Here is a 46,350-nt window from a genome sequence, read left to right on the forward strand (position 1 = left end):
GCCAAAGCCGAAGCCAAAGCCGAAGCCGAAGCCGAAGCCAAAGCCAAGGCCGAAGCCAAGGCCGAAGCCAAAGCCGAAGCCAAAGCCAAAGCCAAAGCCAAAGCGTCTGGTCACCGCCGGTCGGGGCAAGCGCGGTGCCTGATTCTCGCCGTGGCAATGACGAGCCCTCCCTTCTCCCGCATGCGGGAGAAGGTGCCCCGCAGGGGCGGATGAGGGGCGCTGTTGCCACTGATTTGACCGTCGTACAAAACAAAAACTCAACACCCATAAACCAGAAAGGCCGACGCAATGCGTCGGCCTTTCTTTGCAACTCATCTCATCCCAACAAGACGTTGGAATCAGGCGCTGGTACGGCTCTGGCCACGGCCGCCACCACCACCACGACGCTGACCACCACCCGGGTGCGCATCACGACGCTGCTGGCCATTGCCGGCATTGCGCTGGCCGCCCGGCTTCTGCGGCTGGCCGCCACGGCCGCCGCGCGGTGCATCGCCGGTCGGGCGACGTGCCGCATGGCCGCCGTTGCCGCGACGCGGTGCCTTGTGGCCGCCCGGATGCTCAGCCTTGCCCGGTGCGCTGTTGCCCCAGCGAATCGGGGTGTGCGGCTCAAAGCCCGGCACGTCACGGATGTCCATGTCGCGGTCGAGCAGACGCACGATCTGGCGCAGCAGCTTGGCTTCGTCCTGGGCAACCAGCGACACAGCCTCACCGGTCGAACCGTTACGGCCGGTACGGCCGATACGGTGCACGTAGTCTTCCGGCACCATCGGCAGGTCGTAGTTGATGACCTTCGGCAGCTCGTTGATGTCGATGCCGCGGGCAGCGATATCGGTGGCCACCAGCACGGTCACGCGGCCGGCCTTGAAGTCAGCCAGTGCGCGCAGGCGCTGGCCCTGGCTCTTGTTGCCGTGGATTGCCGCGGTCTTGATGCCGGACTTCTCCAGGAAATCCGCCAGCTTGTCGCAGCCGTGCTTGGTGCGGCCGAACACCAGCGTCTGCACGCGGGAATCCTTGGCCAGCAGGTGCAGCAGCAGTTCACGCTTGCGCGCGCCATCCACCGGGTGCACGCGGTGGGTGATGGTCTCGGCAACGGTGTTCTTCGGCGTGACCTGGATCTGCTCCGGGTTGTGCATGAACTCCAACGCCAGCTGCTTGATGCTGTCTTCGAAGGTGGCCGAGAACAGCAGGGTCTGGCGATTCTGGCGCGGCAGCTTGGCCAGGATGCGCTTGATCGAGGGCAGGAAGCCCATGTCGAGCATGCGGTCGGCTTCGTCCAGCACCAGGATCTCGACGCCCGACAGGTCGACGCTGCGACGCTCCAGGTGGTCGATCAGGCGGCCCGGGCAGGCGACCAGCAGGTCGACGCCACGGCGCAGCATGTCCAGCTGGTTGCCCATGCCGACGCCACCGTAGATGCAGGCGCTGGGGATGCGCAGGTACTTGCTGTAGCCACGCAGGCTGTCATGCACCTGGGTGGCCAGTTCGCGGGTCGGTGCCAGCACCAGGGCGCGCGGACGGCGCGGGCCATTGCCCACGCTCTGTGGCGAGGTTGCCAGGTGCTGCAGCAGCGGCAGGCCGAACGCGGCGGTCTTGCCGGTACCGGTCTGGGCGCCGGCCAGCAGGTCGCGGCCGTCCAGCGCAAGCGGAATGGCCTGCTCCTGGATCGGGGTCGGGTTTTCGTAGCCCTGCTCGGCGAGCGCGCGCAGCAGGAAGGGCGCAAGGCCCAGGTTTTCAAACGACATGGAGTACTCCGAAACTTGAAGAACGCGCGCCCGCAGGGGCTTGCGTTGCTGATCATTGAAGACCAGCTGATCTCGGAGCGTTCCCGTAAACCGCGCTGCAAGATCTGGGATGCAACCAACGCGGTGCGCTGGCTGGAATGCGTGACGATAGGCGTCGGAGTGGGGGCGGGCGGGCGGATGGGCCAGATGGCCGCTGATCCTGCACCGCCGGCGATCCCTGAGGGAAACGGACGGCCGCTGGCAGACCGCGCTAGTCTAAGGGAATGTTTCGGCTGGCACAAAAACGCCCGTTCAGCATTCGACTGGTGAGGCTGGTGGTAGCTGGCTTATTCATTACAATTGAAACTTATTTCTCCGCAGACTGGACACTCCCATGAAGCTTGGTTCCCTGAAGGAAGGCGGCCGCGACGGCACCCTGATCGTGGTTTCGCGCGACCTGACCCGTGCGGTGCGGGCCGCTGGCATTGCCGCCACCCTGCAGCAGGCGCTGGAAGACTGGTCGAATCTGGCACCGCGGCTGAACGCGCTGTCCGAGCAGCTCAATGCCGGCGCCGTGGAAGGCGAGTTTGCCGTGGACATGCAGGCGCTGGCCGCGCCGCTGCCGCGCGCCTACGAATTCGTCGATGGCAGCGCCTACCTGCCGCACGTGGCGCGGGTGCGCAAGGCGCGCGGTGCCGAAGTGCCGGAAAGCTTCTATACCGATCCGCTGATGTACCAGGCCACCAGCGCCGGCTTCTACGGCCCGCGCGATGCAGTGAAGGTGATCAGCGAGGACTACGGCATCGATCTGGAAGCCGAGATCGTGGTCATCACCGACGACGTGCCCATGGCGGTGACGCCGGAGCAGGCGGCTGGCCACATCCAGCTGGTTGGCCTGGTCAACGACGTCAGCCTGCGTAACCTGATCCCGGGCGAACTGGCCAAGGGCTTTGGCTTCCTGCAGTCCAAGCCGCGCTCGGCGCTGAGCCCGGTGTTCGTTACCCCGGACGAGCTGGGCGCTGCGTGGCAGGACAGCAAGCTGCACCTGCCGCTGGTCACCCACATCAATGGCAAGTGGTTTGGCGCGCCGGAAGCCGGCGTGGACATGCAGTTCAACTTCGCCCAGCTGGTAGCGCACGCGGCCAAGACCCGTCCGCTGACTGCAGGTGCCGTCGTCGGCTCGGGCACCATCGCCAATGAAGACACCGCACTGGGCGCATCCTGTTTCGCTGAACAGCGCACGGTCGAAACCCTGCGTGACGGCAAGCCGTCGACACCGTTCATGAGTTTTGGTGATGTGGTGCACATTGAGATGCTGGACCGTGACGGCGTCAGCATTTTTGGTGCGATTGAACAGCGCATCGAACAGGCTTCGCGTCCCTGAAAGATAGTTGGCGCGTTGGCTGTGCTGGTGGTGAAGGAATCCTCACCGCCAGCCGTTATTGTGGTGGCAGGTGATGGGGGAATCTGACATGGAAGCAGGGCTGACGCTCTACAGTTATTGGCGCTCGAGTGCCGCTTATCGCGTGCGTATCGGCTTGAACCTGAAGGGCCTGGAGTACGCACTCACACCGGTGCATCTGGTGCGTGATGGCGGTCAGCAGCATGCGCCGGATTACGCCGCATTGAACCCGCAGGAACTGGTGCCGACGCTGCGTCACGGCGAGCGCGTACTGACCCAGTCGCTGGCCATTCTTGAGTACCTGGAAGAAGTCTTCCCCGAGCCGGCCCTGTTGCCGGACGACGCCGGTGGCCGTGCACGCGTGCGTGCATTGGCGCAGCAGGTCGCCTGCGACATCCACCCCTTGAACAATCTGCGGGTGATGCAGTTCTTCGATCGCGAATGGAACGTGCCGCAGCCCGAGCGTGACGAGTGGACGCTGCACTGGATGCGCACCGGCTTTGCCGCGCTGGAGACCATGCTGGCAGGTTCGTTCGACACCGGCCGCTATTGCCACGGCGCAGAGCCTGGCCTGGCCGATTGCTGCCTGGTGCCGCAGCTGTACAACGCCCGTCGTTTCCACCTGGACCTGACGCCGTATCCAACCCTGCAGCGGATTGAAGAAGCCTGCATGGCGCTGCCGGCATTCGACGCAGCCCGCCCGGAAAACCAGGTCGACGCGGTCTAACAGGGCTGGTGGTTGTGGGAGCGGCGCAAGCCGCGAAGCTGACATGCGATGTAGGAGCGGCGTAAGCCGCGAAGCCGGCATTGCATCCGAAGCAGCAGATCACCCAATGCCCGGCGAAATTGGTGTCCGGATCCATCAGTTGCTTCGCGGCTTACGCCGCTCCCACAAAAGCCAGGGTCGACCCGCTTCATGAAAAAGCCCCGCAATGCGGGGCTTTCTGTTGCATGAACCACCAGCTCAGAACCCGTGCGTGATCGCCGCCGGTGCCGATACCGCGAAATCCGCATACGGATCATGCTCGCCGCTGCCACCTTCGGAGAGGCGGAACTTCAGCGCCAGGCCATCGCGCGAGTCGGCGGCGCGTAGCGCTTCCTCCTGTTCGATGATGCCGTCCTTCACCATCCGGAACAGGCACTGGTCGAAGCTCTGCATGCCTTCTTCCAGCGAGTCTTCCATTGCCTGCTTGATGGTGTGCACCTCGCCGCGGCGCAGCAGGTCGCGGATCATCGGCGTGTTGATGAGCACTTCGGTTGCGGGGCGGCGGCGGCCGTCCTTGCCCTTGACCAGGCGCTGCGACACCACCGCGCGCAGGTTCAGCGACAAGTTCATCAAGACGTTCTTGTGCGCGCTTTCCGGGAAGAAGTTGAGGATGCGCTCGATGGTCTGGTCAGCGTTGTTGGAGTGCAGCGTGGCCAGGCACAGGTGCCCGGTCTCGGCGAAGGCGATGGCTGCCTCCATGGTCTCGGCGTCGAGGATTTCGCCGATCAGGATCACGTCCGGTGCTTCACGCATCGCGTTCTTCAGCGCGTTGTGGAAGGCGTGGGTATCCAGGCCGACTTCGCGCTGGTTGACGATGGACTGCTTGTGCTTGTGCAGGAATTCGATCGGGTCCTCGATGGTGAGGATGTGCCCGGTCGAGGTGCTGTTGCGGTGGTCGATCATCGAGGCCAGCGAGGTCGACTTGCCCGAGCCGGTCGAGCCGACCACCAGCACCAGCCCGCGCGGGGTCATGATCACGTCCTTCAGCACCTGCGGGAGGTTGAGCTCCTCGATGCTGGGGATGCGGCTCTTGATCGCACGGATGACCATGCCGACTTCACCGCGCTGCTTGAACACGTTGACGCGGAAGCGCCCGGCGTCGGCCAGGGCGATGGCCATGTTCAGTTCCAGGTCGCGCTCGAACTGCGGCACCTGGCCTTCGTCCATCAGCGAGTAGGCGATTTTCTTGACCATGCCCGGCGGCAGGCCGGTATTGCCCAGCGGGTACAACTTGCCTTCAATCTTGATGTAAACCGGCGCTCCGGTGGTCAAAAACATGTCCGAAGCGTTTTTTTCGGTCATCAGCTTCAAGAAATAGCCGATATCCATGCGAAATTTTCCCCAACAAACGGCGGCGTGCCGTTGCAAGCACGCCTCAGGCTTGACCACAATGGCCGTGCTCAGTCACCCAAGCAACGGCTCCCCAATGAAATCTAGCTTCGCACAATTAAGACGATTCCTGTGTGCTACCGCCTGCACATTCGTGCTATGCGGCAGTGCTTTGGCGCAGGATCCGGGCGCAATGGAATTGCTTGCCGCACAACAGGCCGTCGAGAAGGCCGACCGTGCCGACGCCGATCAGTACGCGCCGGACACGATGGCGATGGCCCGCCAGCAGCTGGGCCAGGCCCAGCAGGCAGCAGGCGACCGACGGCAGCGCAAGCAGGCGCCGATCCTGGCGCTGCGCGCTGCAGCCGACGCCGATCTGGCACGTGCGCAAAGCGAGGAAGCCGTTGCACAGGCCCAGCTGGCCCAGCGCAAGGCTGAGGTTGCACAGCTGCAACGCCAGTTGGCGACAGGGGAGGGACGTTGATGCGGATCCGGAATCTGGTGGTTGTCGGCCTGTTGGCCATGCCGTTGCTGGCGCTGGCCGCGGAAGACCCGGCGGTGGCGTCCTTGAACCAGCGTCTGCTGGTGCTGCAGGCCGACATGGCCACGGCCGACGTGGCCTCGTTCGAGAAGCTGCAGGCACAGCAAGCCATCGCAGCGCTGGCCAAGGCCAAGCGCAAGGAGCTGGATGACGCCCGTTACCTGGCCGAGCGTCGTGTCGCGATTGCCGAGGCAGCCAGCCGCGCGGCGTTGGCGCAACGTGAGGCCGACGAACTGGAGCGGACCCGCAGCGAGTTGCTGATCGAGGCTAGCCGCCGCGATGCCGCCCGTGCCCGTCAGGAAGCCGAACAGCTGCGGGTACAGACCCAGATCCAGGCCGAGGAGGCCGAGCGCCTGCGCCTGGCGGCCGAAGCCGAGACCTTGGCCCGGCAGGACGCGGAGACTGCGTTGACCAGTGTCGCCGGTCGCCAGCAGGCGCGTTTGAGCACGGCCCAGCAGAACGCGGCCAAGCTGGCCCGCGAGGAAGCGGAGCTGGTGTCCGGGCAGAAGTTGCCGGCCTCCAAGTTCGATGGCCGTGGCGAGATCTACACCTTCAGCGGCGATGCGTTCGCGGCTGGCCAGGCGACGTTGTCCGCCGCTGCCGGCAACCAGGCCAAGGCGCTGGCCGAGTACCTGAACATCGGCAAGAAGGGCCGGGTCACCATCGAAGCCTATGACAGCGCCAATGGTGTTGGTCAGCGGCGTGCGCAGGCGCTCAAGGACGCGCTGGTGGCAGGCGGCGTTGCGGCCAACCGCATCCAGGTGACGGGTAAGAAAGCAGCCTCTACCCGGGCCCGTTCAGCGGAAGTCATTATCGCGCCGTGACAAACTTAAATGGCTGAACTTGTTAGGTTTTTGTCATTCGCGTGAGGCTGAATGCGGATCGATTTGAATATTCAGTAAACGTTTCCGCATAGCTCTTGCCGGAACCTTTCTGCAGGCGTAGGGTCAATTGTCCGGGCGGCACTTTCGTCGTCCGGACAACGGAGGGCCGAGCCGGTGCAAGCGTGGCGCGAACCAGTAACCGATAGCTCCTGGCAGGTTGGCCGGAGGACGGTTGGTGGTGCCACGGTGAGCGGCTTGGCTTTCCAATCCAGCAACGCCCCGTGCCGCCAGGCCGGGGCGTTCTTGTTTCTGCATGAAGGAGGTAGTCATGTTCGAAGGGCAGCCGCAGAGTGAAATCGACGCATTGGCCAAGGCCAACCCGGAGTTCAAGCAGCTCTACCAACAGCACAAGAAGCTGAACAAGAAATGCATGGACGCGGAGCTGGGTGTGCTCCCGATTGACGGGGCAACCTTGGGACAGATGAAACGGGAAAAACTGCTGGCCAAGCAGAAGCTCCTGCGGATTTACGAAAACAGCATCAACTGAACCTTCCCCACGCTGGACCGTTTATGTCGCGGACCGTGGCGGCCTCCTCGTCGGCCGTCATTGTCCGCGTCACTTGGCAGTGTTGGCCTGCTGCCTGAAGGTGGGGTTACCTGACTTTCGCGCACAACCAACGGATAATCATCGGTCCGGCCGCAGTGCGGCGCGATCTGAAGTCAACCGATGCCCATCCATTCCTCCATCCTCGAACTCATTGGCAATACGCCCATCATCAAGGCCCAGCGCCTGGATGCCGGCGTCTGCGAGCTGTACCTCAAGATGGAGAGTGCCAACCCGGGTGGGTCGATCAAGGACCGTATCGGTCTGTCGATGATCGAGGCCGCCGAGAAGCGTGGCGATCTCAAGCCCGGCGCTACGCTGGTGGAAGGCACCGCCGGCAATACCGGCCTGGGCCTGGCGCTGGTGGCGCAGCAGAAGGGCTACAAGCTCATTCTGGTGGTGCCGGACAAGATGAGCCGGGAGAAGATCTTCAATCTGAAGGCCATGGGCGCCGAAGTGGTGCTGACCCGTTCGGACGTGGCCAAGGGCCACCCGGAGTACTACCAGGACCTGGCCAAGACCGTCGCGGACCGTACCCCCGGCGCCTACTTCATCAACCAGTTCGGCAATCCGGACAACCCGGCTGCGCACGAGTTCGGCACCGGCCCGGAGATCATCGAGCAGATGGGCGGCGACCTGGACGCCATCGTGTTCGGCTGCGGCAGCTCCGGCACCATGACCGGCCTGTCGCGCGCCTTTGCCAAGCTTTCGCCGAAGACCGAGCTGGTGCTGGCGGATCCGGTTGGCTCGATCCTGGCCGAGTACATCAACGACGGCACGCTGAACGAAAAGTCCGGCAGCTGGCTGGTCGAGGGCATCGGTGAGGATTTCCTGCCCGATATCGCCGATTTCAGCCGGGTCAAGAAGGCTTACGCCATCAGCGATGCCGAGAGCTTCCACACCGCGCGTGAGCTGCTGGGCAAGGAGGGCATCCTCGGTGGCTCGTCCACCGGCACCCTGCTGGCTGCTGCGCTGAAGTACTGCCGCGAGCAGACCACGCCGAAGAAGGTGCTGGTGCTGGTGCCGGATACCGGCAACAAGTACCTGTCCAAGATGTACAACGACTACTGGATGCTGGACAACGGCTTCCTCGAGCGCCCGCAGTTCGGCGACCTGCGTGACCTGATCCTGCGCCCGTACAGCCAGCGCGACACCGTCGTGGTGGGCCCGAAGGACCTGCTGACCACCGCCTACCAGCGCATGAAGCTGTACGACGTGTCGCAGTTGCCGGTGATGGATGGCAGCCAGCTGGTCGGCATCATCGACGAAAGCGATGTGCTGTTGCACGTATATGGCGATGAAGCCCGTTTCCGTGACCCGGTGTCGGTAGCCATGGTCAGCAAACTGGACCGTTTGGACGTCAAATCGCCGATCGAAGCCCTGCTGCCGGTGTTTGACCGCGGCCAGGTAGCCATCATCACCGATGGTGACGCATTTCTCGGTTTGATCACCCGTATCGATCTGCTGAACTACCTGCGTCGCAGGGTTCAGTGAGTCTCGCGGGCACCTCTTGCGGGTGCCCAGCCTGAAAAATCAGATGAGGCTGGTAGAATCCCGCCTCTTTAGCTGGAAGTAGTAGTCATGACGGATCAGCATTCACGCAGCCAGGAGGGCGAGCGCAGCCTGTCGCTTGCCACGTTGGCCATCCATGGCGGGCAGTCGCCTGACCCCAGCACCGGCGCTGTCATGCCGCCGATCTACGCGACTTCGACTTATGCCCAGTCCAGCCCGGGCGAGCACCAGGGCTTCGAGTACTCACGCACGCACAACCCGACCCGCTTCGCTTACGAGCGTTGCGTGGCCTCGCTGGAAGGCGGCACGCGTGGCTTTGCCTTTGCCTCGGGCATGGCTGCCAGCTCCACCGTGATCGAACTGCTGGACGCAGGCAGCCACGTGGTGGCGATGGACGACATCTACGGTGGCAGCTTCCGCCTGTTCGAGCGCGTGCGTCGCCGCACCGCTGCACTGGATTTCAGCTTCGTCGACCTGACCGACCCGGCCGTGTTCGAAGCCGCGATCACGCCCAAGACCAGGATGGTGTGGATCGAGACCCCGACCAACCCGATGCTGAAGATCGTGGACATCGCCGCGGTCGCCGCCATCGCCAAGCGTCATGGCCTGGTCGTGGTGGTGGATAACACCTTCGCCTCGCCGATGCTGCAGCGTCCGCTGGAGCTGGGGGCGGACCTGGTGCTGCATTCGGCCACCAAATACCTCAATGGCCACTCCGACATGGTCGGCGGCATGGTGGTGGTTGGTGACAATGCCGAGCTCGCCGAGCAGATGGCCTTCCTGCAGAATTCCATTGGTGGCGTGCAGGGCCCGTTTGACAGCTTCCTGGCCCTGCGTGGCCTGAAGACCCTGCCGCTGCGCATGAAGGCGCATTGCGCCAACGCGATGGAGCTGGCCAAGTGGCTGGAAACCCACCCGTCAGTGCAAAAGGTGATCTACCCGGGCCTGGCCTCGCACCCGCAGCACGAACTGGCTGGCAAGCAGATGGCCGGTTACGGCGGCATCGTCTCGATCGTGCTCAAGGGCGGATTCGAAGCAGCCAAACGTTTCTGCGAGAAGACCGAACTGTTCACGTTGGCCGAGTCACTTGGCGGCGTGGAAAGCCTGGTCAACCACCCGGCGGTGATGACGCATGCCTCCATCCCGGTCGAACGCCGCGCGCAGCTGGGTATCAGCGATGCGTTGGTTCGTTTGAGCGTGGGCGTGGAAGACGTGGTTGATCTGCGTGCTGATCTCGAGCAGGCACTGGCAGGATGAGTCGTTCGCTTATCGGTGATTACATCGACAGCTTCCGTAACCCCGGGTTCTGGACCTACTCCACCTGGTTGGAGCTGGTGACCAAGTACCGCCGTTCGCGGTTGGGTTTGTTCTGGGCGCTGTGTCCTGCCTTGGTGTACATGTTTGGTGTGGGTGGCTTTTTTGGGCACCTCCAGGGACATGTGTCGGACACCTATATTCCGCATCTCGGTATTGGCTATGTGTTGTTTCGTTTGATTACGATAAGTCTGAGTGAGAGTACGACGACTTTGCCGGGTCACTCCAGTTTCATTTTGGACGGACGAGTACGCTTGACCGACTATGTTCTTCGCGTGGTTGCCAAGGCGTTCTTCTACTTCGTGATGGCATTGCCTGCGGTCATTGTGGCCTTGTCCATCAGCCCGTCCTTCAACCCGGCAGGTTTGTTGCTATCGCTGCCTTGGTTTTTGCTGTTGTTGCTGAATCTGGGTTGGATGGTAGCGATCGTGGCGGTGCTTGGTGCGCGCTTGCAGGATGTGCATGAGCTGATCGGCAGCATTCTCATGTTCAGTTTTCTGTTCACGCCGATCATCTGGTACGCGGACCAAGCCCCGGCAGATACCTTGCGCGGGATGATCGCCCGTGCCAATCCGCTGTATCACATGATTGAAAGTGTGCGAGCCCCGATGTTGGGTGAGCCAGTGGAGAAACTCACCTACATCTATCTCGCCGTGATGCTGGTGGGTGGTTGGCTGGTAGCCTCATTTATTTATCGGCGTTTTGCACGCTATGTGCCGGTGTGGGTATGACTTCGGAAATTTATCTGCGGGCCAAGGGTATCGGCTTGGATCTGCCTACTTACACGCAGGAGCAGCGCTCCATCAAGGCCAGTGCCGGCGTGCTGTTGCGGGCTGCTTTCCAGCCGCCAAAGCGCAAGATGCGCACCACGCTGGAGGACATCAATTTTGATCTCCGCCCGGGTGATAGGCTGGCAGTCTTGGGCCGCAACGGCGCAGGCAAGTCGACGCTGCTCAAGGTGCTGGTTGGAGCCTATCCACCCACCCGTGGGGTGCTTGAGGTTTCGGGCGCACGACAGGCATTGTTGAACCTGTCATTGGGCTTCAACTCCGAAGCTACAGTTGTCGAGAATATCCTGCTACGAGGTATTGCGATGGGCCTGAAAGCCAAGCAGGCGCATGCGATCGTCGAGGAAGTATTGGATTTCGCCGAGCTTGCTGAAAAGACTGGTGACCGTTTGCGGACGCTGTCTTCAGGGCAACGCATGCGCTTGGGTTTTGCCTTGGCTACGGCCGTGCAGCATGAAATCCTGATCATGGATGAGTGGATCGGCACCGGCGATGCAGGTTTCGTGCAGAAGGCTCAGGAACGTATTCATTCACGTGTCAACAGTGCCCAGATTGTGGTGTTGGCCAGCCATAACTTCAAGTTGATGGAAAATGTGTGCACTCAGGCGATCTCGCTGGAAAATGGCCGGATTCACCGTGTTGGTGAGGTCAAGGACGTGCTCGCCAATTTCCAGGAACTGTTGCGCAGCAGCGCCCCTGTAGCGGCTCCCGCAGAATGAAGCTGCTGCTGGTTGCCTACGATTTCCCGCCAATTCCATCACCGCAGGCGTTGCGGTGGGCCTATTTGGCACGTGAGCTCGCCTTGGCTGGGCATGATGTTGAGGTGATCGCCCCGGATCTGCCTGGCTATGGGCCTGGTGGGTTGCCTGTGTTGCCTGCGACAGTGATCGTGCACCGCGTGGACCCAGGCAAGCTTTCCCGGTTGCTGATGGGGCGGCAGAGGTCCATTGCCGTAGAGCCACCGGCTCAGACGGCGGCAGCTGCAGAAGCGACGCCGGCCATGCCGGCGCCGCAGTTTGAGGCCACGCCGGTGCTGAACTGGAAGGGACGCACGCGTAGGCGTGTGGAACGAGCAATAGGCATTGTGGGTGGTCTGAATTGGAAGGGGGCCTTGGCTGAAAAGGTCAAGACACTCGTTTCCGATCGGGTATTTCCTGATTATCGCGTCGAGTGGGTGGCGAGCGCGGTGGCGAAGCTGGAGGAAGTGGCGCGGCAGCGGCCACCGGATGTAGTTGTGGTTTCGCATGAACCAGCTTGCTCGTTGCCGGTGGGGTTGGCGGCGGCAAAGCGCGGCATGGTTTTGGCGGTTGACATGGGTGACCCCGTGTTGGCGCCATACACACCTGCCAAGTGGCGTAAGAAAGCGTTTGCTCTGGAGCGTGATGTCTGCAAAGCGGCCAGCTTTGTCAGTGTGACCACCGAGGCTGCGGCGCAGCTGCTGATCCAGCGCCATGCTTTGGCGAGCGAGCGCGTTGCGGTGGTGCGACAGGGTTTCGATTGCGCGTTCAAAGTGGAGCAGGAGCTAGCCCTTGAGTTCGATCCACAACGTTTGGAACTCCTTTACACCGGCAGCTTTTACAGTTTCCGCCGTGCTGAGGATATCTTGACGGCAGTCAGTGCAGTTCCTGGAGTGCGGTTGACCGTGGCAACGATCAGTGCGCCGGACTATCTGGTCAAGGCAGCCGAAGATTCGCCGCAAAGCATCCGTATCATCGGGTTCATGCCTCATCGGGCGGCGCTTGCCGCACAGCGTGCGTGTGATGTGCTGGTCAACTTGGCCAATGCCGACCCGGTGCAGGTGCCGGGCAAAGTTTTCGAATATCTGGGTGCAGGCAAGCCCATTTTGCATCTACGTGGCGAACAACAGGATGCTACCGGGCAGATTCTGGCCCGACTTGGCGCGGGTTGGGAGCTGCCCGCCAACGCTGGGGGTCCCCTGAGTACGCTGCTGCAGCAGATGAAAGAGCTCAAATCAGCCGGACAGTTGCATACGCATGCCCCGGCGCGCGCTGCGGTCTACGAGTACTCTTGGCGCAATCTGGCGGCTGCATGGGCCGATCAGATGCAGGGAGTGCTTGAAAGGGACGGCGAGCAAGGGCGCGCTCATGTATAGCGGCTTGAGTCTGACGGCGCTTCGCAGGCTCCGGGATTCGCTAGGTCGCATCGATGAGTTGAAGGCGGAGCGCGAGGTTGCGCAGCGGGCGCTGTCGACAGTGCAGGAAGAGTTGCAAGTTGAGCGACAGCGTGTCGCTTCCGTCGAACGCGAATTGCAGGCATTCAAGGCGCAGCAGCCGTTGCAGCGGATGCGACGCCTGCTCTCAGCCACACGGCAGCAGCCGCGGTTGTTGCTGGATTGGCCAGGGAAACTGTTGAGGGCGCTGCGGCCGGCCAGAACTGCCGTTGAGGCGCGCCGACCAGGGTTTGAGTTCACCGCTTTACAGACCGCCGAAGTCGAGTTGGGACCGATAGCATCAACGGATGAAATCGCACCTCCGCTGCTCGCTTTGCCGGCTGCGGGAGCTTTGCCGGTGGATCCGGCGCAGCTACGTGTTGCCCTGATATGTGACCGCTTTACTGCCGACAGCCTTTCCTTGGAATGCCAGGTGGCGGCCTTGCGGCCGGATAACTGGCAGGCGCAGATCGCGGAATTTCAACCGCATCTGCTGTTTGTCGAATCTGCCTGGGTGGGATTGGAAGGCGAATGGCAAGATAAGGTCGTCAGCGCAGGTGCCGAGCTTCGCAGCTTGGTAGCCAGTTGCAGGCAGGCCGGAATTCCTACGGTTTTCTGGAACAAGGAAGACCCGCTGCATTTTGAAGCCTTTCTGCAGACGGCGAGCCTGTTTGACCATGTGTTCACGACAGATGCGGATTCGCTGCTCGAATACCGGCGGAAATTGGGCCATCAGCGCATTGGTGTTTTGCCCTTCGCTGTTCAGCCGCGCCTTCACCATCCTTTCAAACAGGCTGGCGAAGAACGTATCGCGGGCAGTTTTTTTGCAGGCGCCTGGTACGGCAACCTTACAGAACGTTGCCGAGATTTCCGCAGTCTGGCCGACTCCCTGGCCCTTGTTGGGCCATTGAGCATCCACGATCGCAACGATCGCAAGGGTGTGCCAGGGCGCCAGTACCCGGCAGAGTTCGTCCCCCATCTGCGCCCGGCAGTTGCTTATGAACAGACCCCAGCTCTGTACCGCAACTACCAGATAGGGCTGTCGCTGAATACGATCAAGCAAAGCTCGACGATGTTTGCTCGCCGTGCGTTGGAGCTGATCTGTACCAACACCTCGGTCTACAGCAACTATTCGCGTGCGCTGACCCTGCTGTTCGGCGACCTGCTACGGGTCTCGGACGATGGTTCCCAGGTTTTGGATTGGGCTTGGCACGAACTGCAGGATCCGGATTCGGCCGAGCATCGGCAGCGACGTCTGCAGGCAATGCGGAAGGTCCTGAGCGAACACACCTGGGACTCGCGGCTGCGTACGGTAATGGCTACGGTGAGTGGCTCGCCGCTATCGGAGGCGAGCGACTCTGTGGTTGTCGTGTCGCAGATCAGTGATCTCGGCCAGGCGCAAAAGTTGGTGCAGATGGCCCGCGATCAGCACAGAGTCGAGGTTTCGCTTTTCGTGCTGGCGCCGGATGACATCGTGTTGCCGCCGGAGCTGCAGCGGTTGTCGGTTGATGCATTGGGAGCCTTGCCCGGGCAGACGTTTGCCGGCCGGTTGGTAGCGGTTTGGCACGTCGACGATGCCTATGGTCCGCACTATCTGACTGATCTGGTCGCAGCCTTGCGCTTCGATCAGGGGCGAGTGGTGGGTAAGGCCTGTTATGTGCGCAGCACCCCGAATGATTCAGTGATCGAAGGTGCGGGGCTTGAGTATTGCCAGACCAAGCGTTTGGCTTGGCGGCGGACCTTGGCCGATGCGGAAAGCTGGACAGATACGCTGGGAGCTGTGCTTGCAGATATTGATAACGGTGGCTTCGAAGGCGAGGGCTTGCTTTCGATTGATCGCGAATCGTATCTGCAATCGGCGGCGCTGTCGGAATTGCCAGCACCGCTGGAGTTCGAGCAGGGCACGTCACTTGCGGTGTTGGATGCATACCTGCAGGAGCTGCTGACCAACATGCAGGCCTCGGCCGCACCTGTGGGTGTGTCCGGCGGCGAGTTGGAACGGCTGTTCAAGGGCGGCGTGCTGCCCGCAAGAACTTCAGTGGCCCTGCGCAATGGCGCGCTCGAGGTTGTTAGCAAATTGCCTCCCAGGCAGGAAGATGCGCTTTTTTCTGGCTGGTTCTCCGCCAGTGACCTTCACCAAGGGCGAGCTCAAACGCGGTTGCGACTACGCGCCGAAGCGAGTCCTGCATTCGAGCTCTATCTCGATGCGGGCAGTTCGGAAAGTGGCCGGACGCTGGACCGTCGCCATTTGCAGGGAGGGGTTACCCATTCCGTTGCTGCCGCTGCAGATGTGGATAGCTACCGGTTTGCCGTGGCCATCCGCGGGCCATATGTGGGCTATTGGCAGGGCGTGGCGGTCGAGGATTCGTCGCCGGACCCGTTGATTCTTCCTGGGCAAGGTAGATTGCTGGTTGTGGCCAACGGCTACCCTCGCGCCGGAGATCTATATCGCAACGCGTTTGTGCATCGCCGAGTGAAGCTCTATCAGGCCCGAGGTATCAACGTCGATGTTGTTTGGGTGTCGTCAAGCTTGCAGCGTCACAGCTACGCATTCGACGGCGTCCGCGTGACGATATGTGACGGGCTGACGCTCAAGCAGACCCTGCTGCACTCGGGGCACTCGGCGATCGCCGTGCATTTTCTCGATGAAGAGATCTGGTCGGGCATCGAGCAAGCCGCCCAGCAGGTGCGTACCGTGGTTTGGTTGCATGGGGCAGAAGTCCAATCTTGGGCGCGCCGTAGCTACAACTTCGACACCGAAGGCGCACGCGCCGAGGCGCAACGATCGAGCGATCAGCGCATGAGGTTCTGGGCGGGACTGTTTGCGGCGCCGCCTGCGCATCTACGTTTTGTTTTTGTGTCACTGGGACTTTATCGGGATGCCTGCGCCGACATCGGTTCTGCACCGCCGGCAGGTAGTTGGCAGGTGATCCACAATCCAATCGACACCGGAATTTTTCAGTATCGGCCGAAGACCGCCGAGCATAGGTTGCGAGTGCTGTCGATCAGACCCCATGCCAGCCGCACCTATGCCAATGACTTGGTAGCGGAGGCCATCTCGATCATGGCATTGGCGCCGGAGTTTGAGCAGATGCATTTCACTCTGGTCGGTGACGGACCTTTGTGGGATGCCAATTTTTCGGGGCTGCAACAGTACGCGAACGTAGTTCTGCAACGGGGTTTTGTCACCCAGCAAGAGGTGGCGGAACTACATGCCGATCACGGAATATTTCTTGTGCCAACCCGTAGCGATAGCCAAGGTGTGAGTCGCGACGAGGCGATGGCCTCGGGCTTGGTGCCGGTAACCATGGACGTCGGGGCTGTTGCGGAGTTTGTCGATGACAGTTGCGGGGTGTTGTGTGCAGCGGAGGACTCAGCACAGTTGGCGGCAGGCTGCCTGAGCCTGGTCAGGGACAGGCAGCTGTTTGCATCGCTATCATCGGCTGCTGCAAACAGGGTTGGGCGGCAGTCAGCGGCTGAATTGATCGCCGACAGTGAAATCAAGGTTCTGGGCCTGGATAGCCGGCTCTGACGTTTTTTTGAAATTCAGGATATCAAGGAATATAAAATGGATATTGCTTCGACGCGCTTGGCTGTTGTTGGACTTGGTTACGTTGGGTTGCCGCTGGCGGTGGCGTTTGGTCGAAAGATCGCGGTCACCGGCTTTGACATAAATTCTGAGCGTGTCTCGGAGTTGCGCCTGGGCAACGACCGTACCTTGGAAGTCGATTCTGCGCTTCTGGCTGAGGCGGATAAACTTGTTTACGCAGACAAGCTTGAGGATATCGCGGATTGCAATGTCTTCATTGTTACAGTCCCAACGCCCATCGATTCAGCCCGTAGGCCAGACTTCGATCCTTTGTTGAAGTCGAGTGCAGCGATCGGCTCGGTATTGAAGAAAGGCGATATTGTCATCTATGAGTCCACGGTCTATCCGGGTGTTACCGAGGAAGTTTGCGTTCCGGTACTTGAGCAGGCATCTGGGTTGACGTTCAATCGCGATTTCTTCTGCGGCTATTCGCCAGAGCGGATCAATCCCGGTGATAAGGAGCGAACCGTTACCAAGATCATGAAGGTGACGTCTGGTTCAACGCCCGAGGTCGCCGAGTTCATTGATCAACTGTATGCAGCGGTAATTACTGCTGGAACCTACAAGGCAAGTTCAATCCGCGTCGCGGAGGCCGCGAAGGTAATCGAAAATACCCAGCGCGATGTCAACATCGCGCTGATGAATGAGTTGGCTCTCATTTTTCACAGAATTGGCATCGACACACAGGAAGTGCTCGCTGCAGCCGGGACTAAATGGAATTTCATGAAATTCGTGCCAGGCCTGGTTGGCGGGCATTGCATCGGCGTTGATCCGTATTATCTGGCCCACAAAGCCGCGATGCTTGGCTACAATCCCGAGCTGATTCTGGCAGCCCGGCGTATCAACGATGATATGGGGCCGCACGTGGCAAATCGTGTGCTCCGCGCGATGGCAAGCTCAAAGTTGAATATCGTTGGGTCGCGCATTCTTGTGTTGGGCCTGGCCTTCAAAGAAAACTGCCCGGATGTTCGAAATACCAAGGTCGTCGATGTGCTCAAAGAGCTGGATGACACCAACGCAACTGTCGACGTGTACGACCCTTGGGTCGATGCGGCCGAGGCAAGGCATGAATACGGAATCGAGCTTTGTTCTGCCCCTGAAGCGGGTGCATATGATGCAGTTATTCTCGCGGTAGCGCACAAGCAGTTTGTAGGTGTCTCGGCGGAATTTGATGTGAATTCGTTGCTCAAGACTGGTGGCGTTGTTTTTGACGTGAAGGGTGTTCTTCCTTCGGCCAAGAATACCTACAGGCTGTAAACGTTTAGCGCCGGACGGAGATGGCAATGCTTACACATTCTTTTACGCGGAACGGAATACCTGTTCAGTTGTCCTTTCCCAGTGATCAGGACTACATTGCAAAGCAGGTAGCGTTGACTGACGACTTCTATGAGTCAGATCTTCTGGGTGCCGTTGGCGAAATGCTGGCGCCCGGTGATCTCGTGGTCGATGTTGGCGCGAACGTTGGTAATCACACTGTTTTTTTTGCTCTGGTCAAAGGGTGCAAGGTATTCAGTTTCGAGCCTAATCCGGCTGCGTTGCTTTATCTGCGTGCCAATGTGCTGCACAACACAATTGCGTCGTTAGTGCACGTTAAGCCGTTTGCGGTTGGGGAGAGCAAGGGCAGGGCGGGAGTGCTTTCGGAGAATGCAGGAAACCTTGGTGCGATGGCACTGAAGTTGGATGCCCAATCGGGGGCGTTTGAAGTTGTATGTCTTGACGATCAGGATTTCCCGGCGCCGATTCGATTGCTCAAAATCGATGTCGAAGGGATGGAGGTTGGGGTCCTGAAAGGTGCGAAGGCATTGATCGAGAAGGATCGCCCTTACATAGTTGTAGAGGCGGGAACCGCCGCAGAATTCGCAGCGGTTGACTCGATTTTGAATGCTTCGCGCTATCTTCCGATTGCGGTGTTTGGCGCTACCGCCACTTATTTTTATGCGCCCGCCGAGCGCTACGCGGGTTTAAGTGCTGAGATTTTGGTCGGAATCCGCAACGCTGTTATATCCGAGGCGGCGCAGAAGCAGCTTTTCCTGGAGCACCGGGAAACCCGCAAAACGGTAATAAAGCATTCCCAGCAGTTGACCGATGTCAGGGATGATATTGCTGGCCTGCGCCCTGAGTTGGAAAGCCGTTTCATCAAGGCTGCGGATGATCTTCAGAAGGTCCGGGAAGATATTCATGCTGGAATGTCTTCGATCCGCTCCGAGTTGGTTACCGATCGCGATTCAAGCGCACGCGATTTGCAAGCGGAGATATCGAGCGAACGTGGCAGTCGTGCCGAGGAACTGCGGGCGGCTATCCGGGAAGAGCGCGAACTCAGGGCTAAGGAAGTTCAGGTCGCGCTGGCTGAAGAGCGAAAGCTTGTAGATCAACGGCTTGCGGCGGCTATTCTCGAAGAGCGTGAGTTGCGCATTCAGGATGTCAGGCATGATGTTCTGGAAGAGCGCAGACTGCGAGTTCAGGAGCTGCAACAAGCAGTTCTGGATGAGCGAAAAGTCGTGGCGCAGGAGATTGAGGAATCAGTATCCGCCGAGCGTACGGCTCGTATCCAGGAGGTACAGAGCGCCGTCCTCAAGGAACGCGAACTTCGCGCGAAGGAACTGCAGGAGGCGGAGTTGGCCGACCGTGCTCTACGCGCCCAGGAAATCCAGGCTGCGATTCTTCGTGAAAGGGAATTGGCGATTCAGGAGCTCCAGAGCGCACTGCGCCAAGAGCGTGAGGCGAGAGTCCAGGAGCTGGATGCTGCGATAGCAGCCGGGACCGAGCGTCACTTGAGGGATGCCAGCGTCTCCGTTCTCAACGAGCGGAGATTGCAAGCTGATGCACTGCAAGCTGCGATCATCGAAGAGCGCGGGCTCAGACAGAGCGAGATGGTGGTTGCTCTGCATGAGGAGCGCGGGGCCACGTCGGAAGAGATTCGCAGCGCAGTCAGGGCTGAACATGAGCTCCTGATGGAAGAGGTCCGGGCAGCGCTCGTTGCCGAGAGGGAGGTGACCTCGGGTGACCTGCGTTCGGCGGTATCGACCGAGCGCGAGCTTCGCATAAGTGAAACCCACGCGGCTCTTGAGGATGAGCGTGAAGCTGCAGCACATGCAGTTCATGAAGCGGTAGCTCGACAACACCAGCAGGTAATCCTGGCACTGCAGAACGAACTACAGGTAGAACGCGAGAGCAGATCGAAGGAGGTTAGCTCTGCGATATCTCAAGAGCGCGAGAGGCTGATGGCAGCGATGCGAGCGGAAATCGACCAGGAGCGCATTCAGCGCGAAAAGGATCTCCGGCTTGAGCTTGATAAAGAACGGGCGTTCAGAAAGACCGAGCTTCAGGCAGCGCTGCTGGAGCAACGGAAATCCATGGTGGAAGAATCCAGGGCAGAACTCTCATCTGAGCGCCGCCTCGGCAATGCTGATCTCGAAACGCTGCGTACGAATATCCACTTGGATCTGGAGCAGATCAACTCGCGGATTTCCCATTTGAATCAGCGCCATGAGGCGCTGTTGAATGGGCGAATATTCAAGACGTTGACAAATATAAAGTCGCTGGTCCTGCGTCGAAAGCAGGATCCGGACGCCGTGCCTATGTTGACGTGGGCGCCAGCAGATGAAGTATCTGCGCTGGTGCCTGAAGCGGAGCCGGTTGTTCTGCAACCCGCAGCAGCGCAACCAGAGGCGCTGCCGGTAGCCAAGAAGGCTGAGGTCGAAGTATCTCCGCGCGCAAGAATGGAGCGCCCGATTGATATTCTTGTCGCCGGGTCGATCGAACTCGCTGCCGAGCCAATGGTTTCGATTGTGATGACTACCTATAACGCCGAGACGACGGTGGTTGACGCAGTCCAATCAATCCTTGACCAAACCTATCGGAAGCTTGAGCTCGTTATTGTCGATGATGCGAGTAGTGATCGCACTCTTGCCAAGCTTTGGCAGATGGCCGCTAAAGATAAGCGGATCCGGATTATCGAGTCGCCGCACAATAGGGGCACTTACTGGGCAAAGAACACCGGTATCGTCGCGTCACGGGGCGACGTGGTGACCTTCATGGATAGTGACGATGTTGTCGATGCCACGCGTATCGAGAAGCAGCTTGGTCATATCTGCGGCCCCGGGGTCGTAGGTACCACATGTAATTACATCCGCAAGAACGAAAGTGGCGAGATCGTTCTGAATCGGGGCTTGGAGCAGAGAATTGGCCTGATAACCCTGATGCTGAAGCGTAAAGTGTTTGATGAGATTGGCTACTTCGATAGCGTCAGAACTTCTGCAGATGATGAAATGATGCAGCGGGTTAAGCTGGTTTACGGTAGGCGATCTGTCGTCAACGTAGCGGAACCCCTTTATATCGCCAAGCTGCGTGAGAATTCGCTTACCACCATGGCGGGGAATGCGAATAATCTTGCTGCGACGACCGCCTCGGCATTTCTTTCCGATGCCCGTGCAGGGTATGTAGAGGCATATTCTCTTTGGCACAAAATGGTCAGTTCCAGTGGCCGGGCTCCTTACGTGCCATTCCCGAATGTAAATCGGCCGTTTGCTGTTGCCGGCAAGTTGCGAGTCGATGAGGATCGATTCGAAGCACAACCAATAATAGCTTTCATGGCCAGCTTCCCGCCCAGGCTTGAAAAGCTCAAGCTCGCTGTTGCATCGATCCTTCCGCAGGTTGATAGGTTGTATATCTATCTGAACGGCTTTGATTCCGTTCCGCAGTTTTTGAAGGACGAGCGGATCGTTGTCAAGACAGGCGGCAAGGATCTGCGGGACAACGGAAAGATCTTCCACATGGCGAACTCGCCGGAAGGTTACTATTTGACGGTTGACGACGACATTGCATACCCACCTGATTACTGTGAGGTGTTGGTGCGCGCGGTTGAGCGATATGACCGCAAGGCGGTCGTAGGCGTGCATGGGGTTACCTTGGCTCAGCCCTTTGTCAAATACTTCAGTCCGGATAGAACCGTCTATAGCTTTAAGCATGTCCTGCACAAGGACGTTCGCGTCAATTTGTTGGGGACGGGCACCGTCGCATTCCACTCCGCCACGATTCGGCCGCAGTTGAACCAATTTGAATCGACGGGGATGGCGGATGTGTGGATGGCGATTCTCGCAAAAGCCGGTTCCGTTCCAATGATTTCGGTGGCCCGGCCTGCCAATTGGCTGCAGCCGATCTTGATGGCCGGGGAGGGGGATACCACTTTGTATGATGAATTCCGAGAGAATGACTCCGCACAAACGGAAGCGCTCAAACGACACGGCAGTTGGGTGATTTGATTTCTCTCATAATGGTAGAAGAGTAAATAATATGGCGAAACTGCTGATCTGGGATCTGGATGACACTTTGTGGTCTGGTACTTTGGCCGAAGGTGATGATGTTGTTCTTTATGGGCGACGAGCTGAGTTGATTCGCTCGTTGAATTCTAAAGGTGTAGTCAACTCCATCTGTTCAAAAAACGATTTCGAAACCGCAAAGTCCAAGCTGGTCTCAATGGGCCTTTGGGATGAGTTTGTTTTCCCGGAGATTGAGTTCCTGCCGAAAGGCCGTCTTGTCGCAGGCATAATCAATGACATGCAGTTGCGCGCGCCAGATGTTGTATTCATCGACGACAATGATCTGAATCTCAAAGAAGTTGAGTTTGAGAATCCGGGAATCCGGACGATGGACGCCAGAGGCCCCGCGGTGGATGTTTTTCTTGAAGCTTTGGAGGAAAAGCTCTCCGCTGTCAGCAAGTCGAGGGTCCAGGAATATCGGATCCTCGAGAAGAAGCGCGCTGATCGCAATAGCGCAGGGGCGGGCAATGAGGAGTTTCTCGCGTCCTGCGGCATCCGTGTGAGTTTGGTGCGCCGAACTGATAATCTTGCCTATGCTTCAAGAATTGAAGAGTTGATAAATCGCACGAATCAACTCAATTTCACCAAGTCTCGAGTCGAGGAAGGCAGTATTGCGGAGTACCTTCTCGATGTCCGTAATAATGAGACTTACGGAGTGTTCGTTTGGGACAAGTACGGATACTACGGGCTGGTCGGCTTTGTCTCGATCGAAGGCCGCAACAAGTTGCGGCATTTCCTGTTCTCCTGCCGGACCATGAATATGGGGGTCGAGGTGGCGGTTGCTGCTTCGCTTGCCAAGTACTTCGAAGGCGTCACCACGTGGCCGGTATCTACAGAAGCTCCCGCTTGGATCAAGTTTGTTTCTTCTGATTCCCAGGAATTCAGGGACGCAGTGGGGAGTGGCGAGTCATCCGAAAGCGCCGAGATCCTGGTTCGGGTCATGGCCAATTGCCAGTCTGGCGCAATCTGCCACTACATGGGCATTCCGGGTGTTTCGTTCGACAACTGGCCGCGCGTTTATCGGTTGCAGGATTCTCTGAGCTCGGGCCTTGAAGGCGAGATCCCCGGGGTGCTTGTATACGGTGCTTTCAACGATTACGATCTGCGCCACTGGGATATTGCGCCGAGCGATGCAGACTACCGCGTCGCTGCGGCCAATCTTTTCGCACAGGCATCTTCGGCCGGGGCGAGGTTGATCGTTATCCTACCTCCCGATAAGTTCTCGTCGGAACGAGTTGAAGACGGTGTGACTTGTGAGAGATTCCATTTCCTGAATTCGGTGTGGCGAGAATTGGCCGCTGCGAATCCTGGTCTTCAGCTCGTTTCAATCGGTGACGAGTTCCTAGGCGATGCGGTGGTTGAAGATCCACGGCATTATGATAGGACAACCTTGTTGTGGCTTGGTGATCGTATCGGGAAGTTGATTTCAAAAAAATAATCCAGCTCTATATTGGTGGTCCATATGGCAAGGAACTTTTCTATTTTCGGCAGTTGTGTGACACGGGATGTGTTTGGCTTCGGTCAGCACAGTAATCTCGTGGATGGTTATGTAGCGCGATCCACCATTGCCAGTGCCGTGTCAGGACAGATAGAGTTTGCCCTTGATTCTGAAGATGTCGGTTTCTCGTCCATTAGCCCATTCGAGCAACGGATGATCCGCGGCGATATCGAGAAGAACTGCTTCAGCGTTCTGAGCGAGAGTTCCGCCGCTGAGGTGATTGTCGATTTGATCGATGAGCGATTCAGCATCATCGAGGTTGCCGGCGGATACCTGACGGAGTCTGCATCCTTTGTGAAGGCTGGCCTGTTGCAACGATTGCCTGATGGGGCGCAGAAAATCTCGTTCTTGAGCAGGGATGAGGTGGACCGCCAGGCCTTGGTTGCCTTTGCCGGAAAACTTCGTCAAACTGGAAAGCGGATTTTTATCCACAAGGCTTTTTGGGCTACATCATTCGTAGACAATGGGCAGTTGCTGGATTTTGAAAAGAAAGATTTTTATGCGCGAATGAACGATGGGTTGGTTTGGCGGTATGAGTTGTTGAGTGACTTGTTGCCGGAGGCGGCTGTGTTGCAAGCTCCGGCGGATTCGCGGGTGTCTGATCCAGCGCATCGGTGGGGTCTGGCTCCATTCCATTATGTGCCGTCGTATTATGATTCGATCCGGGCGCAGCTCGATTTAAACTAGTTTGCTGTTTTATCTTAATATCTATTATGGAGTTTATATGAAGATTCGTAGTGCTTTTCTGGGTGCGGCGGTATTGGTTGCTTTGACTGCTTGCGACAAGGGTCCGGCTACGGATGCCGCACCTGCAGAGCCGGCACCAGCCTCTGAAACTGCCAAGGATGCTGCTGCGGCGCCTGCGCAGAATTACAACGGAGTAAAGGTTGCAGGTCAGGTGCCGTTGAACTTCCCGCATGATGTGCGCTCCAATTCGGAGGCTACGGCGGAAGGCGTTGTTACCCACACCCTGCGCGTTGAGTACAAAGAGGTTAATGAGGCCGCGGTAGCGGAAGCGCTCGAGAAAGCATTTGTCGAAGCCGGCTTCAAGGTTCAAGCGGATGGCATGAAGTTCGTCGCTGTCGGTGAGTCGGGCAAGGTTCGATATGCGATTTCACCTGCTGGTCCCGAACTGAAAGTAGCCCTGGCTTCGCCTGATTCGAAGGGAATGGTCACTTTCATCTGGTGATGCGTGGTGACACGGTCCCGTACATTCGCCATCAGATATGATCGGATGTACGGCACCTTTCAACCCAGCCGGCCCTGCTGGAGTTGATGGGGCTGGCGTTGGATTGGCGATATTGACCTGCGACTTGCAGTGTTATTGCATATGCGCGGCTAGACGGGCGGCTGCTTTGCCGTCCCACAACTCAATCGATGTCGGTGTTGTGTGGCGGCTGGCAAGCTGGGAGTCCAGCCGCAGTGCTGCTGTTTCGGGCGTTACCAGCTCGTTGCCATGGCCAAGCGTATCAGGACGTTCGGTGCTGTCGCGGACAGTCAGGCAGGGAATGCCCAGCACTGCGCATTCTTCCTGCATACCGCCGCTGTCGCTGACTACTACCCGCGCCGCACTCTGCAGGCAGACGAATTCGCGATAGCGCAGCGGGGCGATTAGATGCAGTCCAGGGATATGCAGTGCTGCAAGCATCTGTTCTCTTTCCAGCGCTGCCCGGGTTCTGGGGTGCAGCGGCCATACCACCGGTAAGCGTTGAGTTATCTGGACGAGCATCTCGACCAGCGCTTGCAGACCGGTACGACTATCCACATTGGATGGACGGTGGAAAGTTGCAAGAATGAAATTTTTAGGTCGAAGCCCGAGGTTGCCACAGAGCGCAGCGGCCAGAGTTGGGTCCACGGTCTTGCACAAAGAGTCGATCATCAAGTTGCCGACGAAATGAACCGTCGTCGGATCGTGGCCTTCAGCGAGCAGGGTGTCGCGTGCCTCGGCGGTGGTAGTGAAAAGCACGTCTGAAATCGAATCTACCATTAACCGATTCAGTTCCTCTGGCATGCGGCGGTCATGGCTGCGTAGCCCGGCCTCGACATGAGCCAGCGGACATTGTTCGCGTTTGGCCGCCATGGCAGCGCCCAAGGTGGTGTCGACATCGCCGAATACGGTGACTAGCTCGGGTTTTCCATTGCGCAGCAGTGCTGCGTAGCGGGAAACCATGCAGCCCAGCCGTTCCCCGTAGTCCTGGCCTTGCAAGGGAATCTTGGTTACTTGGGTGATATCGATGCCAACGTCTTCCATCGTCTGCGTCGATAGCGCCGGATCGGTATGCTGTTGCAGGAATACCAACCTGGGTTTTGCCCAGTCGCTTGCTGCCAACGCACTATAGAGCGGCGCAGCCTTGATGATGTTCGGCCGGGTCCCGATGACGAGATCGATTTGCTTCCTGGTGCTCATCTACTTTTCAGCGCTGTTGCCGCGATCTTCGGCCAACACGGCCGAGATACGGGCGGCAGCACTACCGTCTCCATATGGGTTGTTTGCGAAGGCCATCTCGGCGTAAGCCACCGGGTCGTTGAGTAGACGGTTGGTCTGTTCAATGATGCTGGTCGTCGCAGTGCCGACCAATTTCACAGTGCCCGCCGCAACTGCCTCCGGCCGTTCTGTGGTATCACGCATGACCAACACTGGTTTGCCAAGGGAAGGGGCTTCTTCTTGGACGCCGCCGGAGTCAGTGATGATCAGGTAGGAACGGCTCATCAAATAGACAAACGGCAGATAATCCAGTGGATCGATCAGGTGCACGTTTGCTTGGTCGGCGAGGATGCGGCGCACCGGCTCCTGAACATTGGGATTCAGGTGCACGGGGTAGACGACCTGGGTGTCGCCACGTTGAGCGATCGACTTGAGTGCGTGGCAGATCTGCTCGAAACCCTCACCAAAATTCTCCCGCCGATGCCCTGTAACCAGGATCAAACGCTTACTGGGGTCGAGGAAAGGGAAGCGTGCGGCGAGCTCACTTTCCAAGGTGGGCGTCCGCTTGATTTTCTCAACCACCATCAGCAATGCATCGATCACGGTGTTGCCGGTGATGTGGATGTGGGCTTCCTGCACATTCTCATTGCGTAGGTTCTGCGCCGATTGCTCGGTAGGCGCAAAGTGCAGGCTGGCCAGTACGCCGGTGAGCTTGCGGTTGGCTTCTTCAGGCCATGGCGAATAGAGGTTGCCGGTGCGCAGGCCTGCCTCGACGTGGCCGATGGCGGTGCGCTGGTAGAACGCGGCCAAGGAAGTGGCAAAGGTGGTGGTGGTGTCGCCATGCACCAGCACGATGTCCGGTGCGTGCTTGGCGATTACCTGCTCCATGCCCTGCACGATGCGCGAGGTCAGTTCCGAGAGGGTTTGCCCTGGTTGCATTACGTTGAGGTCTTCATCTGGAGTGATCTCGAACAGATCCAGCACCTGGTCGAGCATCTGCCGATGCTGCGCGGTCACCGCGACGATGGTCTCCAGAATGGGGTGTTGCTTCAACGCTGAGACCAACGGTGCCATCTTGATGGCTTCCGGGCGAGTGCCAAACACCACCATTACCTTCTTGCGACGCGTCATGTTGCGAGTAACTCCTTGAAAAACCGTGAATCAGCTGCAGCCGGAATCGGGATTACAGACGAATCCCAATTCTACGCTGTCGGTTGTAATGCGGTTGTTGCATAGGTTGTGTATCGGGCAAAAAGAAAGCGGCCTCGTAAGAGGCCGCCTCGGTGCAAAGTCATCTAATTTCGGGTTACAGCGCTGCTTCCAATTCAGGCAGTAAAGTGAATAGGTCGCCCACCAGGCCAATATCGGCAATCTCGAAGATCGGCGCATCGCCGTCCTTGTTGATGGCGACGATGGTACCGGCGTCCTTGATGCCGGTCAGGTGCTGGATGGCGCCTGAGATGCCCACGGCGATATACAGCTCCGGGGCGATGATCTTGCCGGTCTGGCCGACCTGCATGTCGCTGGGCACATAGCCTGCGTCCACGGCGGCGCGCGAGGCACCGACGCCGGCGCCGAGCTTGTCGGCCAGCGCGTAGATCACCTTGAAGTTCTCTTCCGAACCGACGCCACGGCCACCGGAGACCACGCGCTTGGCGCTCTGCAGGTCCGGACGGTCGCTCTTGCCGGCAGCCAGGCCAATGAAACGGGTGTGGCCCGGCAGCGCGGCATCAACGTTGATCGCTTCGACCGGGGCGTTGTTGCCCTTGGCAGCTTCCAGCCAGGAGGCGGCGCGCACGGTGGCGACGACGACCTGATCAGCCGGCACTTCGACGGTGATGATGGCGTTGCCTGCGTAGATCGGGCGCTTGAAGGTATGGGCGCCTTCGACCGACATCAGATCCGAGACCTGGTTGACGCCGAGCAGGGCGGCCACGGCCGGCATCACATCCTTGCCGGTGGTGGTCGACGGACCAAATACATGGCTGTAGCCGGCAGCGGCCTTGGCGATCTGCGGCGCCTGTACCTGTGCCAGCGCATGTTCATTGGCCGGGTTGGCGATGGTCAGCACCTTGCTGACGCCGGCGATCTGCGCGGCTTCGGCAGCGATGGCGGCCGGGTCGGCGGCCAGCACCAGCACGTGGATGTCGCCGCCCACTGCGGTTGCTGCCGACACGGTCTTGGCCACGGCGCTGTTGAGCTTGCCGTCCAGGTGTTCGGCGATGACGAGAATCTTGGCCATTACAGCAACCCCTTCTGCTTGAGTGCGGCTACCAGTTCGGCAGCGTCCTTCACCATCACGCCCTTGCTGCGCTTGGACGGCGCGGCGTACTGGGTGGTCTTGAACGTGTCAGCGGCTTCAACGCCGAGATCGGCCAGCTGCAGGGTCTCCAGCGGCTTGGCCTTGGCCTTCATGATGTCCGGCAGCTTGATGAAGCGCGGCTCGTTCAGGCGCAGGTCGGTGGTGATCACGGCCGGCAGATCGACTTCCAGTGTTTCCAGGCCGGCGTCGACTTCACGGGTGACCGTGGCCTTGCCATCAGCGATCTCGACCTTGGATGCGAAGGTGGCCTGCGGGCGTGCCCACAACGTGGCCAGCATCTGACCGGTCTGGTTGGCGTCGTCGTCGATCGCCTGCTTGCCGAGGATGACCAGATCCGGCTGCTCCTTCTCCACCAGCTTGAGCAGGGTGCGGGCAGCCGTCAGCGGCTGGATGGCCTGGTCGCTGACCACGTGGATGGCGCGGTTGGCGCCCATGGCCAGGCCGTTGCGCAGGTGTGCCTGGGCGTCGGCCGGGGCGATGGTGGCCACGACCACTTCCGTGGCGATGCCCTTGTCGCGCAGGCGCAGGGCTTCTTCCAGGGCGATTTCATCGAACGGGTTGGGCGAGAGCTTGACGCCATCGGTGACCACGCCGGAACCATCCGGCTTGACTTGAATGCGGACGTTGTAGTCCACCACGCGCTTGTACGCGACGAGGATTTTCATGTGCTGCGGGGTCCTTCGGTTGCTGATGGGGCCGGCGGGGGCCGGGGACAATTTTTCTCGATTCTAGCCGGGTTGGTAGGTCCGTGCGAACGCGTATGGTCGGCTGCCGGTCAATTTCAAATGTCCGGACAAATTGTGGATCATTGGCTTCCGTTGTCAATGGTGCAGGTCAGACAACAGGGTGCGTTATATCCTTGTTCGGATTGTTTGCCCCAGCAGACGTACTTAATGGGAGAGTCATCGCGTGACCACTTGGCTTGTGACCGGCGGCGCCGGCTTTATCGGCGGCAATTTCGTCTTGGAAGCGGTGGCGAAGGGTATCCGCATCATCAACCTGGATGCGTTGACCTATGCCGGCAACCTGAAGACGCTGGACAGCCTGGAAGGCAACCCGGATCACCTGTTCGTGCATGGCGATATCGGTGACCGTGGGCTGGTGGCAAGCCTGTTGGCCGAGCATCGCCCGGATGCGGTCCTGAACTTCGCTGCGGAGAGCCATGTGGATCGTTCGATCGACGGCCCGGGTGCGTTCATCCAGACCAATGTGGTTGGAACGCTTGGCTTGCTCGAGGCGGTCCGTGACTACTGGAAGACATTGCCGGCCGACAAGGCCGATGCGTTCCGCTTGCTGCACGTCTCCACCGATGAGGTCTACGGCACGCTGGGCGAGACGGGCAGGTTCACCGAGACCACGCCGTATGCGCCGAATTCCCCGTACTCGGCTTCCAAGGCGGCTTCCGACCATCTGGTGCGCGCTTTCCACCACACCTATGGCCTGCCGGTACTGACCACCAATTGCTCGAACAACTACGGCCCATACCACTTCCCGGAGAAGCTCATCCCGCTGATCATCGCCAAGGCGCTGGCCGGGGAGTCACTGCCGGTCTACGGCGATGGCAAGCAGGTGCGTGACTGGCTGTTCGTTGCTGATCATTGCGAAGCGATCCGCACCGTGTTGGCCAAGGGCAGGGTTGGCCAGACCTATAACGTCGGTGGCAATTCCGAGAAGCAGAACATTGAAGTGGTGCAGGCGATCTGCGCCTTGCTGGATGCGCGCCGACCGCGCGCGGATGGCAGGTCGCGCACTGAACAGATCACTTATGTCACCGATCGCCCTGGCCATGATCGGCGTTATGCAATCGATGCATCCAAGCTCAAGGACGAACTTGGGTGGGAGCCGAAGCACAGCTTCGAGCAGGGCATCGGCTTCACCGTGGACTGGTACCTGGATAACCAGCAATGGGTGAATGGTGTGCTGGACGGCAGCTATCGCCTGCAGCGCATCGGTACCGACGCCTGATATCGACGATCAAGTGCCCGCACGGATGTGCGGGCCAACAAGGAAGCATCCATGACGCAACGAAAAGGCATCATTCTGGCCGGCGGCTCCGGTACGCGGCTTTACCCGATCACCAAGGGCGTCAGCAAGCAGCTGCTGCCGGTCTACGACAAGCCAATGATCTATTACTCGCTCAGCGTGTTGATGCTGGCCGGGATCCGCGAGGTATTGATCATCAATACGCCGCACGAGCAAATGCTGTTCCAGCAGCTGTTGGGTGATGGTTCGCAGTGGGGAATGCACATCCAGTACGCGGTGCAGCCGAGCCCTGATGGCTTGGCGCAGGCGTATTTGATTGGCCGCGATTTCGTCGGTGGCAAGCCCAGCTGCCTGGTGCTTGGCGACAATATTTTCCACGGTACGGGCCTGAGCGAGGTGTTGCGGCGCGCGGATGCACGTGCTGCAGGGGCGACGGTTTTCGGCTATTGGGTGAATGATCCAGAGCGCTACGGTGTGGCCGAGTTCAACAAGGATGGCAATGTCATCGGTTTGGTGGAGAAGCCCGCCGAGCCGCGTTCCAACTACGCGGTGACCGGCCTGTACTTCTATGACGGCAATGCCAGTGACTATGCCGCCGAATTGAAGCCATCCTCGCGCGGTGAACTGGAGATCACCGATCTCAACCAGCGTTACCTGGATGAGGGTACGCTGCAGTTGGAACCGCTTGGCCGAGGTTACGCCTGGCTGGATACGGGCACACACAAGTCGCTTCTGGAGGCATCGAACTTCATCGAGACCATCCAGACCCGACAGGGCCTGCAGGTCTGCTGCCCAGAGGAAATCGCGTTTGGCCAGGGGTGGATAACCGCCGAGCAGCTCCTGGCATTGGCCGCGCCCCTGGCCAAGAATGGCTACGGCCAGTATCTGCAGAAGTTGGTCCAACGAGGAATTGTTCCGTGAAAGTAATTGAGACCGGCATACCCGGCTGTGTCGTGATCGAGCCGGTTGTGTTTGGTGATGAACGAGGCTTTTTCTTTGAAACCTGGAATGCCGAGCGTTTCCAGGCGCGGGGTTTGCCTGGCAGGTTCGTGCAGAGCAATGTGTCTGCTTCCAACGAGGGTGTGCTGCGCGGTCTGCATTACCAGTGGCCGCGTCCACAGGGCAAGCTGGTCAGTGTCCTGGAAGGCGAGGTCTATGATGTGGCGGTGGATATCCGCCGTGGCTCGCCGACCTTCGGCAAGTGGGAGGCGGTTGTTCTGAGCGCCGAGAACAAGCGGCAATTGTGGATTCCGGAAGGCTTCGCGCATGGCTTTGCGGTGCTGTCCGAGCGCGCGGTGTTCAGCTATATGTGCACCGAGGTTTATCTGAAGGAGTTCGACGCAGGGATCCGTTGGAACGATGCTGACATCGGCGTGGATTGGCCGATCAGCGGCCCGACCTTGTCCGCCAAGGATGAGCGCGCGCCGTTCCTGAAGGATGTGCCGGAAGACCACCTGCCGGTTTACCTGCCGTGAGCTTGCTGGTTTTTGGCGGGACCGGGCAGCTGGGGCGGGAGTTGTTGCGCGCGTTAGCTCCTCTCGGTCCGATTGTCGCCGCCACGCGCAGCGGCAAACTGGCCGATGGCAGTTCCTGTGAGCTTGCGGATTTCGATGCACCCGATAGTCTGCCTGCATTGCTGGATCGACTGCAGCCTTCGGTGGTGATCAACGCGGCGGCCTACACCGCGGTGGACAGGGCGGAGCAGGAGCCGGAGGCCGCGTTCCGGGCCAATGCGCAAGCACCGGGAATCATCGCTCGATGGTGTGCGGCCAATGGTGTGCCGATGGTGCATTACTCCACTGATTACGTATTCAACGGTCAGGGCAAGGCACCTTACGTCGAGGAGGATGCAGCCGCGCCGTTGGGCGTCTATGGCGCCAGCAAGCGCGATGGCGAAGATGCGGTGCGCGCCGCAGGTGGTCGCCATCTGATCTTCCGCACCGCATGGGTATATGCATCGCACGGCAGCAACTTCCTGCGCACCATGCTGCGCGTGGGTGCCGGTCGTGACGAACTGCGGGTGGTGGCAGACCAGATGGGCACGCCAACGTCGGCAGCGCTGATCGCTGATGTCACCGCACTGACGCTGCAGCATCCAGGTCAGTTGTCCGGGACCTGGCATCTGACCGCCTCCGGGCAGACCAGCTGGCATGGTTTCGCCGAAGCGATCTTCGCCGAGGCCGTGTCTGCGGGGTTGCTGGCCAAGGCGCCCGCCGTGCAGGCGATCTCCAGTGCGGAGTATCCGACACCGGCGAAGCGGCCTGCATGGTCGGTGCTGGACAGCCGCAGGCTGCAGCGGGACTTCGGTATCGACCTGCCGGCTTGGCAGGAGGGTTTGCGACAGGTGATTGGCGAGATTGCGAACGCCTGATGCGCGCTCTCCTGCATGGATGCAAGGGCGCCGACAAGATAAAAAAACCCCGGGCTTCCCCGGGGTTTTCGCTTGCAGCCTGTTGGCAGCATCAGGTGCGCCCGTAGGTATCCTCGAAGCGCACGATGTCGTCCTCACCCAGATAGCTGCCCGACTGCACCTCGATCAACTCCAACGGCAGTTTGCCGGGGTTGCGCAGGCGATGGGTGACGCCCAGCGGGATATAGGTGCTCTGGTTTTCCGCCAGCAACAGTACCTCATCGCCGCGCGTGACTTCAGCAGTTCCGCTCACCACGATCCAGTGCTCGGCGCGGTGGTGGTGCATCTGCAGGCTCAAGGTGCCGCCCGGTTTGACGGTGATGCGCTTGACCTGGAAACGTTCGCCGTGATCGATGGAATCATAGGCGCCCCACGGGCGATAGACCTTGCGGTGCCAGGTCGCCTCGCTGCGGCCGTCAGCCTTCAGGCGCGCGACCACGTCCTTCACTTCCTGCATGCGGTCGGACTTGCCAACCAGTACTGCATCGTCGGTCTCGACGACGATCACATCGTCCAGTCCGACCATTGCGATCAGGCGCTCGCCATACGCGAAGGTGTCATGGCAGTCGATGGCAATCACGTCGCCGCGATGCGCGTTGCCGTTTGCGTCCTGCTCGGAGACATCGCGCAATGCGGTCCAGGAGCCGACATCGCTCCAGCCAGCGTCCAGCGGGACCACCGCCGCATCAGCGGTCTTTTCCATCACCGCATAGTCGATGGAGTCTGACGGACTGGCCTTGAATGCGTCTGCATCCAGACGGATGAAGTCGGCATCACGGCGTGCCTTCTGCCACGACGTGCGGCAGGCAGCGAGGATCTGCGGCTGCAGGCGCTCCAGCTCCTGCAGGTAGCGCGAAGCGCGGAACAGGAACATGCCACTGTTCCAGTAGTACTCGCCGGAGGCCACATAGTCCTGTGCGGTTGCCAGGTCGGGCTTCTCGACGAAACGCTCGATGGCGCGCGCGCCTTCACCGGCGACGGCCTTGATGTAGCCGTAGCCGGTTTCCGGTGCGGTCGGTTGGATGCCGAAGGTCACAAGCTTTCCCTGCTCGGCAATATCGGCAGCGTCCAGGATCGCGCGGTGGAAATGCGCCACATCACGGATCAAATGATCCGAGGGCAGTACCAGCAGCAATGGGTCGGCGCCGTCGCGGCAGGCCTCCAATGCCGCTGCAGCAATAGCTGGAGCGGTATTGCGGCCAACCGGTTCCAGCAGAATGGCCGATGACGTGCTCCCTACCTGCTGCAGCTGCTCGGCGGCGACAAAGCGGTGTGCTTCGTTGGCCACCACCAGCGGTGCCTGTGTGGCGACATCGGCCACCCGCAACCAGGTGGACTGCAGCATGCTGTGCTCGCCGGCCAGCTGCAGGAATTGCTTGGGATAGGCTTCGCGCGACAGCGGCCACAGGCGCGTGCCGGAACCACCGGAAAGGATGACGGGCAGGATCTGGCTCATGAAGGTTCTCAGGCGGTGATCAAGGTGGAGATTTCGGCGGTGCGCTCAGCTAGCAATGCGGCATCACCTCTGGTTTCAACGTTCAACCGCAGCAGCGGCTCGGTGTTGGAACTACGCAGATTGAAGCGCCAGCTGGCAAAGTCGGCGCTGATACCATCGGTGTGATCCAGTGCAGGTGCTTGCGCGGCGAAGTGTGCCATGACCCGGGCAACGGCAGCCTTGGCGTCGGCAACCTTGAAGTTGATCTCGCCGCTGCACGGGAAGCGCGCCATGCGGTCTTCGACCAGCTCGGCCAGCGACAAGCCGCTGCTGGAGACCTGCGCGGCAATCAACAACCACGGGATCATTCCCGAATCTGCATAAGCGAACTCACGGAAGTAGTGGTGTGCACTCATCTCGCCGCCGTAAATGGCGTTCTCGGAGCGCATCTTTTCCTTGATGAAGGCATGGCCGCTTTTGCACAGGACCGGCACGCCGCCAGCAGCTTCCACCATTTCGACCGTGTTCCAGGTCAGGCGTGGGTCGTGGATGACCTTGCCGCCGGGATTGCGGGCAAGGATGGCCTGGGCCAATAGCCCAACCAGATAGTAGCCCTCGATGAAGCGGCCGTTATGGTCGAAGAAGAAGCAGCGGTCGAAGTCACCATCCCAGGCGATGCCGAAGTCGGCACCATGCTCGCGGACGGCGTTGGCGGTGGCTTCGCGGTTTTCCGGCAACAGTGGATTGGGGATGCCGTTGGGGAAACTGCCATCGGGTTCGTGGCAGATACGCACGAACTCCAGCGGCAGATGTGGTGCGAGCAGGTCGACAATGGCACCGGCGCCGCCGTTGCCGGCGTTGACCACCAGCTTCAGGGGCCTGAGCTGGCCGACATCGATGTAGCTGAGCAGGTGCTGGATGTACGCTGTCTTGTCATGCTGGGCGCTCTGCTCCGCACGTGCGGGCTGCGGCGGCGACACATCGGCGGCCACCGCATCTGAAATGGTGAACAGACCGGTGTCCGAGCTGATCGGGCGCGCCTGTTCGCGCACCAGCTTCATGCCGTTGTAGTCCATCGGGTTGTGGCTGGCGGTGACCATCACCCCGCCGGCGGCCTGCAGATGGCCGGTCTGGAAGTAAACCTCCTCGGTGCCGCACAAGCCGATATCGATGACCTCCCTGCCTTCACCGCGCAAGCCGGCAGCCAGCGCGTCCTGCAGCGCAGGGCTGGTCAGGCGCACGTCATGGCCGAGCACCACCGGGCCAGCGCCGAGCTCGGCAGCCAGGGCCTTGCCGATCTTGCGTGCCATGTCTTCATTGAGCTCTTCAGGCACGCGACCGCGGATGTCGTAGGCCTTGAACGCGGGGAGGGGCATGCATGCATCCTGCTGGGTGAAAGATCACCTAGTTTAGTCGGCTACGCGTCCGCAGGCTGTCTGCACGCTGGATGGAAGTCCCAAGGTGCGCAAAACGTGCTGGCCGAAGGTCCAAGGGGGGTTGCCCTTGCGGTATGGCTAGAATATGGACATCTTCAGCACTGTGAGCGTGATGCGATGAGCGATCTCTCCCCGACCCGGCAGCGTGGCAAGGTTTTTGCCAGCGCCGCCGAGGCCCTGGCCGGCATCGTGGCCGATGGGCAAACCCTTGCCGTAGGTGGTTTTGGCCTGTGTGGCATTCCCGAGGCACTGATTGCCGCGCTGCGCGACAGCGGGGTCAAGGGCCTGACCGCTATCTCCAATAATGCCGGTGTCGATGGCTTCGGCCTGGGCCAGCTGCTGGAAACCCGCCAGATCAAGAAGATGATTTCGTCCTATGTGGGCGAGAACAAGGAGTTCGAGCGTCAGTACCTGGCCGGCGAGCTGGAGCTGGAATTCAACCCGCAAGGCACCCTGGCCGAGCGCCTGCGCGCCGGTGGTGCGGGAATCCCGGCGTTCTTCACCGCTACCGGCTACGGCACCATCGTTGCCGAAGGCAAGGAGACCCGCGAGATCGACGGCAAGCACTATGTGCTGGAAACCGCGCTCAAGGCTGACGTCTCGCTGGTCAAGGCGTGGAAGGCCGATGAAGCCGGCAACCTGCTGTTCCGCAAGACCGCGCGCAACTTCAATCCGGCCTGCGCCATGGCTGGCAAAGTCTGCGTGGTCGAAGTGGAAGAGATCGTGGCGGTGGGCGCCATCGACCCGGACCAGGTGCACCTGCCGGGCATCTACGTTGATCGCATCGTATTGAACGCAACGCCGGAGAAGCGCATCGAACAGCGCACCGTGCGTCAGGAGGGGAACTGAGATGGCCTGGACCCGTGACGAAATGGCACAGCGCGCCGCGCGCGAGCTGACCGATGGTGCCTACGTGAACCTGGGTATCGGCCTGCCGACCCTGGTGGCCAATCACATCCCCGACGGCGTGGACGTGTGGCTGCAGTCCGAGAACGGCCTGCTCGGCATCGGCCCGTTCCCGACCGAAGCGGAGGTCGATGCCGACCTGATCAACGCCGGCAAGCAGACCGTCACCGCACGCGCGGGTGCCAGCTACTTCGGCAGCCATGACTCGTTCGCGATGATCCGCGGCGGGCACATCAACCTGGCCATCCTTGGCGCGATGCAGGTCACTGATAAAGGCGACCTGGCCAACTGGATGGTGCCGGGCAAGATGGTCAAGGGCATGGGCGGCGCGATGGATCTTGTCGCCGGCGTGCAGCGCGTTGTGGTGCTGATGGAGCACACCGCCAAGAATGGCGAGCACAAGATCCTGCCGGAGTGCACCCTGCCGCTGACGGGCGTAGGTGTGGTCGACCGCATCATCACCGACCTGGCGATCTTCGATGTGAGCGCTGGTGGCCTGGTATTGGTGGAAGCCGCGCCGGGTGTCAGTGATGACGAACTGAAAGAAAAGACCGGCGTGCCGTTCCGGCGCTGAGTCGTGAGGATGGGGCGATTGGCGGTGCGGACCGCCAATCGTCAGTCTGCGGGTAGCAGCGCCTGCAGCGTTTCGCGCGCCAATGCTGATGAAAAGTGGTCTTCGATGTTGCGGTAGCCATTGGCAGACAGGCGTTGCCACAGCGTGGCGTCCTGGTAAAGCCGTACCACCTGTGCGGCGTAGTCTTCGGCGCTGTCGGCAATCAAGGCATTGTCATCGTGGCGCAGGAACATGCCTTCGGCGGCAATGCCGGTAGCCACTACTGGCAGGCCGTGGCTCATGGCTTGGTTGATCTTGCCCTTGACCCCGGCACCACTGCGCAACGGTGCAAGGTTGATGCGGCTGTGTTGCAGGTAGGGTTCGACTTCGGGCACATGGCCGTGCACGACCACGTCATCGGCGCGCAGGCGTTGCGCCTCCTGTGCTGGGATCTCGCCGACCAGGTGCAATACCACGCCCGGCAGCTGCTGCCTTAGCAGTGGCATGATGTCGGTCAACAACCAGGCAATGGCTTCCTGGTTTGGGTGATGCTGGTAGCCGCCAACAAACAACAGACCGGAAGTGTCGGCGAAATTGCGCTCGGCAACGGCTACGTCATGCACGTTGGAAAGCACGGATACGGGTGTGTCCACGCCATTGGCGCGCAGGTAGTCCAGCTCGGCGTGGCTGACCACGGTGGTGGCATCGCTGGCAGCGATCAAGGCGAACTCTTCGGTCCGTGCCTGCTCGGCGATGCGCAGCAATGCCTGGTCGTTCTGAAGCTCGGCGGCGCGTTGCAGGCGCACGTGGTGCAGGTCGACCGTGTCGAAGATGATCGGTGCCGCAGTGAAGGCACGCACCAGTTGCAGATGGCGACGAGCAACATGATGCCGGCACAGGAAAACAGCGTTCACCTGATTGCCGTTGTGCTGCAGCCAGCGATCCAGGCGAGCTTGGCCGGGCGTGCCGATCAATTCGACGCCGAGTGTTCCCAGTAGCGCCGCCGACTCGCTTGTCAGCTGGTTGTTGTCTGGCATGAACGCCACTGACCAGCCCAATTCGCGGCAGAGCCGCAGCAGTGCCAGTGCGCGTACCGAACCCGAGTCACGGCTGGGGGTAGGGGTGGCGGCATCAATGAACAGCAGCAGCCTTCCGCTGCGGGTGTGGACCGTGGCCGGTCCAGTCAGCGCGGTATCCGCCAGGGGCTGCACACGGCGGCGGATGGACAGGATGGTGCCACCTACGCCGCGGGTGAAGATGCTGCGCACCAGGCCCGTGGCCAGTGCGATGTTGCGCGACAGGCGCCAGTGTTGCAGGACAATGTGGCGATGCAGAGGGAAGGTCATGGCACTATCGTTGATGAACGCACGGCAGCAGGAACGTGCGTGCAACGGCTGATTCTGAGGGCAGTGGCATGATCGAGCAAACCGGTATCTGCCTTCCCGTCGCGGGCGAGGCGGGAGCAACGGTGGTGCAGCACCTGCCGGCATGGCTGGCCCGGCCCCAGGCCGACGCCTTGCTGCCTGTCCTGCATGCGCAGGTGGCATGGGAAATCCATCGCATCCGCATGTTCGGACGTTGGGTTGATTCGCCGCGGCTGAGCTGCTGGATGGGCGATGCCGATGCGCACTATCGCTATTCGGGTGCGGATTTCCTTCCACATCCTTGGGCGCCGGCAGTGCTGGAGTTGCGCGAGCAGGTGCAGCAGGCCTGTGCCGGCCGCTTCAACAGCGTGCTGCTCAACCGATACCGCGATGGCCGTGACAGCATGGGCTGGCACAGCGATGACGAGCCTGAACTGGGGCCGACGCCGTTGATCGCCTCGCTGAGCCTTGGGGCGCCACGGCGCTTCCTACTGCGGCGTCGCGATGATCCTGCGCGGAAGTTCGAGTACCTGCTCGGTCATGGCGACCTGCTGCTGATGCGCGGGCACTGCCAACGCGACTACCAGCATGCGCTGCCCAAGACCGCGCGGGTGTCGGGCGAACGCATCAATCTCACTTTCCGCCAGATCGCAGCTGTGCCGCATCGCGCTGGCCGCTGAGCAGGGTCCAGCCGATCAGTTCGCTGCTGGTCTTGTGCAACGCGGTTTCGAAGGCAGCGGCGACGCTGCTGATCTCGGCGCTGGTAGCCGGTTCGGCGACAACGAAGGTGCGGGCGGCAACCACGCGCTGGTCCAGGCTGTGGATGAGTTTTGCGTTGAGCTCGATGGTGGCCGCTGGCACTTCGCCGCCGCGGTAGTCCGATTCGAAGCGGCGCAGGTCGGTGGTCAGCTTGTAGTCCGAGCGGATGCCGGTGGCGATGCGCGCGACGGCGTCGATCTTTCCCGAGTCCTCGAAGCCGCGCAGCAAGGTGTCTTCCAGGATATCGGTGGCCGGCTGCGACCAGGTCGCACCGCGGTAGACCTCCAGCTCACCCGGGGTTGGCCGCACGTTGATGCGCGGGCTGTCGATCAGGCGGGCGGCGCTGGGTTTGGCGATGGCCAGCTGCCAGCTGACCTGCGGCCAGCCGGGATCAGCCTGCACCCTGACTTGAGGTGCATAGATGGTGATGGACTGGCGGTCGCCGCCGGCCAATACGGAGCAGCCGGCCAAAGCCAGCAGGCAGGCCGGGGCGAGCAGCTTGATCAGGGAAATGCGCTTCATTTGGGTTCGAACTCCTTCGGGGCGTCGCGGCCGAGCAGGTAGCGCGCCGGGTTGTTCTCCAGCCGGTCACTGACCCGGCGCAGATCGCGGATCAGGCCGCGCAGTTCGGTCAGGGTCGGGCCGAGCTGGGCCAGGCCGTCGTTGGCAAAGCTGTTGATGGCCGCTCGGTTCTCGCCAAGGATGGCATCGGCGTTGCCGGCGGCGGAGTCGAGCTTGGCCAGGCTGGTATCAAGCTTGTCCATCGTTGCAGGCAGTTCCCGCAGCACGTTCTCGTCCAGGTTCTTGATGGCGCCGTTGGCCGAACCGAGGGTGACGTTGAGGTTGCGTGCCGCATCGCGTGCCTCCACCAGCAAGGCCTGGGTGCCTTCGTCGCGGTCGGCCAGGCCGCCGCTGATGGTTTCCAGGTGGGCCAGGGTGGAGGTGATCTTGCGGACGTTCTCATCACTGAGCAATTCGTCCATGCGCTCGACCACGCGGTTGGCGACGTCGGTGATGTTCTGCAGTGCCGACGGTGAGGTTGCGATGGTCGGCACCGTTTCCTTGCTGACCGCGGTCAGTGCGGCGGCCTGCGGGGTGCCGCCACTGAGCTGGATGATCGATGGTCCGGTCAGGCTGGTGATGGCCAGCTTGGCGCGGGTATCGGTCTTGACCGGGGTGGTGGAGTTGAGCCGCAGCTTGGCCACTACCTTGCGCGGATCATCGGGAGCCAGGGTCAACTCGGTGATCGAGCCGACCGCGATGCCGTTGTATTGCACGGGGCTGCCCACCGACAAACCGGTCACCGCCTCGGTGAACACCACCCGGTATTCCTGCCAGGTGCGGTCGGAGGAGTACTTGGCCGCCCATAACCCGAAGGCGAGCAGGGCAACGCCGATGAGCAGGGTGAAGGCACCGATCAGGACGTAGTTGGCTTTGGTTTCCATATCAGGCGGGCTCGTGCTGAAGGCCGCGCGCAGCGCGGGCGCGGGGGCCGTGGAAGTATTCGCGTATCCACGGATGGTCGAGTTGTTCGATTTCAGGCAGCGGTGCGTTGGCGATGACCTTGTGGTCGGCCAACACCGCGACGCGGTCACAGATGGCGTAGAGCGTGTCCAGGTCGTGGGTGATCAGGAACACGGTCAGGCCCAGGGCTTCCTGCAACGTCTTGATCAGGTGATCGAAGGCGGCTGCGCCAATCGGGTCGAGGCCGGCGGTGGGTTCATCCAGGAACAGCAGGGGCGGATCCAGCGCCAGCGCACGGGCAAGGCCGGCGCGCTTGCGCATGCCGCCGGAAAGCTGCGAAGGCAGCTTGTTGATGGCGTCGGCGGGCAGGCCGGCCAGCTTCACTTTCAACAAGGCCAGTTCGTAGTGCCAGCGCTCGCTGAGTTCGGGGTGATGCTCCTTCAGCGGCACCTGCACGTTCTCGCCGACCGTCAGCGAGGAGAACAGGGCACCATCCTGGAACAGCACGCCGGTATTGCGCTCGATGCGCAGGCGGTCGGCCGGGTTGCCAGAGCGCGCATCCACGCCCAGCACTTCCATCTGCCCGGCATCGGGCGTGCGCAGGCCGAGGATGGAGCGCATCAATACCGATTTGCCGGTGCCCGAGCCGCCAACCACGCCGAGAATCTCGCCACGGCGGACATCCAGATCCAGCCCGTCGTGCACGGTCTGGCTGCCAAAGCGATTGACCAGCCCGCGCACGCGGATGGCCAGGTCGCTGCCGTCGGTGTTGACGTCTTCCATCGTGCTCATCCCATCACCAGCCCATGTGCATGAACCACAACGCGGCCAGCGCGTCGAGGATGATGACCAGCGAGATTGTCTGCACCACGCTGGAGGTGGTGCGTTCGCCCACCGACTGTGCCGTGCCTTCCACCTTCAGGCCTTCCAGGCAGCCGATCAGCGCGATGATCAGTGCGAACACCGGTGCCTTGGACAGGCCGACCAGCATGTGCCGCACCTCGATGGTGTCGTGCATGCGTGCCAGGTACATCTGCGGCGGGATATCCAGGTCGAACGCGCCAACGGTAACGCCGCCAGCCAGGCCGGCGATCATCGCCACGAAGGTCAGCAAGGGCAGCATGATCAGCAATGCGACCACGCGTGGCAGCACCAGCAGGTCGATCGGATCCAGCCCCAGGGTCTGGATGGCGTCGATTTCCTCGCGTGCTTTCATCGCACCGATCTGCGCGGTGAAGGCGCTGGCGGTGCGGCCAGCCAGCACGATGGCGGTGAGCAGTACCGCGAATTCGCGCAGGAAGGCGATGGAAACCAGCTCCACCACGTAAATCTCCGCGCCGAAGTCGCGCAGGATGGTGGAGCCGAGGAAGGCGATCACCGCGCCCACCAGGTACGACAGCAAAGCCACCAACGGCACCGCGTTCAGGCCAACCTCTTCCATCTGGTTGACCGCGGCGGTGAGCCGGAATCGGCGTGGCTGGCGGAACAACCGCGCCAGCTTGGCCAGGTTCTCGCCGAGGAAGTTGACCAGCACCACGATGTTGCCGGCAATGGCATGCACCGAGCGGCCGAGGCGATCCAAGGCGGCGGCGACGCCGTAGTCGCGTTGCGGCTTGGGGCGTTCATCGGCGACTTCCTCGATGGTGCAGACCAGCGCCTGATGGTCGCTGCGGAACTGCAGCGCGTCATCCTGCAGCCCAAGCTTGTGCGCATAGCGCAGCAACAGCAGTACACCGGCCGAATCCAGCCGGTCGATGGCGCGCGCATCGATGCCGGTTACGGTCCCGGTCTGGGCATGCAATACCTCGCTGGAGCGCAGTGCGGTCGCCAAGGTCCAATTGCCGGAAAGCCTGAGCAGGCCGTCCGCATCGGGGGGCAGAACGCAATCGGGCGGGGGAATGTCTTTCATGGTGACCATTGGTTACGGAGAATAACCTGTCCGCCCTTCAAGCCAGATGAGTATTTCATCCGCTTCAGGTGATACTAGCGGCCATGTCTGCCGAAACCCTTGCCGCCGCCCCGGCCACTGCTTCCAATCGCGCTACCTACGCGCAACGTGTGGCCTTCGTTTCGGAGATGGCTGGGCGCCTGCACAGCTATGGCACAACCGCCCAGCGTCTGGAGGCGGCGGTAGTGGCATTGGCACAGCAGCTGGACCTGGATTGCGAGCCGTGGTCGAACCCGACTGGCTTGATCCTGAGTTTCAGCGACCCCACCCGTGCCATTGGTTCCAGTGACATCACCCGCGTTATCCGGCTGGGGCCGGGCGATACCAATCTGCACAAGCTGGCCATGGCCGACCAGATCGCCGATGCGGTCTCCGCCGGGCAGATGTCGATCGCGCAGGGGCATACCGCGCTGCGCCAGCTCGACAAGGATGGCGGCCTGCGCAGCAAGATCCAGCTGCTGGCCTCGTTCACCCTGGGCTCGGCCGGTGTGGCCGGCCTGTGGCGGCTGCCGTGGCTGGATATCGCCACCGCCGGCATCACCGGTCTGCTGATTGGCCTGATGCTGTTCTATACCGACCGCCGCGTCGCCACACGCGAGGCCGGCGAAGCCTTGGCGGCGTTGCTGGCGGGTTTTGTGGCGGTGTTGGTGGCCAGTTTCATCGGGCCGCTGAACATGAACTCCACCATCATCGCCTCGCTGGTGGTGCTGTTGCCCGGCATGGCGTTGACCAACTCGGTCAATGAACTGGCCAGCGGGCATTGGGTGTCCGGTACGGCGCGCTTCGCCGGCGCGCTGACCACCATCATGAAACTCACGGTGGGCGCGATGATCGCGGTGACCATTGCCAATTCCATCGGCCTGGAGCCGATCATCCGCGCCTCGCGGCCGCAATCCAACTGGGTGGAATGGGGCTCGGTGCTGGTCGCCTCATTCGCGTTCGCCATGCTGTTCCGCGCCAGCCGGCGCGATTACCTCTGGGTAATGGCCGCCTCGGTTGCTGGTTATGCGATTTCCCGTTACGGCGGACAGCAATGGGGGGCGCCGGCCGGCATCTTTCTGGCGGCGATGACGGTGACTGCTGCCGGCAATCTGTTTGGACGCATCGTCCAGCGCCCGGGGGCGATCATCCGTCTGCCCGGCATCATCATGCTGGTGCCCGGCAGTACCAGCCTGCGTGGGGTGTTGAGCCTGATCCAGCAGCAGAATGTGAGCGCCGGTGAATCGGCGCTGCTGACCGTGGTCAATGTGGTGATGGCGCTGGTGGCCGGCCTGCTGTTCGGTAACCTGCTGGTGCCGGCACGCAAGAATCTGTAACTGGGGCGGTTGCTGCCAGGGGTAATCAGGCGGCGCTGCCAGCGCCGCGTTGCAGGATGCTGGTGATTGTGTAGCCCGGGTAAGCGCAGCGCATCTGGGGCTGTCCGCGGATTTTCTGCAGGATCACCGGAATCCAAAGCTCCCGGGTGCGCTGCGCTTACCCGGGCTACTTTGTCGTTCGTTTAGCCAGCGAGTGCCTGCAATAAACAATTTGTGGCGACTGTGAATACAGAAATGCAATAAGAAAACGCCGGCAATCTGCCGGCGTTTTGTAATCCATATTCCAGAATAATTACTTCTGGATCAGGAAATCTTCAACCTTGCGGCCTGCCTTGGTGTATTCGGCCAGCCAGCGCGGCTGCTTGCCACGGCCGGTCCAGGTTTCAGCGGCATTGGCCGGGTTGCGGTACTTCGGCTCAACCTTCGGCAGCTTGCGGCCGGTCTTGGCAGCGCCCTTGCTGGCCTTGGCGCCACGCGGGGCCTTCACTGCAACGGCAGCGCCGGTGCCGAACAACTCTTCGACGGTATAACCAGCCTTCTTTGCCGCAGCGGCAACCAGGGCGCGGGCCTTGGCAATCGGCTGGCGCTTGGCTACAACGGTTTTGCGCTTCTGAGCGTCACGGATAAGAACGGCCAGTTCTTTGGCCGACAGCTGGGACAGATCGATACTCATCGAATAACTACTCCGGATAATGGGTTGGGGGTGTATGCCATTCCGTGGCAGCGCAACAAAGCATACCGGGCTGGTCGCGGTAATGACAGATTAATAGCGTTTTCGATGTTATCCGGAAATGAAAACGCCGGGACAATGTCCCGGCGTTATAAGCAGTCAACGTCAGCCGATGATCTTGCTGATCACCGTGGCCTGGTCCAGATTCTCCGCCTCGGCGGCGTTGCGTGCGCGGTATTCAACCGTGCCAGCGGCAAGCCCGCGTTCCGACACCACGATGCGATGCGGAATACCGATCAGTTCCATATCGGCAAACATCTGGCCCGGACGCAGGCCGCGGTCGTCCAGTGCGGCATCCACGCCAGCGGCCTGCAGTTCGGCCAGCAGCGCTTCGGCGGCGGCAGTTACCGTCGGGTCCTGTTTCGGGTTGATCATGCATACCACCGCCTGCCACGGGGCCATGCTGACCGGCCAGATAATGCCGGCGTCATCGTGGTTCTGTTCGATGGCGGCGGCGACGATGCGTGATACGCCAATGCCGTAGCACCCCATCGCCATCACCGCAGCCTTGCCGTTCTGGTCCAGCACGGTAGCCTTCAGTGCCTGCGCATACTGGCGGCCGAGCTGGAATACGTGGCCAACCTCGATGCCGCGGGTAATCTTCAGTTCGCCGCCGTCCTGGGCCCGGTCGCCGGCCACGACGTTGCGGATATCGGCCACTTCCGGCTCGGCCAGGTCGCGGCCCCAGTTGACGCCGGCAATATGCAGGCCTTTCTCATTGGCACCGACCACGAAATCGGCCATTGCCGCTACTTCGCGGTCAGCGACAACACGGATCGCCTTGCGCGGATTCAAGGGGCCGAGGAAACCCGGCTCGCTGCCCAGATAATCGGCAATCTCGGCCTCGCTGGCCATGCGGTAATCCGCCAGGCCAGCCACCTTGGCCAGTTTGATTTCGTTGACTTCGTGGTCGCCACGGACCAGGGCAAGCACGAATTCATTCTCAGTGGTCATTACCGCAATCGACTTCACCGTGCGCAACAGGGCGATGCCCATCAGCGCGGCGACTTCCTCGCAGGTCTTCTGGGTGGGGGTATCGATCCTGCGCAGTTCTTCGTTGGCGGCGCAGCGCGCTGCCGGATCAGCGGCAATCGCGGCTTCCACATTGGCGGCGTAGTCCGAGCCGGTGGAAAACACCAACGCGTCTTCACCGGAATCGGCAATCACGTGGAATTCCTGCGAGGCATCACCGCCGATCGCGCCGGAATCGGCCTGCACCGCGCGGAACTCCAGGCCCAGACGGGTGAAGATGCGGGTGTAGGCGGCCTTCATGTTTTCGTATTCGGCGACCAGGCTGGCGTCGTCCAGATGGAAGGAGTAGGCATCCTTCATCAGAAACTCGCGCGAGCGCATGACGCCGAAACGCGGACGGATTTCGTCACGGAACTTGGTCTGCACCTGGTAGAAATTGACCGGCAGCTGCTTGTAACTGGACAGCTCCTGGCGCGCGAAGTCGGTAATGGCTTCCTCGGCGGTGGGGCTGTAGCAGTATTCCTGCTCCTTGCGGTCCTTGATCTTCAGCAGCTGGCCGCCGAATTTCTCCCAGCGACCGGTTTCTTCCCACAGTTCCTTGGGCTGGATGGTCGGTAGTTGCAGTTCCACAGCACCGGCGCGGTTCATTTCCTCGCGGACGATGGTTTCCACCTTGCGCAGCACCCGCAGGCCCAGCGGCGACCAGGTGTACAGGCCCGATGCCAGCTTGCGGATCATGCCCGCGCGCAGCATCAGCCGATGGCTGACCAGCTCGGCGTCGGCGGGAGTTTCCTTGGTGGTGTGCAGGTGGAAGCGGGAAAGACGCATGGCAGGGGGCTTCGCAAAACGGACGATCCCCTATTTTGCCAGCCTTGCAGCCCACTCGCACCGCCACCAACGGGGTAGGGGGCAAAACCGGGGTCAGAGTCGGGTTTTGCAAAGCAAAACCC

Annotated in this window: 40 protein-coding genes and 1 pseudogene; 26 read left to right on the forward strand and 15 right to left on the reverse strand. The window is 60.8% G+C overall.

Features of this window, described 5'->3' with window-relative positions:
* Positions 1–213, forward strand: a 213-nt coding sequence (locus QMX78_RS04085) for a hypothetical protein (protein WP_282266801.1), incomplete at its 5' end; no start/stop codon positions are given.
* A gap of 125 nt (positions 214–338) precedes the next feature.
* On the opposite strand, the gene QMX78_RS04090 is transcribed toward QMX78_RS04085, so the two are convergent.
* Complete coding sequence (locus QMX78_RS04090; protein ID WP_282266803.1) at positions 339–1,742, reverse strand: DEAD/DEAH box helicase; 1,404 nt, start codon at positions 1,740–1,742, stop codon at positions 339–341.
* Positions 1,743–1,757: 15 nt separating this feature from the next.
* Between QMX78_RS04090 and QMX78_RS04095 the strand changes: the two genes are divergently transcribed.
* The 3 genes from QMX78_RS04095 (at position 1,758) to maiA (ending at position 3,850) form a co-directional block, all read left to right on the forward strand.
* Positions 1,758–2,051, forward strand: a complete 294-nt coding sequence (locus QMX78_RS04095; RefSeq protein WP_282266806.1) for a hypothetical protein — start codon at positions 1,758–1,760, stop codon at positions 2,049–2,051.
* Between the two features lie 64 nt (positions 2,052–2,115).
* The gene (locus QMX78_RS04100) at positions 2,116–3,105 is read left to right on the forward strand and encodes a fumarylacetoacetate hydrolase family protein (RefSeq protein WP_282266808.1); all 990 of its coding nucleotides are present in this window, start codon (positions 2,116–2,118) and stop codon (positions 3,103–3,105) included.
* 88 nt (positions 3,106–3,193) lie between these two features.
* Entirely contained in the window at positions 3,194–3,850 is a 657-nt protein-coding gene (gene maiA, locus QMX78_RS04105; RefSeq protein ID WP_282266810.1) for a maleylacetoacetate isomerase, read from the forward strand.
* 237 nt (positions 3,851–4,087) lie between these two features.
* Here the strand turns inward: maiA and QMX78_RS04110 are convergent, their stop codons facing one another.
* Complete coding sequence (locus tag QMX78_RS04110; protein ID WP_282266812.1) at positions 4,088–5,218, reverse strand: PilT/PilU family type 4a pilus ATPase; 1,131 nt, start codon at positions 5,216–5,218, stop codon at positions 4,088–4,090.
* Positions 5,219–5,315: 97 nt separating this feature from the next.
* Between QMX78_RS04110 and QMX78_RS04115 the strand changes: the two genes are divergently transcribed.
* The 14 genes from QMX78_RS04115 to QMX78_RS04180 all read left to right on the forward strand — a co-directional run bounded on the left by QMX78_RS04115 (position 5,316) and on the right by QMX78_RS04180 (position 24,565).
* The gene (locus QMX78_RS04115; protein WP_282266814.1) at positions 5,316–5,702 is read left to right on the forward strand and encodes a DUF4398 domain-containing protein; all 387 of its coding nucleotides are present in this window, start codon (positions 5,316–5,318) and stop codon (positions 5,700–5,702) included.
* On the forward strand, positions 5,702–6,583 hold the full coding sequence (locus QMX78_RS04120) for an OmpA family protein (protein ID WP_282266816.1): 882 nt from the start codon (positions 5,702–5,704) through the stop codon (positions 6,581–6,583). Before QMX78_RS04115 ends, QMX78_RS04120 begins: the two co-directional genes overlap by 1 nt.
* Positions 6,584–6,911: 328 nt before the next feature.
* Positions 6,912–7,130: a YdcH family protein gene (locus QMX78_RS04125; protein WP_282266820.1), complete on the forward strand. Its 219-nt coding sequence runs from the start codon at positions 6,912–6,914 to the stop codon at positions 7,128–7,130.
* 180 nt (positions 7,131–7,310) lie between these two features.
* Positions 7,311–8,681 (forward strand): pyridoxal-phosphate dependent enzyme, encoded by a 1,371-nt coding sequence (locus QMX78_RS04130; protein WP_282266825.1) that lies wholly within the window; start codon positions 7,311–7,313, stop codon positions 8,679–8,681.
* Positions 8,682–8,768: 87 nt separating this feature from the next.
* Positions 8,769–9,956, forward strand: coding sequence for a cystathionine gamma-synthase (locus QMX78_RS04135; protein ID WP_282266827.1), 1,188 nt, complete (start codon positions 8,769–8,771; stop codon positions 9,954–9,956).
* On the forward strand, positions 9,953–10,744 hold the full coding sequence (locus QMX78_RS04140) for an ABC transporter permease (protein WP_282266829.1): 792 nt from the start codon (positions 9,953–9,955) through the stop codon (positions 10,742–10,744). The genes QMX78_RS04135 and QMX78_RS04140 overlap by 4 nt, the downstream gene beginning before the upstream one ends.
* Positions 10,741–11,520, forward strand: coding sequence for an ABC transporter ATP-binding protein (locus tag QMX78_RS04145; protein ID WP_282266833.1), 780 nt, complete (start codon positions 10,741–10,743; stop codon positions 11,518–11,520). Before QMX78_RS04140 ends, QMX78_RS04145 begins: the two co-directional genes overlap by 4 nt.
* Positions 11,517–12,914 (forward strand): glycosyltransferase, encoded by a 1,398-nt coding sequence (locus tag QMX78_RS04150; protein WP_282266835.1) that lies wholly within the window; start codon positions 11,517–11,519, stop codon positions 12,912–12,914. The genes QMX78_RS04145 and QMX78_RS04150 overlap by 4 nt, the downstream gene beginning before the upstream one ends.
* Entirely contained in the window at positions 12,877–16,503 is a 3,627-nt protein-coding gene (locus QMX78_RS04155) for a glycosyltransferase (protein WP_282266837.1), read from the forward strand. Before QMX78_RS04150 ends, QMX78_RS04155 begins: the two co-directional genes overlap by 38 nt.
* A 36-nt stretch (positions 16,504–16,539) precedes the next feature.
* Entirely contained in the window at positions 16,540–17,817 is a 1,278-nt protein-coding gene (locus QMX78_RS04160; protein WP_282266839.1) for a nucleotide sugar dehydrogenase, read from the forward strand.
* Positions 17,818–17,930: 113 nt separating this feature from the next.
* Positions 17,931–21,821: an FkbM family methyltransferase gene (locus QMX78_RS04165; RefSeq protein ID WP_282266841.1), complete on the forward strand. Its 3,891-nt coding sequence runs from the start codon at positions 17,931–17,933 to the stop codon at positions 21,819–21,821.
* Between the two features lie 31 nt (positions 21,822–21,852).
* Entirely contained in the window at positions 21,853–23,316 is a 1,464-nt protein-coding gene (locus QMX78_RS04170; RefSeq protein ID WP_282266843.1) for a hypothetical protein, read from the forward strand.
* 24 nt (positions 23,317–23,340) lie between these two features.
* On the forward strand, positions 23,341–24,063 hold the full coding sequence (locus tag QMX78_RS04175) for a DUF6270 domain-containing protein (RefSeq protein ID WP_282266845.1): 723 nt from the start codon (positions 23,341–23,343) through the stop codon (positions 24,061–24,063).
* Positions 24,064–24,100: 37 nt separating this feature from the next.
* Positions 24,101–24,565, forward strand: a complete 465-nt coding sequence (locus QMX78_RS04180; RefSeq protein WP_282266847.1) for a hypothetical protein — start codon at positions 24,101–24,103, stop codon at positions 24,563–24,565.
* Between the two features lie 132 nt (positions 24,566–24,697).
* Here the strand turns inward: QMX78_RS04180 and wecB (QMX78_RS04185) are convergent, their stop codons facing one another.
* The 4 genes from wecB (QMX78_RS04185) to QMX78_RS04200 form a co-directional block, all read right to left on the reverse strand.
* A complete protein-coding gene (gene wecB / locus QMX78_RS04185) occupies positions 24,698–25,783 on the reverse strand; it encodes a UDP-N-acetylglucosamine 2-epimerase (non-hydrolyzing) (RefSeq protein ID WP_282266849.1) in 1,086 nt (361 codons plus the stop codon).
* On the reverse strand, positions 25,784–26,932 hold the full coding sequence (gene wecB / locus QMX78_RS04190; protein ID WP_282266850.1) for a UDP-N-acetylglucosamine 2-epimerase (non-hydrolyzing): 1,149 nt from the start codon (positions 26,930–26,932) through the stop codon (positions 25,784–25,786). It abuts the gene before it with no gap.
* A 175-nt stretch (positions 26,933–27,107) separates the two neighbouring features.
* Positions 27,108–28,043, reverse strand: a complete 936-nt coding sequence (locus QMX78_RS04195; RefSeq protein ID WP_282266851.1) for an FAD-binding protein — start codon at positions 28,041–28,043, stop codon at positions 27,108–27,110.
* Positions 28,043–28,789, reverse strand: coding sequence for an electron transfer flavoprotein subunit beta/FixA family protein (locus QMX78_RS04200; RefSeq protein WP_282266852.1), 747 nt, complete (start codon positions 28,787–28,789; stop codon positions 28,043–28,045). The genes QMX78_RS04195 and QMX78_RS04200 overlap by 1 nt, the downstream gene beginning before the upstream one ends.
* Before the next feature lie 244 nt (positions 28,790–29,033).
* Here QMX78_RS04200 and rfbB point away from each other — a divergent pair, with 244 nt between their 5' ends.
* Genes rfbB through rfbD form a run of 4 tightly spaced genes read left to right on the forward strand, consistent with a single transcriptional unit; the run spans position 29,034 to position 32,478 of the window.
* A complete protein-coding gene (gene rfbB, locus QMX78_RS04205; protein WP_282266854.1) occupies positions 29,034–30,089 on the forward strand; it encodes a dTDP-glucose 4,6-dehydratase in 1,056 nt (351 codons plus the stop codon).
* Between the two features lie 51 nt (positions 30,090–30,140).
* Positions 30,141–31,028 (forward strand): glucose-1-phosphate thymidylyltransferase RfbA, encoded by an 888-nt coding sequence (gene rfbA / locus QMX78_RS04210; RefSeq protein ID WP_282266856.1) that lies wholly within the window; start codon positions 30,141–30,143, stop codon positions 31,026–31,028.
* Positions 31,025–31,582 (forward strand): dTDP-4-dehydrorhamnose 3,5-epimerase, encoded by a 558-nt coding sequence (gene rfbC / locus QMX78_RS04215; RefSeq protein WP_282266858.1) that lies wholly within the window; start codon positions 31,025–31,027, stop codon positions 31,580–31,582. The genes rfbA and rfbC overlap by 4 nt, the downstream gene beginning before the upstream one ends.
* Entirely contained in the window at positions 31,579–32,478 is a 900-nt protein-coding gene (gene rfbD, locus QMX78_RS04220) for a dTDP-4-dehydrorhamnose reductase (protein ID WP_282266860.1), read from the forward strand. The genes rfbC and rfbD overlap by 4 nt, the downstream gene beginning before the upstream one ends.
* Positions 32,479–32,569: 91 nt before the next feature.
* Here rfbD and QMX78_RS04225 read toward each other — a convergent pair whose 3' ends face one another.
* Together QMX78_RS04225 and QMX78_RS04230 are read right to left on the reverse strand one after the other, a co-directional pair.
* On the reverse strand, positions 32,570–33,973 hold the full coding sequence (locus tag QMX78_RS04225) for a mannose-1-phosphate guanylyltransferase/mannose-6-phosphate isomerase (RefSeq protein WP_282266862.1): 1,404 nt from the start codon (positions 33,971–33,973) through the stop codon (positions 32,570–32,572).
* Between the two features lie 8 nt (positions 33,974–33,981).
* Entirely contained in the window at positions 33,982–35,328 is a 1,347-nt protein-coding gene (locus tag QMX78_RS04230) for a phosphomannomutase (RefSeq protein WP_282266864.1), read from the reverse strand.
* A 177-nt stretch (positions 35,329–35,505) separates the two neighbouring features.
* Here QMX78_RS04230 and QMX78_RS04235 point away from each other — a divergent pair, with 177 nt between their 5' ends.
* Together QMX78_RS04235 and QMX78_RS04240 are read left to right on the forward strand one after the other, a co-directional pair.
* Positions 35,506–36,237 carry a CoA transferase subunit A gene (locus QMX78_RS04235; protein ID WP_282266866.1) on the forward strand — a complete coding sequence of 244 codons (732 nt, stop codon included), beginning with the start codon at positions 35,506–35,508 and terminating at the stop codon, positions 36,235–36,237.
* Between the two features lies 1 nt (position 36,238).
* Complete coding sequence (locus tag QMX78_RS04240) at positions 36,239–36,868, forward strand: CoA transferase subunit B (protein ID WP_282266869.1); 630 nt, start codon at positions 36,239–36,241, stop codon at positions 36,866–36,868.
* Positions 36,869–36,909: 41 nt separating this feature from the next.
* On the opposite strand, the gene QMX78_RS04245 is transcribed toward QMX78_RS04240, so the two are convergent.
* Positions 36,910–38,193, reverse strand: coding sequence for a glycosyltransferase (locus QMX78_RS04245; RefSeq protein WP_282266871.1), 1,284 nt, complete (start codon positions 38,191–38,193; stop codon positions 36,910–36,912).
* 68 nt (positions 38,194–38,261) lie between these two features.
* Between QMX78_RS04245 and QMX78_RS04250 the strand changes: the two genes are divergently transcribed.
* Positions 38,262–38,891: an alpha-ketoglutarate-dependent dioxygenase AlkB gene (locus QMX78_RS04250; protein WP_282266873.1), complete on the forward strand. Its 630-nt coding sequence runs from the start codon at positions 38,262–38,264 to the stop codon at positions 38,889–38,891.
* Here the strand turns inward: QMX78_RS04250 and QMX78_RS04255 are convergent.
* From QMX78_RS04255 to QMX78_RS04270, 4 genes are read right to left on the reverse strand one after another with little or no spacing between them, the layout of a single operon-like run.
* Positions 38,845–39,492, reverse strand: a complete 648-nt coding sequence (locus QMX78_RS04255; RefSeq protein WP_282266874.1) for an ABC-type transport auxiliary lipoprotein family protein — start codon at positions 39,490–39,492, stop codon at positions 38,845–38,847. The genes QMX78_RS04250 and QMX78_RS04255 overlap by 47 nt on opposite strands.
* On the reverse strand, positions 39,489–40,415 hold the full coding sequence (locus QMX78_RS04260; protein ID WP_282266877.1) for an MlaD family protein: 927 nt from the start codon (positions 40,413–40,415) through the stop codon (positions 39,489–39,491). The genes QMX78_RS04255 and QMX78_RS04260 overlap by 4 nt, the downstream gene beginning before the upstream one ends.
* A gap of 1 nt (position 40,416) precedes the next feature.
* Positions 40,417–41,226, reverse strand: a complete 810-nt coding sequence (locus tag QMX78_RS04265) for an ABC transporter ATP-binding protein (RefSeq protein WP_282266879.1) — start codon at positions 41,224–41,226, stop codon at positions 40,417–40,419.
* A 4-nt stretch (positions 41,227–41,230) separates the two neighbouring features.
* Positions 41,231–42,343: an ABC transporter permease gene (locus QMX78_RS04270; protein ID WP_282266881.1), complete on the reverse strand. Its 1,113-nt coding sequence runs from the start codon at positions 42,341–42,343 to the stop codon at positions 41,231–41,233.
* An 83-nt stretch (positions 42,344–42,426) separates the two neighbouring features.
* Here QMX78_RS04270 and QMX78_RS04275 point away from each other — a divergent pair, with 83 nt between their 5' ends.
* Entirely contained in the window at positions 42,427–43,698 is a 1,272-nt protein-coding gene (locus QMX78_RS04275) for a threonine/serine exporter family protein (RefSeq protein ID WP_282266883.1), read from the forward strand.
* 295 nt (positions 43,699–43,993) lie between these two features.
* Here the strand turns inward: QMX78_RS04275 and QMX78_RS04280 are convergent.
* Positions 43,994–44,371: pseudogene (locus QMX78_RS04280) on the reverse strand (H-NS family nucleoid-associated regulatory protein); the annotation flags it as partial.
* Between the two features lie 162 nt (positions 44,372–44,533).
* Positions 44,534–46,228 carry a proline--tRNA ligase gene (locus tag QMX78_RS04285; protein ID WP_282266885.1) on the reverse strand — a complete coding sequence of 565 codons (1,695 nt, stop codon included), beginning with the start codon at positions 46,226–46,228 and terminating at the stop codon, positions 44,534–44,536.
* Positions 46,229–46,350: the final 122 nt, after the last annotated feature.

Origin of the sequence: Stenotrophomonas sp. PS02298 (assembly GCF_029959445.1) — a bacterium.
Lineage (GTDB): Bacteria > Pseudomonadota > Gammaproteobacteria > Xanthomonadales > Xanthomonadaceae > Stenotrophomonas.

Bases quoted from the DNA above. Each gene is read 5' to 3' on its own strand.
- QMX78_RS04140 (WP_282266829.1), top strand. From the start codon at position 9,953: ATGAGTCGTTCGCTTATCGGTGATTACATCGACAGCTTCCGTAACCCC.
- QMX78_RS04135 (WP_282266827.1), top strand. From the start codon at position 8,769: ATGACGGATCAGCATTCACGCAGCCAGGAGGGCGAGCGCAGCCTGTCG.
- QMX78_RS04250 (WP_282266873.1), top strand. From the start codon at position 38,262: ATGATCGAGCAAACCGGTATCTGCCTTCCCGTCGCGGGCGAGGCGGGA.
- QMX78_RS04175 (WP_282266845.1), top strand. From the start codon at position 23,341: ATGGCAAGGAACTTTTCTATTTTCGGCAGTTGTGTGACACGGGATGTG.
- QMX78_RS04225 (WP_282266862.1), bottom strand. From the start codon at position 33,973: ATGAGCCAGATCCTGCCCGTCATCCTTTCCGGTGGTTCCGGCACGCGC.
- QMX78_RS04235 (WP_282266866.1), top strand. From the start codon at position 35,506: ATGAGCGATCTCTCCCCGACCCGGCAGCGTGGCAAGGTTTTTGCCAGC.
- QMX78_RS04150 (WP_282266835.1), top strand. From the start codon at position 11,517: ATGAAGCTGCTGCTGGTTGCCTACGATTTCCCGCCAATTCCATCACCG.
- QMX78_RS04120 (WP_282266816.1), top strand. From the start codon at position 5,702: ATGCGGATCCGGAATCTGGTGGTTGTCGGCCTGTTGGCCATGCCGTTG.
- QMX78_RS04170 (WP_282266843.1), top strand. From the start codon at position 21,853: ATGGCGAAACTGCTGATCTGGGATCTGGATGACACTTTGTGGTCTGGT.
- QMX78_RS04275 (WP_282266883.1), top strand. From the start codon at position 42,427: ATGTCTGCCGAAACCCTTGCCGCCGCCCCGGCCACTGCTTCCAATCGC.
- QMX78_RS04265 (WP_282266879.1), bottom strand. From the start codon at position 41,226: ATGAGCACGATGGAAGACGTCAACACCGACGGCAGCGACCTGGCCATC.
- QMX78_RS04240 (WP_282266869.1), top strand. From the start codon at position 36,239: ATGGCCTGGACCCGTGACGAAATGGCACAGCGCGCCGCGCGCGAGCTG.
- QMX78_RS04260 (WP_282266877.1), bottom strand. From the start codon at position 40,415: ATGGAAACCAAAGCCAACTACGTCCTGATCGGTGCCTTCACCCTGCTC.
- QMX78_RS04115 (WP_282266814.1), top strand. From the start codon at position 5,316: ATGAAATCTAGCTTCGCACAATTAAGACGATTCCTGTGTGCTACCGCC.
- QMX78_RS04100 (WP_282266808.1), top strand. From the start codon at position 2,116: ATGAAGCTTGGTTCCCTGAAGGAAGGCGGCCGCGACGGCACCCTGATC.
- rfbA (WP_282266856.1), top strand. From the start codon at position 30,141: ATGACGCAACGAAAAGGCATCATTCTGGCCGGCGGCTCCGGTACGCGG.
- QMX78_RS04245 (WP_282266871.1), bottom strand. From the start codon at position 38,193: ATGACCTTCCCTCTGCATCGCCACATTGTCCTGCAACACTGGCGCCTG.
- maiA (WP_282266810.1), top strand. From the start codon at position 3,194: ATGGAAGCAGGGCTGACGCTCTACAGTTATTGGCGCTCGAGTGCCGCT.
- QMX78_RS04125 (WP_282266820.1), top strand. From the start codon at position 6,912: ATGTTCGAAGGGCAGCCGCAGAGTGAAATCGACGCATTGGCCAAGGCC.
- QMX78_RS04145 (WP_282266833.1), top strand. From the start codon at position 10,741: ATGACTTCGGAAATTTATCTGCGGGCCAAGGGTATCGGCTTGGATCTG.
- QMX78_RS04160 (WP_282266839.1), top strand. From the start codon at position 16,540: ATGGATATTGCTTCGACGCGCTTGGCTGTTGTTGGACTTGGTTACGTT.
- QMX78_RS04195 (WP_282266851.1), bottom strand. From the start codon at position 28,043: ATGGCCAAGATTCTCGTCATCGCCGAACACCTGGACGGCAAGCTCAAC.
- QMX78_RS04230 (WP_282266864.1), bottom strand. From the start codon at position 35,328: ATGCCCCTCCCCGCGTTCAAGGCCTACGACATCCGCGGTCGCGTGCCT.
- QMX78_RS04090 (WP_282266803.1), bottom strand. From the start codon at position 1,742: ATGTCGTTTGAAAACCTGGGCCTTGCGCCCTTCCTGCTGCGCGCGCTC.
- QMX78_RS04130 (WP_282266825.1), top strand. From the start codon at position 7,311: ATGCCCATCCATTCCTCCATCCTCGAACTCATTGGCAATACGCCCATC.
- QMX78_RS04285 (WP_282266885.1), bottom strand. From the start codon at position 46,228: ATGCGTCTTTCCCGCTTCCACCTGCACACCACCAAGGAAACTCCCGCC.
- QMX78_RS04200 (WP_282266852.1), bottom strand. From the start codon at position 28,789: ATGAAAATCCTCGTCGCGTACAAGCGCGTGGTGGACTACAACGTCCGC.
- QMX78_RS04180 (WP_282266847.1), top strand. From the start codon at position 24,101: ATGAAGATTCGTAGTGCTTTTCTGGGTGCGGCGGTATTGGTTGCTTTG.
- QMX78_RS04110 (WP_282266812.1), bottom strand. From the start codon at position 5,218: ATGGATATCGGCTATTTCTTGAAGCTGATGACCGAAAAAAACGCTTCG.
- wecB (WP_282266849.1), bottom strand. From the start codon at position 25,783: ATGAGCACCAGGAAGCAAATCGATCTCGTCATCGGGACCCGGCCGAAC.
- wecB (WP_282266850.1), bottom strand. From the start codon at position 26,932: ATGACGCGTCGCAAGAAGGTAATGGTGGTGTTTGGCACTCGCCCGGAA.
- QMX78_RS04255 (WP_282266874.1), bottom strand. From the start codon at position 39,492: ATGAAGCGCATTTCCCTGATCAAGCTGCTCGCCCCGGCCTGCCTGCTG.
- QMX78_RS04270 (WP_282266881.1), bottom strand. From the start codon at position 42,343: ATGAAAGACATTCCCCCGCCCGATTGCGTTCTGCCCCCCGATGCGGAC.